The organism is Chloroflexota bacterium, assembly GCA_016219275.1.
GTDB lineage: Bacteria > Chloroflexota > Anaerolineae > UBA4142 > UBA4142 > JACRBM01.
In genome coordinates, this window is sequence record JACRBM010000016.1 from 115,344 (window position 1) to 173,014 (window position 57,671).

General features: G+C 58.1%; 49 protein-coding genes (1 of these 49 only partly in view). 15 read left to right on the forward strand and 34 right to left on the reverse strand.

Annotated features, from left to right (window positions below; translation table 11 throughout):
* Positions 1–68: 68 nt before the first annotated feature.
* The 22 genes from HY868_03015 to HY868_03120 form a co-directional block, all read right to left on the reverse strand.
* Positions 69–362, reverse strand: coding sequence for a hypothetical protein (locus HY868_03015; protein ID MBI5301081.1), 294 nt, complete (start codon positions 360–362; stop codon positions 69–71).
* The gene (locus tag HY868_03020) at positions 350–664 is read right to left on the reverse strand and encodes a hypothetical protein (protein ID MBI5301082.1); all 315 of its coding nucleotides are present in this window, start codon (positions 662–664) and stop codon (positions 350–352) included. Before HY868_03020 ends, HY868_03015 begins: the two co-directional genes overlap by 13 nt.
* A 245-nt stretch (positions 665–909) precedes the next feature.
* The gene (locus HY868_03025) at positions 910–1,560 is read right to left on the reverse strand and encodes a hypothetical protein (protein ID MBI5301083.1); all 651 of its coding nucleotides are present in this window, start codon (positions 1,558–1,560) and stop codon (positions 910–912) included.
* Between the two features lie 17 nt (positions 1,561–1,577).
* Entirely contained in the window at positions 1,578–2,306 is a 729-nt protein-coding gene (locus tag HY868_03030) for a tetratricopeptide repeat protein (GenBank protein ID MBI5301084.1), read from the reverse strand.
* Positions 2,303–4,123, reverse strand: a complete 1,821-nt coding sequence (locus tag HY868_03035) for an ABC transporter ATP-binding protein (protein ID MBI5301085.1) — start codon at positions 4,121–4,123, stop codon at positions 2,303–2,305. The genes HY868_03030 and HY868_03035 overlap by 4 nt, the downstream gene beginning before the upstream one ends.
* Positions 4,120–6,354 carry a glycosyltransferase gene (locus HY868_03040; GenBank protein ID MBI5301086.1) on the reverse strand — a complete coding sequence of 745 codons (2,235 nt, stop codon included), beginning with the start codon at positions 6,352–6,354 and terminating at the stop codon, positions 4,120–4,122. The genes HY868_03035 and HY868_03040 overlap by 4 nt, the downstream gene beginning before the upstream one ends.
* A complete protein-coding gene (locus tag HY868_03045; protein ID MBI5301087.1) occupies positions 6,351–7,691 on the reverse strand; it encodes a glycosyltransferase in 1,341 nt (446 codons plus the stop codon). Before HY868_03045 ends, HY868_03040 begins: the two co-directional genes overlap by 4 nt.
* 1 nt (position 7,692) lies before the next feature.
* Positions 7,693–8,871 carry a glycosyltransferase gene (locus HY868_03050; protein MBI5301088.1) on the reverse strand — a complete coding sequence of 393 codons (1,179 nt, stop codon included), beginning with the start codon at positions 8,869–8,871 and terminating at the stop codon, positions 7,693–7,695.
* A 523-nt stretch (positions 8,872–9,394) separates the two neighbouring features.
* Complete coding sequence (locus HY868_03055) at positions 9,395–11,917, reverse strand: thrombospondin type 3 repeat-containing protein (GenBank protein MBI5301089.1); 2,523 nt, start codon at positions 11,915–11,917, stop codon at positions 9,395–9,397.
* Positions 11,918–12,040: 123 nt separating this feature from the next.
* The gene (locus HY868_03060; protein ID MBI5301090.1) at positions 12,041–14,275 is read right to left on the reverse strand and encodes an Ig-like domain-containing protein; all 2,235 of its coding nucleotides are present in this window, start codon (positions 14,273–14,275) and stop codon (positions 12,041–12,043) included.
* A gap of 62 nt (positions 14,276–14,337) precedes the next feature.
* On the reverse strand, positions 14,338–15,816 hold the full coding sequence (locus HY868_03065) for a hypothetical protein (GenBank protein MBI5301091.1): 1,479 nt from the start codon (positions 15,814–15,816) through the stop codon (positions 14,338–14,340).
* Positions 15,817–15,968: 152 nt separating this feature from the next.
* Entirely contained in the window at positions 15,969–16,358 is a 390-nt protein-coding gene (locus HY868_03070) for a response regulator transcription factor (protein ID MBI5301092.1), read from the reverse strand.
* A 242-nt stretch (positions 16,359–16,600) separates the two neighbouring features.
* Positions 16,601–18,808 carry a hypothetical protein gene (locus tag HY868_03075; GenBank protein MBI5301093.1) on the reverse strand — a complete coding sequence of 736 codons (2,208 nt, stop codon included), beginning with the start codon at positions 18,806–18,808 and terminating at the stop codon, positions 16,601–16,603.
* Positions 18,798–19,484, reverse strand: coding sequence for a response regulator transcription factor (locus HY868_03080; GenBank protein MBI5301094.1), 687 nt, complete (start codon positions 19,482–19,484; stop codon positions 18,798–18,800). The genes HY868_03075 and HY868_03080 overlap by 11 nt, the downstream gene beginning before the upstream one ends.
* Before the next feature lie 134 nt (positions 19,485–19,618).
* Positions 19,619–23,113 (reverse strand): alpha-amylase, encoded by a 3,495-nt coding sequence (locus HY868_03085; protein MBI5301095.1) that lies wholly within the window; start codon positions 23,111–23,113, stop codon positions 19,619–19,621.
* Positions 23,114–23,214: 101 nt separating this feature from the next.
* Positions 23,215–24,462, reverse strand: coding sequence for a glucose-1-phosphate adenylyltransferase subunit GlgD (gene glgD / locus HY868_03090; protein MBI5301096.1), 1,248 nt, complete (start codon positions 24,460–24,462; stop codon positions 23,215–23,217).
* Positions 24,463–24,464: 2 nt separating this feature from the next.
* Complete coding sequence (locus HY868_03095; protein ID MBI5301097.1) at positions 24,465–25,256, reverse strand: DUF4058 family protein; 792 nt, start codon at positions 25,254–25,256, stop codon at positions 24,465–24,467.
* Between the two features lie 16 nt (positions 25,257–25,272).
* Entirely contained in the window at positions 25,273–26,541 is a 1,269-nt protein-coding gene (locus HY868_03100) for a glucose-1-phosphate adenylyltransferase (protein MBI5301098.1), read from the reverse strand.
* Between the two features lies 1 nt (position 26,542).
* Positions 26,543–27,484, reverse strand: coding sequence for a Dam family site-specific DNA-(adenine-N6)-methyltransferase (locus HY868_03105; protein MBI5301099.1), 942 nt, complete (start codon positions 27,482–27,484; stop codon positions 26,543–26,545).
* On the reverse strand, positions 27,481–28,278 hold the full coding sequence (locus tag HY868_03110; protein ID MBI5301100.1) for an EcoRV family type II restriction endonuclease: 798 nt from the start codon (positions 28,276–28,278) through the stop codon (positions 27,481–27,483). Before HY868_03110 ends, HY868_03105 begins: the two co-directional genes overlap by 4 nt.
* A 24-nt stretch (positions 28,279–28,302) precedes the next feature.
* Complete coding sequence (locus HY868_03115) at positions 28,303–30,072, reverse strand: hypothetical protein (GenBank protein ID MBI5301101.1); 1,770 nt, start codon at positions 30,070–30,072, stop codon at positions 28,303–28,305.
* Between the two features lie 8 nt (positions 30,073–30,080).
* Complete coding sequence (locus tag HY868_03120) at positions 30,081–31,733, reverse strand: alpha-D-glucose phosphate-specific phosphoglucomutase (protein MBI5301102.1); 1,653 nt, start codon at positions 31,731–31,733, stop codon at positions 30,081–30,083.
* 338 nt (positions 31,734–32,071) lie between these two features.
* On the opposite strand from HY868_03120, the gene polX reads away from it, so the two are divergent.
* The 12 genes from polX to HY868_03180 all read left to right on the forward strand — a co-directional run bounded on the left by polX (position 32,072) and on the right by HY868_03180 (position 42,132).
* Positions 32,072–33,829: a DNA polymerase/3'-5' exonuclease PolX gene (gene polX / locus HY868_03125; GenBank protein ID MBI5301103.1), complete on the forward strand. Its 1,758-nt coding sequence runs from the start codon at positions 32,072–32,074 to the stop codon at positions 33,827–33,829.
* A 10-nt stretch (positions 33,830–33,839) separates the two neighbouring features.
* Entirely contained in the window at positions 33,840–34,184 is a 345-nt protein-coding gene (locus HY868_03130) for a PilZ domain-containing protein (protein ID MBI5301104.1), read from the forward strand.
* A 149-nt stretch (positions 34,185–34,333) separates the two neighbouring features.
* The gene (locus HY868_03135; protein ID MBI5301105.1) at positions 34,334–34,684 is read left to right on the forward strand and encodes a UPF0175 family protein; all 351 of its coding nucleotides are present in this window, start codon (positions 34,334–34,336) and stop codon (positions 34,682–34,684) included.
* Entirely contained in the window at positions 34,665–35,138 is a 474-nt protein-coding gene (locus HY868_03140) for a DUF3368 domain-containing protein (protein MBI5301106.1), read from the forward strand. Before HY868_03135 ends, HY868_03140 begins: the two co-directional genes overlap by 20 nt.
* 70 nt (positions 35,139–35,208) lie before the next feature.
* Entirely contained in the window at positions 35,209–35,463 is a 255-nt protein-coding gene (locus HY868_03145; protein MBI5301107.1) for a Smr/MutS family protein, read from the forward strand.
* Between the two features lie 129 nt (positions 35,464–35,592).
* On the forward strand, positions 35,593–37,782 hold the full coding sequence (locus HY868_03150) for a molybdopterin-dependent oxidoreductase (protein ID MBI5301108.1): 2,190 nt from the start codon (positions 35,593–35,595) through the stop codon (positions 37,780–37,782).
* Between the two features lie 3 nt (positions 37,783–37,785).
* Positions 37,786–38,292, forward strand: a complete 507-nt coding sequence (locus HY868_03155; GenBank protein MBI5301109.1) for a ClbS/DfsB family four-helix bundle protein — start codon at positions 37,786–37,788, stop codon at positions 38,290–38,292.
* Positions 38,289–39,275 (forward strand): NAD-dependent epimerase/dehydratase family protein, encoded by a 987-nt coding sequence (locus HY868_03160; GenBank protein MBI5301110.1) that lies wholly within the window; start codon positions 38,289–38,291, stop codon positions 39,273–39,275. Before HY868_03155 ends, HY868_03160 begins: the two co-directional genes overlap by 4 nt.
* Positions 39,272–39,688 (forward strand): YjbQ family protein, encoded by a 417-nt coding sequence (locus tag HY868_03165; protein ID MBI5301111.1) that lies wholly within the window; start codon positions 39,272–39,274, stop codon positions 39,686–39,688. Before HY868_03160 ends, HY868_03165 begins: the two co-directional genes overlap by 4 nt.
* A gap of 167 nt (positions 39,689–39,855) precedes the next feature.
* Positions 39,856–40,266, forward strand: coding sequence for a hypothetical protein (locus HY868_03170; GenBank protein ID MBI5301112.1), 411 nt, complete (start codon positions 39,856–39,858; stop codon positions 40,264–40,266).
* A gap of 23 nt (positions 40,267–40,289) precedes the next feature.
* Positions 40,290–40,745 (forward strand): DUF5343 domain-containing protein, encoded by a 456-nt coding sequence (locus HY868_03175; protein ID MBI5301113.1) that lies wholly within the window; start codon positions 40,290–40,292, stop codon positions 40,743–40,745.
* 184 nt (positions 40,746–40,929) lie between these two features.
* Positions 40,930–42,132: a PQQ-dependent sugar dehydrogenase gene (locus HY868_03180; GenBank protein ID MBI5301114.1), complete on the forward strand. Its 1,203-nt coding sequence runs from the start codon at positions 40,930–40,932 to the stop codon at positions 42,130–42,132.
* Positions 42,133–42,227: 95 nt separating this feature from the next.
* On the opposite strand, the gene HY868_03185 is transcribed toward HY868_03180, so the two are convergent.
* The 10 genes from HY868_03185 to HY868_03230 all read right to left on the reverse strand — a co-directional run bounded on the left by HY868_03185 (position 42,228) and on the right by HY868_03230 (position 52,588).
* The gene (locus HY868_03185) at positions 42,228–43,844 is read right to left on the reverse strand and encodes a CTP synthase (protein MBI5301115.1); all 1,617 of its coding nucleotides are present in this window, start codon (positions 43,842–43,844) and stop codon (positions 42,228–42,230) included.
* 106 nt (positions 43,845–43,950) lie between these two features.
* A complete protein-coding gene (locus HY868_03190; protein ID MBI5301116.1) occupies positions 43,951–44,325 on the reverse strand; it encodes a roadblock/LC7 domain-containing protein in 375 nt (124 codons plus the stop codon).
* 76 nt (positions 44,326–44,401) lie between these two features.
* Positions 44,402–45,535, reverse strand: a complete 1,134-nt coding sequence (gene opgC / locus HY868_03195) for an OpgC domain-containing protein (GenBank protein MBI5301117.1) — start codon at positions 45,533–45,535, stop codon at positions 44,402–44,404.
* Between the two features lie 226 nt (positions 45,536–45,761).
* Positions 45,762–46,640, reverse strand: coding sequence for a homocysteine S-methyltransferase family protein (locus HY868_03200; protein ID MBI5301118.1), 879 nt, complete (start codon positions 46,638–46,640; stop codon positions 45,762–45,764).
* Between the two features lie 14 nt (positions 46,641–46,654).
* On the reverse strand, positions 46,655–47,629 hold the full coding sequence (locus HY868_03205; GenBank protein MBI5301119.1) for a methylenetetrahydrofolate reductase: 975 nt from the start codon (positions 47,627–47,629) through the stop codon (positions 46,655–46,657).
* Positions 47,626–48,078, reverse strand: a complete 453-nt coding sequence (locus HY868_03210; GenBank protein ID MBI5301120.1) for a methylenetetrahydrofolate reductase C-terminal domain-containing protein — start codon at positions 48,076–48,078, stop codon at positions 47,626–47,628. The genes HY868_03205 and HY868_03210 overlap by 4 nt, the downstream gene beginning before the upstream one ends.
* Positions 48,079–48,086: 8 nt before the next feature.
* Entirely contained in the window at positions 48,087–49,256 is a 1,170-nt protein-coding gene (locus HY868_03215) for a M48 family metalloprotease (protein ID MBI5301121.1), read from the reverse strand.
* A 12-nt stretch (positions 49,257–49,268) separates the two neighbouring features.
* Entirely contained in the window at positions 49,269–51,107 is a 1,839-nt protein-coding gene (locus tag HY868_03220; GenBank protein ID MBI5301122.1) for a DUF4445 domain-containing protein, read from the reverse strand.
* A 76-nt stretch (positions 51,108–51,183) separates the two neighbouring features.
* Positions 51,184–52,098: a hypothetical protein gene (locus HY868_03225; protein MBI5301123.1), complete on the reverse strand. Its 915-nt coding sequence runs from the start codon at positions 52,096–52,098 to the stop codon at positions 51,184–51,186.
* A gap of 76 nt (positions 52,099–52,174) precedes the next feature.
* Positions 52,175–52,588 carry an OsmC family protein gene (locus HY868_03230; GenBank protein ID MBI5301124.1) on the reverse strand — a complete coding sequence of 138 codons (414 nt, stop codon included), beginning with the start codon at positions 52,586–52,588 and terminating at the stop codon, positions 52,175–52,177.
* 233 nt (positions 52,589–52,821) lie between these two features.
* On the opposite strand from HY868_03230, the gene HY868_03235 reads away from it, so the two are divergent.
* The 3 genes from HY868_03235 (at position 52,822) to hpt (ending at position 56,138) form a co-directional block, all read left to right on the forward strand.
* On the forward strand, positions 52,822–53,898 hold the full coding sequence (locus tag HY868_03235; protein MBI5301125.1) for a hypothetical protein: 1,077 nt from the start codon (positions 52,822–52,824) through the stop codon (positions 53,896–53,898).
* Positions 53,899–54,020: 122 nt separating this feature from the next.
* A complete protein-coding gene (locus tag HY868_03240; GenBank protein MBI5301126.1) occupies positions 54,021–55,520 on the forward strand; it encodes a glycoside hydrolase family 99-like domain-containing protein in 1,500 nt (499 codons plus the stop codon).
* A 60-nt stretch (positions 55,521–55,580) separates the two neighbouring features.
* Positions 55,581–56,138 carry a hypoxanthine phosphoribosyltransferase gene (gene hpt, locus HY868_03245; protein MBI5301127.1) on the forward strand — a complete coding sequence of 186 codons (558 nt, stop codon included), beginning with the start codon at positions 55,581–55,583 and terminating at the stop codon, positions 56,136–56,138.
* 146 nt (positions 56,139–56,284) lie between these two features.
* On the opposite strand, the gene HY868_03250 is transcribed toward hpt, so the two are convergent.
* Both HY868_03250 and HY868_03255 read right to left on the reverse strand, forming a co-directional pair.
* Positions 56,285–57,454 carry a pyridoxal phosphate-dependent aminotransferase gene (locus HY868_03250; protein MBI5301128.1) on the reverse strand — a complete coding sequence of 390 codons (1,170 nt, stop codon included), beginning with the start codon at positions 57,452–57,454 and terminating at the stop codon, positions 56,285–56,287.
* Positions 57,455–57,479: 25 nt separating this feature from the next.
* Positions 57,480–57,671, reverse strand: the 3' portion of a protein-coding gene (locus HY868_03255) for an acyl-CoA thioesterase (protein MBI5301129.1). Its footprint extends 342 nt past the window's final position; 192 of the gene's 534 nt are visible here — the last part of the coding sequence; its start codon lies off the right edge, out of view; the stop codon is at positions 57,480–57,482.

Consider the following 57,671-nt stretch of genomic DNA (forward strand, 5'->3'; position numbering starts at 1 on the left):
GGCAAACAAAAAGATGCGCCCTGCGTATTCGCAGAGCGTATCTCGTTTTGCTCTTGAAAGGATTGGGGTCAAGCGACCAGTGGAGCCGCAACAACTTCGGGTTGCCATTCGACTTGTTGGATCATCCGAACGCGTTTTTGCATTTTGACGTACACCACGGAACTATCTGGAGGACGCGGCGTGGCGCGCGCCAATTCGACGTTAGCGCGATTGAATTCTGGGTCGTCGGCATCCAGAAAAACTAGCAACGCCTTGTCTGGAATATGATCCAGAATCTCCGGGGCGTTGAAGACATAATGGTTGAACTGTTCGGTTAGTTCCAAAACCTTATCGCTGATTTGTTGGGGTGTCAGCGTTTCCATCGCAAATACCTCTCGATATACAATTGACTGTTCAAGCGCAAATCGCGGATGCCATAGTTCAACGCGTCGTTGTAATTCGCAAATGTCATTGGCGGTGATTTGATCTGTGAGCCGTCCGGCTTCAAGTCATCGCGATGGACGAATTGGTGCGCGGCATCGTAACGGGTAATCGGTGTCCACGTGTTTTCAATATAGGCTTCGAGCTGGACAGTGAATTGCAATATGCGACCACGATCTTTTTGGTATCGCACGCGGAGCATGGCATCGCTTAACAGGGGGATGAAATATTCGCGTTCGTCCATGACCTTATCCTGCCGCTATTCTATCTCCGAACAGATTGGATGTCAAACATCTGGTCCGAAAATTGTCACCGCGCCTGGTCGAGTAACCGCGTGACGAGCGGAACCTAGGTTTCGGAGAGACGGTGCAAGGTCTCTGCTAGGTACGACTTGCTTTCGCGCGAGTGACACATCGGGTACCTCACCAGCGGTGAGGTACCCGATGTGTCACTCGCGCTTACCATTGCCGCGTGGGATGCGAACCGCGACTAATCCTCATCCTTATCGTCATCCTTATCATCGTCGTCATCACCACCGCTTGACGAACCGCCGCTGCCGCTGCGATCATCACCGCTGCGATCATCACCGCCGCGGTCATCCTTACTCCGATCATCATCGCGTCGGTCGTCAACGCGTTTGTCTTTGTCGTCTGTCCCGCCGCTACCCTTTTTGTCGTCGGTGATGGAGGGAACGGGCGTTTTATTCTTGTCGTCGTCCTTTACTTGCTCGGTGCGCGCGCCATCATCTTTGGACTTGGTGTCGGTGGGAGCGATGCTGTCTCGGTCGTTTCCGCGGTCGTCAACCTTTGGTGTGACGTTCGCGCTCGCTGGCTTATCCCTGGATTCATCCTTGCTCGTGTTGAGAATGACGCTCCCAGGATTTGAGAGCCGCGCCGCATCTTCCAACTTGGGCGCGGAATCGGAAATCGGCGCGAGCTGTTTTGCGATGTCGGCGCGCTGAACCGGATCGTTCGTGATCGCGAGTCGTAGTTGCAACGCCGGACTGCGGAGCGTGTAGAGCAAATCACCCGGCTTGCTCTCGGCGGCGTTCGAGACGGCGGCAAGCAGTAGAAACAACGCCGCCCCGGTTACTAGGAGCGCGGGAAGCGCGGCGAGTGATATCTTCAAATTTGTTTTCATCGTTTCCTCCATCAAGATTATTTGAGTCGTTCAAGTTGAGCGCGCGCTTGCGCGCCGAGTTCTCCGGCAGGATCGAGCGCAATCACTTGCTCGAATGCCGCGCGCGCCGGCGCGAGTTCGCCCTGCCGCGCGCGCACGAGTCCCAGGTTCAAGTACGCGTTCGCCGATTTGGCATCGAGTCGGATGGCGGCTTGCAATTCCACCGTGGCTTGCTCTAGCTCGCCGCGTTCGGCGTAGAGCGCGCCGAGATTATTGTGCGCCAGCGCGAAATCGGGGCGCGCGTGGATCGCGGCGCGATACGCTTCAATCGCCAGCGCATCCTCAGCCCGCGCGTGGTAGAGCGCGCCGAGATTGTAATAGGCGTCGGCATGTTGCGGGTCCAGCGCGATGGCGGCGCGATACTCGCGCAACGCGTCGTCGTCGCGTCCCAGGCGCGCGAGCGTCAAGCCCAACCCGTTGCGCCAATCGGCGTTGTTCGGCGCGAGCGCGAGCGCGTGCTCGAAATTCGCGCGCGCCTCGGCGTACCTGCCCGCGCTGTACATCCCCAAGCCGGTGCGATAGAAATTGTCTGCGCGCGCGATTTCTTTGGCGCGCTTGGCGGCGTTCGGCGTCGGCGTCGGTCGCGGTAAAGTCAGTGCCTGGGCGGACGCAAGTTGGCTGAATGCCAGCAGACTCACGACGACCGGCAACACCAAATACAGCGCGAGTCCACCCAGGATGCGCGGCGAGAAAAACCATCCATTCATCGCGCCAGCTCCAGGGTCGGCGCTGGTGTCGCGCCGCTTTGCATCCGCACCAGTTCCGCGTAACGTCCGCCGCGCCGAACCAGGTCCGTGTGTTCGCCGCGTTCGATGATACGCCCGTCTTCGAGAACGAGAATCAAATTCGCGTGGCGAATCGTCGAGAGCCGATGCGCGATCACGAACGTCGTGCGCCCGCGCATCAAACGTTCCAACGCTTGCATCACCGCGCGTTCCGACGCGGCGTCGAGCGCGGCGGTCGGCTCGTCGAGAATCAGGATCGGCGCGTCGAGCAAGATTGCGCGCGCAATCGCGAGACGCTGGCGTTGTCCGCCGGACAGCGTGACGCCGCGTTCGCCAATCTCGGCGGCGTAACCGTTCGGCAGTTTCATGATAAACTCGTGCGCGTTCGCGGCGCGCGCGGCGGCGATGATTGCCGGCATCTGCGCGTGCGGCGCGCCGTAAGCGATGTTGTCGCGGATGCTCGCCGCGAACAGAATCGGTTCTTGCGGCACGAGCGCGAATTGCCGGCGATAATCGCGCAGGCGTAAATCGCGTATATCTACGCCGTCGAGCTCGATGCGTCCGGCGGTCACGTCGTAGAAACGGAGGAGCAGATTCGCAATCGTCGTCTTGCCCGCGCCGGTCGCGCCGACGAGTCCGATCATTTGACCCGGCAACGCGGTAAAGGTCGCGTCGCTCAACACCGGACGCTTGTCGTCGTACGCGAAGCTCACTTGCGCGAAATCAATCTGCCCGCGCGCGCGCGTCAATGCCCGCGCGTTCGGCGCGTCGCGAATCACCTGGTCGGTGTCGAGTAATTCGGCGAGGCGTTCGCCGCTGACCGACGCCTTTTGCAAGGACGCGGCAAGTTTGCTGAATTTTTTCAGCGGACTGTAAAAGGTCGAAAGGTACGAAAGAAAAATGAGCAATTCGCCGACGGTCAATTGATCGGCGAGGATTTGCGCGACGCCGTACCAAATCACCGCCGCAGTGCCTGCGGCTTTGATTACATCTACGATCGGTTCGAACATCGCTTCCCAGCGTTTGGCGCGGATTTCCGCGCGCGCCCGCGCCGCGCCGTACTCTTCGAATCGGCGTTGTTCGTCTTCCTCGCGCCCGAACGCCTGCACGATGCGGATCGCGGAAACGGTCTCGTGCGTCACCGCGAGCATTTGCCCCTCTTGCTCGCGCGCGGCTTGGGCGGACGATTTGATGTTGCGGCGGAACGCGCCGAACAGAAACAGCAACAAGGGCGCGTACGCGAGCGCGATGACCGAGAAACGCCAGTTGACGAAAAGCATAATGCCGGCGATGCCGGCGAATTTGAGCGCGTTGACGATGATTTCGCCGGTGCTGGCGACGAACGCTTCCATCACGCGCCCGGCGTCGCCGTTCACGCGGCTCACGATCTCGCCGGCGCGCGCGTGATCGTGAAATTGCAACGAGAGATTCGACAGATGCGCGAACGCATCTCTGCGAAGACGAAACGTCGTGAGCGATTGAATCATGCCTTGCAGCGATTCAAAAATAAACGAGAGCGCGCCGTTGAGCGCGGTAAAGAGAATGATCGCCGAACCAAAAAACGCGGCGAGCCAGCGCGGATCGTCGCCGAAAAATTCGGCGAGCGCGCGGCTGAATGAATCGCCGTACGGTCGTCCGCCGATCACATTGTCCACGATGAATTTCAGGGGCCACGGCATCGCGACGTCGAGCGCGGCGACCGCGACCATCGTCAAAAAACCGAGCGCGAGATGCGCGCGGTACGGCAGCAGGTAACGAAAATAGCGCGGGTCGAGATCGAGCAACGGAATTTTTTTCATGCGTGATGCGGAACGGGAACGGCGCGCGGTGACGCCTGACCCAGGATGTGTTCGCTGGTCAGCTCAAAAAGCGGCAGGAACAAATCGGCGAATTGCGGACGTTGCACGACGACGTGCATCAAACGAAAATACGTCGCCGTTTCGTAAAATGCGAGCCGCGCGAAAAATTCCGGCGTGACCGATTGACGCCGCGCGTACTCGTCCACGAACGCGGCAACCTCCTGGTCGAGCGCGTGCGCGTTCGCGAAATGTGTCAACGCGAGAAAACGCAGGTGCGCGGCGAAATTCGCGACGTCAATCGCCGGGTCGGCGCGCGCGAACAAGTCGAGATCAATCAAGGTGATCCGCCAATCGGCGAACAGCAGTTGGCTGTAGTAAAAATCGCGATGCGCCGGCGCGAGTTCGACCGGCGGCAGTATATTTGCCCACGCGTTCAACGCGGCAAGTTGCCGCTCAATCGCGTACGCATAATCCGGTTTGTGCGTCGCCAAATCCGCCGCCCACTCGGCAAGGTGCGCGAGTTCATCTGCCAGCGCGTACGTCTTGGGCGGCTGAACGCGCGTCTTGTGGAGCTTGGCGATCGCAACCGCGCTTGCGCGCACGCGCGCGGAAAAATCCGGCGTGTTGAGCGAGTCATCAAGCGTCGCGCCGGGCGCGCGTTCCTGGACGAACATTTGCATTGCCGGGATGTACGCGAGCGGCTGCGCGATCGTGATCCCATCGCCGGCGGTTGCGCCGAACCCGTTCGCCCACAACGCGCGGTGAAAGTCGAGATGCTCCGCGCCACGCCCGTCTTTGAACACTTTGCCGATGATGTGCCGAGTCGCGTTTTCTCCCGGTGCTGCGGACGAACGCGTCAGTTCGTACGCGATGACGCAGCGGCGGCGCGGCTTGTATTTTAGAATTTCCAATCGTGTGACTGCCGGGAAACGTTCGTCCACCTGCGCGGCGAGCCAATGCCCGGCAAGATCGGCGCGCGTCGCGCGAAACAAACGCCGGCGTAATTTGTCGTCGAACAGCGGAGTCCCCAACGGGTCACGCGCGCTCGTGTGCGGAAACAGCCAGCCGAGCACTTGGTGCGCGTTGCGCCGCCACGTGTGGTTCTGCAACACGTACCGCGCGCCTTGCCAACCAAGCTGGGTGCGCGCGGCATCGTGCGCGGCAAGCTCCGCGATCTGCGCGGCGAGCGCGGCGGCGTCGCCCGGCGGATACAAACGCGCGTTCACGCCGTCGGTCACGAACTCGGCAATCGGCGGCAGATTCGCCGCGATGGTCGCGACGCCGCACGCGAGGTACTCGACCAGTTTCAACGGCGAGAAATAAAAATCGGCGAGCGCGGGATGCGGCGACACCGCGATGTCCATCGCCGCGATGTACGCCGGCACGTCGTGATTCGGAATCGGCGGCACCATCGTCGCGGCGATGCCGCGTTCCGCAATACGCGCGCGCACCGCGTCGGGAATGTCGCCGACGAGCAAGAGATGCGGCGCACTCCCGCGCGCGGCGAATGGATCGCGCGCGGCGGTCTGCGCGACCGCTTCGATCAAGATGTCGAGATCGTGCCAGGGCTTGACCGTGCCGACAAACCCGACGACGAATTTGTCCGCGAGACCCAGTTGCGCGCGGACCGCATCGCCGCTCACGGCGGGATGAAAATATTGCTCGTCCACCGCATTCGGGAGAACGTGGACGTGTTCCGGGCTTGCGCCGCGCTGAATCACATAGTCGCGCAACGGCGCGGAGACGACCGAGATCGCGTCGGCTTGGGTCAACATGCGCATTTCGATCTCGGCGGCGTCGCGATCCCGGCTCAACGTGCGATAGCGCGCCGCTTCGACGCGCAGCGGCGCGTTGACCTCGAGGACGAACGGCAACCCGGTCACGGCGGCGAGCCGCGCGCCAGCATCACTCCACAACGAATACCGTTCGTAAATCAAAGTAACTTGTTCGCGCGCGATCAGCGCCAGCCCGGCGCGGACGCTCGCGTCGGCAATCTGCATGGCGAGAAATTCGCGCGTATCTGCCGAAAGATTTTTCGTGTCGAACAAACGGGATGCAACTTCAACGACCTGCGCGTTCGGCGCGATCCCGTCGCCGGCACGCGGCGTAATCAGCGTAACGCGATGCCCCAGCGCGGCGAACGCGTCAATCATCGCGCGCACATGGATGGACGCGCCTTTCGCGCCGCGAATCGGAATGCCGGGGTCGGCGCAAATGTACAGGATATTCATAGAATTGCCGATTGCCGATTTTCGAATTTCGATTGGAGCAACGCCGTGTCGGCATTCGAGAATCGAAAACTGGGATTGGCTGTGATCCAATCGCGCAACACAGCCACATTTTTTTGCAGATCGAATTTTTGCGCGACGGCGGCGCGCGCGGCGTTGCCCATGCGCTCGCGCAGAGCCGCGTCGGCGAGCAAACGCGCGAGCGCGTCGGCGAGCGCCGCCGCGTCGTTCTGCGGCGTCAGCAAGCCAGTCGCGTCGGGGTCAATGATTTCCGGCACGCCCGTCACATCAGTCGAGACGGCGGGCACGCGCATCGCCAGCGCTTCGAGCAAAACAGTCGGCAAGCCGTCGCGATTGCCGTCCGCCCCGACGACGCACGGCAGTGCGAACACCGCCGCGCGCCGATACGCCGCGATCACATCGTCTTGCGATTTGGGTCCGACGAGGCGCACCTGACTGTCGAGCGCGAGTTCGGCGATCAACGCGCGGAGCGCCGCATCTTGCGGACCCTTGCCGACGATCTCGCACTGAAACGCCGCGCCGCGCTCGCGCAACTGCGCGCACGCGCGAATCAAATCGTCGAATCCTTTTTTCTCGACGAGCCGCCCGATGCCAAGGATCAACGGATCGCGCCGGGCATGGGGCACGTAATCGGCGGCGGGATCGAATTGTGCGAGATCAATGCCGTTGTACAATTTGTGAATGCGGTCGGGCGGGATCGCCATCTCCGCGCGCGGGAGCAAACCATCCAGACTGCTGGAACCCACCTGGTTGACCAGGCGCGTAAGATACGCGTGGTTGAACGCGCTGACGGTGACGACAAAACGCGCGGCGCGAATCTTGTCGCGCAACAGGTCGGCATCCACCGTGTTCAGAAAAATATCTTTGGCGTGCGCGGTGAAACTGTACGGCGTGCCGGTGAGCAAGCGCACGAACATGGCGACGCGCGTCGCGCTGCTGGCAAAGTGCGCGTGCAGGTGCGTGACCGGGTGCGCGCGCACATCATCGGCAAGCACGACCGCCTGGAAGAAACGTTTGAGTGCGTGGAGGTTGCCGCGTGTGAGCGCGTAACCCAGGACGCGCGCGTAGCGGCGCGGGTCGGCGCGGAACAAGACGCGTTGCGCGTTAAACACGCGGCGCGCGTCCGACGGCAAATACTCTGGGAGGTACGTCACCGGCGCGCGCACGCGCGCGAGGTTCGCGTGAAAGCGTCCGTCGTCCGGTTTGCGAAGCGAATAAATTCGCACGTCCACGCCCTGCCGTTCGAGTTCGAGAATTTCGTTGAGAATAAAGGTCTCGGAAAAGCGCGGATACATTTTGAGGATATAGCCGATGGTCATTTTACTTCTCCATCAACGCGCCCAGCGCATCGCTCACGCGTTCGAGTCCATTCAGGTCGAGCGTGATTTGCGGCGGCGGCGCGGCGAGCGCACTAGCGATTTCCTGCGCCAATTTTTTCGGCGCAAGTTCGTCGGGCAACACCATGCGCGCGAGTCCGCGCGCGGCGAGTCGTTCCGCGCGCATCAGTTGTTCGGAACGCGGGCGCACGCGCGGCACGACCAGGGCGCGCACGCCGAGTGAAAGCGTTTCGCAAACGGTGTTATAACCCGCCATGCCCACGACGAGATCGGCGGCGGCAAGGTAACTCGGCAGATCGGGCGTAAATTCGATGATCGTCAAATGATCGGCGTGGTTCGTGTTCTTGAGCAAATCGCGTTTACTGCGCGCCATCAAGGGACCGGTGACGACGAGCGCGTGCGCATCGCGCAATGTTGCGTTGGCAGCGCGCGCGGCGAGAAAATTTTCGATCAACTCGAATCCATCTCCGCCGCCGCCCGCCGTGACGACGATCAGCGGACGATTCTCCGCCGCGAGTTCGCGGCGCACGGTTTCTTTCGCGCGCGTCGTCATGCGTCGCCCCAGGTAGCCGCACTCGATCAGTTTCTTCGCAGCCATGGGCGACATGGCGTACTCGCGCACCGGGTCGAACACCGCGCGCGAGCCGTAGAGCAAGATGCGATCGTAAACGCTGTCGTGCAATTCGCGCGTGCCGGCAGTTTCCCATTCCGCGCACGTCGTCGCGGGATCGTCTTCAATATCGCGCATACCCAGGACGAGGCGCGTGGCGGGCATCCACGTTTTGATGTGACGCAGCGCGGGCAAGAGTTCGCCGGCGACGCCTGCCGGGGTCTTGTCCACCAAAACGATGTCGGGGCGAAACGCCTCGACCGCTTGCAAAATCATTTGCTCGCGCCAGGTCATCGTTTGCGCGAGCGAGAGCGGCAAGGCGCGCGACTTGTAGCGTCCGTCACTGCGTTTGGTCAGCGCGGGCAGTTTGATCCAATCGAGATGCGGCGGCAGTCTGAACGCGCCGGCGACCATCGAGCCGGTCACGAGCAATTGCCGGACGTTGCCGTGGTCGCGCGCGACTTGGTCCGCAATCGCCAGCGTGCGGCGAATGTGACCGAGACCGAACGTATCGTGCGAATAAAGCAAGAGGCGCGGAGAATGATTTGTCACAGGTTGATTCTTTCACAGCTTGATTGTAACGATACTACGTTTGTATCAGTGTTACAGTTTGCTGGTTCCTCAAGTATAACTCGTGCAGAGGCGCGGCTGGTTAAATCAGACTTAATTCCACTTTAAGGCAATGTTAAATGAAATCGCGGCTGTGACTCGGGAGCATCTCGTAGGGCAATTTTCCAAAATTGCCAGTCAAGATGCGCGTTCGGCAAAGGCATAAATCTATGATTCGATTTGTTACAAACATCGCGACATGATTTGACAGCAGATACCAGGTTTCTTGGGGAAACCTGGTATCTGATTCAATTGCCAAAAAAATGAGCGGCAGGGTCATCACCTGCCGCAGATTCTAACGTTTGATTAACGTGCTGGGCAACCGCCATCGCCAAGCCAGCAATGCACCGCGAGATTCAAGGGCGGCGCGATGATTTGGATTCGCGTTCGCATATTGCTCATCCTCCGAAAATAGACTTGCCAAGACTCGAAGGGTTTTCACGAAGCGAACCCTTCGGGTCTATGTTCACTCAGGCAGCATTTCGATCCGCACCGACACCTGGATTTCGCGATTGCTCAGCGTGCGGATGACCGGCACACCTGGGACGAGTTCGCTGGCGCGCACTTGGTCGTGCGCGTCAAACAACGTATCCCATTCGCTCCCATCGCCCGATCCCCAATCCACATCCTGGACTGTCCCGCCAAAAGAGAGATGGTCATCCCCGCCAAGCATCACCGTGACATAGTTGATCTCTGGCGCGCGATAGTCGTTGGACGCACACCCATTCCCCAGACACGATGCCTGCTCCGTGTGAACCCAATCGAAGAGACCTTGGATCTGGTATGTCACATTATGCGAGAGCCGAAAGCCGTGGCGTATCTCGCTGTGACTGCAGCGACTCAGGTCATTGCAAACCGACATGTGAAAGTGGAGTTCCGGTCTGGAAATTACCGAAGCCCAAAAGACACCGGTGATCGGTCCCACCGTGCTGTACTCGCGCTCATCCCCGCCGAGATTGCCGGTTCGCAATGTCTCGAAGGTGACGCGCACGGTGCGCGGGCACGCCGCGCCCGTCCAGGTGACCGTGTTGCTGGGAGGCGATTCGCGTGCCGCGCCGGCTTGTCCGCCAAACGCGGTGATGTGATAACTGTACGTTTCACCGCAGGGCGGACTTGCTTGCGAGGTGATATCGTACGCGTTAACGTCCGCCGGCGTCCGGTGACGGATGCTTCCATTCACGTACACGCCGAATCCGCGAATCTGGCTTGGGTCACCCGCAAACGTCCAACGCAACGCCGCGCGCGGACCCTCGTCCGACACGCGGAGGACAGGCGCTTGATACGCGACCACTCCACACATTCCCTGGCAGAGCCGATATTCGACGTGAAACCATCTGCCACCGACTCCCCCGGTTGAATTCGCCCGCATGACATGCCCATCCCAATCGGGGGATGCGTGGTTGACGTTGATCCTGCCCAAATCGTATTGGCGCGGGGTTTCTCCATGAATCGAGACGATGCCAAGACATTCAACCTGGATGTTGATCGAATAATTGTCATCGGCGGCGAAATGGCGCTGTGCCTGTTCGCCTAATATCTCCGGGAGGTTCCATGTTCTCTCTGCGGATCCTGGGTCAAGGTTGAGACGTCCAGCCGCAGGGATGGGAGTTTCGTGGTGCACTGGAGTGCCCGCTTCATTAAACAGAGTGTAACCCAGAACGACGAAGCAACTGATATCGGTGAGATCGCCACTTTGAAGCGCGCGGAACGACACGGCTTGAATCTCGATGGGAACCATAACCTTTTCAACGACGCGCCGCGGAGTGGGAAGGATGCCGGACAAATCCAGGTTCAGCGATGGAATCGTCAGACCGCCGAAAACGCGAACCTCACTACGCGGCGGCTCGGCATCATCCGGAATTTGATTGCCATTTCGGTCCGCGCCGCGACCCGGCGGCGGACTGCCGCCATATTCAGCCGAACCGGCTTCGGTCGGCGCGAGGTCAACGTCATCGCGGACGCCATCGTTATCGCTATCGCTCGCGCTGGTAACCGGACAACCGCTGTTCGACGCCGGACCCGGCGCGGCGGGACACAAATCGAGCGCATCGCGCACGCCATCGTTATCGCGGTCGGGGCAACCGGCGAGTTGAGCTGAGCCGCGCTCGCGTGGACACGCGTCGGTTTGAGCCGGCACACCGTCGCCGTCGTCGTCGGAACAGCCGGCGAACTCGGCACGACCGGGCGCGCGCGGGCACGCGTCACTCGCATCGGCAACGCCATCACCATCCGCATCTCCTGGCGTAGGACAGCCATTTTGCTCAGACCCAGGTTCGCGCGGGCACGCATCCGCGCTATCGCGCACGCCGTCGCCATCCGCGTCCAGGCAACCTTGCGCGCGAGGCGACCCAGGTTGATCAGGGCACGCGTCGGCGCGGTCGAGCAATCCATCGCCATCGCGATCATGTGCGCTCGACGCGGGACAGCCGCGCGCAGCAGACGCGCCGGTTTGATCGGGGCAGGCATCGTCCGCGTCGCGGATGCCGTCGCCATCGCGATCGGGACAGCCGCGCGCATCGGGCGACCCAGGTTGATCGGGACACGCGTCGGTCGCATCCGCCACGCCGTCGTTATCGCGATCCGTGATCGCGATGGCTTGCGCATTGATCGTCGCGTGGCTACGCGCGCCTTGCGCGTTGAACGCCCGGACGATGATCGTGTGCGTGCCGGAGATTGTCGGTCGCCAATTCATCGTCAGCGGAAACGGCGAGATGCCGCCGGGCACGTTGCTGTTTTGCGCGTCGAGCAATTTGTCGTTCACCCAGAGTTCGACGCGTTTGATTTTCCGCTCCGCGTCATCGCGCGCGACGGCTTGGATCACAGTGTCTTGGGCTACGGACACGCGCGCGGCATTGCGCGGCGAATTGATCAGCACGATTGGACTCGTCACTGGCGGCGATAGCAGAACGACGGCGATTGCGGCGACGATGCAGATCAGCGCGATTGCCAAAACGCCGAGTGGCAATAGACAACCAGGTTTGCGTGTCATCGTTTCATCCTCCTGCCTCACCCCCAACCCCCACCCTTCGGGCACCCCCTTCCCCTTCTCCTGAACGAAGTTCAGTTCAGGAGAGGGGGAAGGGGGACGGGAGGGTGGAGGTGAGGCGCGCGTTCAACGACTGTTCGTCACGGTGATTTGAACGACGAGTGTACTGCCGCCGCGACCGGTGATTCTACGTTCACCCGCCCGAACATCAGCAGGCGCAATAATCTCTTCCCAATCAAAAATTGTGTCATTCGGGTTTAAACCTGGGTCGCGATCTTTGATCGTCGCACCGATGTACAGCGAATCGTCGGGACCGAGGTCTACGGTAAAATCGGTGCGCGGGAAGAATGCCGCGATGTTGTGGTTGCGACTGCCGACATCCAGCCGATAGTGACTTTCAAAACTGCGGCTCACATCGCCAACTTGGAACGAACCAAAGAGCGGTCCGACATCGCCGAGATCATCATTGTCCCGCAGATTGCCGGTTTCGAGCCGCACCAGACTGACCATCGCCATGCGCGGACACCGCGCGCCTTCCCAGGTTACGATGTTACTGAGCGGTGATTCAATGTCCGGGCGATGCGGGTTGCCGCGATACGCCGAGAGTTGAATTTCGAAATTGCGTCCGCACGGCGGAACATCGCGAAAGAGATAATTCGTACTGCGCGGCGATACCGCAAACATATAGTTGCCGTTCATGTACAATTTGAAACCATTGATGTCGTACGAGTGACCCGCCCACGCCCACGCCAAACGATTTTGTCCGCCGCCGTGCAACAGCGTGATGGACGGCGCGCGCAAGACCGGCGTTTTGCAGCCCGGCGTGCAGACGCGATACTTGACGCGAAACGAATGTCCCGCCGAGCCGCCGCTCGAATCCACCGTCACCTCGTCAATCGCCGAGGACGCGAGCGTGTGACTGCGCGAGAACGAACCGAGATCAAAGTACGCTTCCGATCCGCCGCCTTCACCGATGCCACCTCCGCCGGGCGATTCGCGCGATCCAGCGACGATGCCACTGCACTCCAAGCGAACTTGCAAGGGCTGTCCTTGCGGTGCCATAAACGTTCGACTGTGCAGTGGACCCAGGAACGCGGCAATGTCCCAGCGTTGCGCGCCGAGCGAACTGAACGGTCCGATACGTTCGGCGGCTTGACCCGCCACGGTCGCGTAGCAGTAGACCTGGGTATAGTTGTGCGAGACTTGGAATTCCAATGCCTGGAGTTCGACGGGTACGAATTGAAACAGGTAACCCGGTATCAACAAGTCCAATCCGCTGAGCGGGTCTTCGCGCGCCTCTTCGGATTCTGGGATGCCGTCGCGATCCGCATCGGTTCCACCGCCGGGCGGCGGCGCGCCGCCGCTGTCCGCCGATCCTGACTCGGTGGGGCTAAGGTCAGTGCTGTTGTCAACGCCGTCGCCGTCCGAGTCGCCGGAGCCGGTGGGCGGGCAACCGCTGTTGGACGCGGGACCTGGGACATCGGGGCAGAGATCAATCGTGTCGCGCACGCCATCGCCATCGCGATCGGGGCAACCGCGCAAACCGGCTGTCCCGGCTTCATCGGGACACGCGTCGTCACTATCGCGCACGCCGTCGGCGTCGTGATCGGGACAACCACCGGCTTCGGTGCGACCTGGGTCGCGCGGGCACGCGTCGCTCGCGTCCGCCACGCCATCACTGTCCGCGTCACCGGGCGCGGGACAACCATTGCGCTCGGCTGTCCCAGGTTCGCGCGGGCACGCGTCTACGCCATCGCGAATGCCATCGCCATCGTCATCGAGGCAACCGCCGGCGAGTGTTGTGCCAGGTTGATCGGGACACACGTCCGCGCTATCGCTGACGCCATCGCCATCGCGATCACCAGTCGTCGGCATTGGACAACCGTTGTTCGTCGTCAACCCAGGTTGATCGGGACAGCCATCGAGCGCGTCCAGCACACTATCGTTATCGCGATCGCCGCTCTGGACGGCTTGTACGTTGATGGATGCCTGCCCGTGTTTTCCATCCTGGTTGAATGCTCGAACGATCAGCGTGTGCGCGCCTGACGTGGTTGGTCGCCAATTGGCGACGATGGGGAACGGCGAGGTGCCGCCCGGCAAACTGCTGCTCTGCGCGTCTTGCAATGCGCCATCCACCCACACCTCGACGCGTTTGATTTTTTTCTGCGCGTCGCCGCGCGCCGTGGCGTGGATGATCGTCTCTTGACCAACGCCGACACGTTCGCTGTTGCGCGGCGAGTTGATCGCCACGAGCGGTGTCGAAGTTGGCGCGGTGATCAGCACGTAACCAGTAATTGCTACGACGATGCACAGTAGTATCGCAAGCAAGGCGATCAAGGGAATCAAGCAACCACGTTTCATGGTCTAATCCTCCGCCAGACCTGGGAGGTCTGCGCGACCTCCCAGGTTTGGCTCAAGCTGGTTTAGTGTGGCGCTGCTACGTCAATGGCAAAGTTCGCGCTTGCGGTACCACCCGCGTTCCCAGCATTGTCCACCGCCTGGACGCTCCAGGTATATGCTTTACCACAGGTTACCTGAATGGTGTGCTGAGTACTGGTTGTAACAGTTCCGCCAGACTGCCCATCGTTCCGCACCCATTTCACGATATAGTTTTTGATGCCGCTCTGATCGCTAACGGAATTCCAGTCTAGTGTAACGCTAGTTGTACAGGAGCGATTGCCTTTGGGTGAGACCAGAGTGGGCGCGGGTGGTCCCTGGGTGTCGGGTGGCGTGGTGGGCGTGCGCGTGCGCGTCGGCGTGATGATTTGCGCGGCTGGGAGAACGGTGACGGTCGTCTGCCGCGTTTGAGTGTTGCTGCCGCAGCGCGCGGTCAACGTGTACGTCGTCGTAGTCGCGGGCGAAACCGAACGCGAACCTGGCGCGCTCACTCCGCCGATGCCTGGCTCGATACTCACGGAATCCGCGTTGGTCACCGCGCCCCAACTCAACGTCGTCGAATTGCCGGCAGTGATCGTGGACGGCGACGCGCTAAAGGACGCAATGTTTGGCGCGCCACTGCACCCCGACGCTGGCGGCACGATGGTCGGCGTCCGCGTCCGCGTCGAGGTAGGCACACGCGTGGCTGTTCCACTGCACGAACGAATTTCCGCGAACGCGTTATTCGTTTCACTGCTTTCGTTCACCGCGTTCGTCGAATCGAGATTGACGCCGATGTATGGCGCGCCTTCAAACGCGTAATCGAAAATCGCTTCGGATGTTCCGCCGACGCCAAAGCCCGCGCCGCGCGTCATCGTCATTTGCGGCGTGCCGTTGACGTGCAATTGAATAATATAGTCGTTCGGCACCGGGGTCGTCCCCAGGTTGCGATAGACAACGCGCGGCTTGCAAAGCGCGATCTCACCCTTGTAGCCGACGAACAGCGCTTCGACGCTGACGATAGCCAGGTCGGACAAGGGAACCATCGTCGGCGAAACGGTGCGACCTGGGATGACCACCGGCGGGATTGTTGGAGTCGGCGTTGCCGCGACCAGTGGGTTTGGCGGGGTCGGCGTTGTCTTACCAAGCACTTTAACTCTCGCGGTAGCCGGATTGCTGGCTTGTCCATTCTTGGAGTACGCTCTGACTTGCAAAACGTAATCGCCCGCTTGTTGCGGGATCCAATCCTGGGATACCTTGCTGAGTGTCGTGTCCGACTGCGCGGGTGGACTGCGCCGATACGCTTCGCCGTTCACGGACAGCAGTACTTCGGCGATGCCCTCTTGCGCGTACACGTGCGAGACCACCGGCACCGGCGCGCCCGCTGGCACGGTCGAACCGTCGAGTGGAACGTCAATCCACGCGCGCGGTCCGGTCGGTTGCGGCTCGCACGCGGTCACCGCGAAAATCATCGCGCAACCAAACAGCAACGCCAGAATCCATTTAGAGAAATGTTTCGCTTTCATCGTTTGCTCCTTCGGAAATACCCCTCCCTTACCCTCCCCTTGCAAAGGGGAGGGAAGGGTGGGGTCGTCCGGATTTTCATCGAATGCTGATGCGTCAGCGGTAAATGAACAACTCGTCAGTACTAGGACGCAGATGAACGCAGATTGAGATTTTATCTGCGCTCGTCTGCGCTCGTCCGCGCCCCATCACTCTTCCACGAACGCACCATCTCCAAATCCAAATCATCTTTAACGATAAACGCTTCCGCGCCGGCGTCCTGCGCCGCTTGCCGAAACACGTTGACGCGATCCGGATACGCGCTGACCAGGATCACGCGCAGATTCGGCGCGAGCGCCTTGAGCCGCGGCGCGCCCTCCACGCCGTTGATGCCCGGCAACATCACGTCCACAATCGCGAGATCGGGCGATGTGGCGCGCACCTGGGCTTCCGCTTCGGGAATGTCGCTCGCTTCGCCGACAATGTCCAAACCCGCGAGCTTTAACAGCACGCGCAGTTGGCGGCGAAATGCCGGTTGATCGTCCACGATCAAAACGCGGGTCATTGGTGTGCTCCTGGCGCGCGTGAAACGCAAATCGCGGATCACGCGTCGCCGTTAGCATAACGCAATTCTGCGGGGAGGTCATCGAGGAGGAGTACTGTTTTGAGGAGGAAAAGTGGGTACTGGAGTACCCTTTTTAGTCGAGTAGTCGTGTGGTCAGTTCGCGCAACGAAAAATGGTTGACGCTCGCGTGGGTTCGTGCTAGATTGACTCACGGAAGGCAAGACCGCTCCAGGACCATGCGACTACTCGGCTGCCCGACTATCCGCCGACCAACTAACCTGGACGCAAGTACCCTTGCCCGGCGTGGACTCGACTGCCAGCGTTCCGCCGATCAGTTCGACGCGTTCGCGCATACCTGCCATGCCAAAATGTCCTTGCGCGACCAGGTTATGCAATGTCGTCGGCACGACAAAACCGCGCCCATCGTCTTCGAGCGTGAGATTCAAGCACGCGCCTTGCCACGCGAGCCGGAGCGTCACCTGGCGCGCGGCGGCATGGCGCGCGATGTTGGTCAACGCCTCTTGCGCCAAACGATACAAATTGACGGCGACGTGCGCGGGAAGCGCGCGTAAGGTTGCATCCCCCGGCAGATCGAGTCGGACCGGAACGTGCGATTGAGACGACCAATCGTCGGCGAGGACGCGCAGCGCCGCGCCCAGCCCAATCGTGTCGAGCATCGGCGGACGCAGTTCGGCGCATACCTGGCGCAGTTCGGAGAGGAGATCGCGCACCTCGCCGCGCAGAGTCGGGAGCGATTCCATCGGCGACGCGTCACGCGTCAACATCAAACCGAGTTGCATGTTCAAGCCGACCAGGTCTTGAATCGGACCATCGTGGAGATCGCGCGCGAGGCGCGCGCGTTCGTCTTCGCGCGAGCGGAGGAGTTGATGTTGCGTCGCGCGAATCTCGTCGAGTTGCCGGCGCAGTATCTCGACCAACAACACGTTGCCGAGCGCGACCTCGGCTTGACGCGCCAGGGTGTGGAGGATGCGCCGGTCGGTGTTGCTCCAATCTTCATCGTCGCGCCGCGCGCCAATCGTCCACACGGCGCGCACCTGATTTTGAAACGCGAGCGGAAATTGGAACTGCGCCTTCTCGGACCTGGGCGCGTCGTTGAGTTCGCCGATCCATAGATCGCCATCGTGCAATTGCATCAGGTCCGCGACCTGGCGCGTCAACACCTCCGCGAGCTGTTCGCGCGCGAGCGTGCGCGCGAGCGTGGCGCTGATCGTTTCGACGACACGCGGATAATCGTACCAGCCGCCGTAGAAAAAACGATCCACCCCGCGCTGAACCTGGGTGCGCGACCACTCGAACGTAAAGCCGACGAGCAGGGTCAGCGCGGCGGCGATCATCATTTGCGCGAGCCAATCGCCCGGCGCAAGACGATAGATCAGCAGAAATGGACCCAGGTACAAAATCAGAATGCCGAACGAGAGAATCGCGTAGACGAGCGTGCGATTGAGGACGCGATCAATGTTGAACAGATTGTCGCGAATGATCGCGACGAGATAACCCAGCGGCGAGAGAATGATGAATGGACCGACCATCCAAACAGGCATACGATTGGTCGAGCCGGCAATCGTGGGCAAGAGGTAAAAGAGGAAGGAGGGAATCGCGGACGCGACCGTGCCAAAGACGACGAGCCGCAATCGGCGACGACCATCGGATGTCGCGCGGCGCAAATAGGAATAGACCAACAGGATGACCGCCGAGCTGATCTCGATCGTGTTGTAGAAAAAGGTCAGGCGAATGCCTAAATCGGTGGCGGATAATCGGAGCCCGAGTGCGACCAGCATCAATGTATAAGTGGGAATTAGAATCAAGCGACGCTGACGCGGACTGCCCAGGACAACCGGAAACATGAGATAATAATGAACGACGAGCGCGCCGGCAAGATGAAAACCGATACTGCTGAGAACCCCCATCCAATAGGGACGATACGAGAGTTGGGGAAAAGCCAAAAAGAGTAAAAGCCCCATCGCGACGCTTTGCACCATCAAGAAAAAGAGTCGCGCTTGAATCTGCTGGAATCGCCGCCAAACCAAAAAGACGCCCACACTCCAAAAAGTCAGCGTCACGAAAATCGCGCTCAAGAGATTGGGCAGATTGACCTGAGCGAGGGACAGGAGGGGTAATTCGAGCACGAGCTGTTGATCGCCGCGCCGGATCTCCACGGCGCGATTTTCGACTTCGCGGCTTTGCCATTTTTGAAACGGCACACCCTCCACGGTGAGGATCACATCGCCGGGCAGGATGCCGGCGTAATTCGCGTACGAATCCTGGGGCACGTCGAGCACGACGCCGGTTTGCCAATCAAGGGAACCATCCACCGTCGGCGTGCTCCACTGGAGATAGCCGACGGATCCCATGAGCACGAGGATGCCAATCGCGATCACGCCAAAGAGGAGGCGGACGAACTGACCGTGACCGCGCGCGTCAGGTTGCATCGGCGATTTTCCCGGTGGGAAGAACCTGGACGAGTCCGTGACGAATCGCGAGCAACGCGGCTTCAATGCGCGTGGCGACACCCAGCTTATCGTAGATCGCGCTGACGTGATTTTGCACTGTGCGCGTGGTGACGACTAGACGCTCGGCAATCGCGGTATTGTCGAGACCTTGCGCCAGCAAGCAGAGTACTTGAATCTCGCGCGGCGTGAGAGGAAGCGAACCCAAACCCGAAGGGTCCGCTTGCGTGAGACCCTTCGGGTTTGTTGCGCGCTCGACCACCTGACGCGCGACCGCCGGGCTAAGCCAGGTTTCGCCGCGCGCGACCGCGCGGACTGCGCCCACCAATGTTTCGAGCGCGTCGTCCTTGAGCACGTAACCCGCCGCGCCGGCTTCGAGCAAACCGAAAATGGTTTGCGCGTCGTTGTGCACGGTGAGGATGAGAATTGCGGTTGAGGTCTTTCGCGTGCGCAATTGTCGCGTCACCTCAATGCCGTTCACGTCCGGCAAATTCACATCGAGCACCAAGACATCGGGACGATGCGCGGCGACCAGGGACAGCACGTCCGCGCCGCGCGTGCCATCGGCGACGACGGTGATGTCGCCTGCCGCGTTCAAAACGGTACGCATCCCGGCGCGGACAATCGGATGGTCATCTACGATCACGACCGTGATCATCGTCACCCCCACAAAACACAAACGACCCGCGCCTTCGCGCGAGTCGCCGCATCAACTCGTCACTCGGAATCTTTTTCCGGCGCCCGTCCTCAGCGCCGTGTTCGTCCAGACTATAACATACCGACCTGGGGCTGTCAATGATTCTGTTGGGACATGATTGGTTTTGCGATCTCCAATAATTTTTCCACTTGGTACGCGCTCTTTTTTGCCGCTTGAGGCAACGGCTTGATGATCGTGTACGCCGCGGCGATTTTCTTTTGCTTGGCTGGAGTATCTATGCCGACTGACACGACCGCGCTCGCCAACATCCAACCCAGGAACGCTTCGAACATTTCTTTGTTGAACCACAAGATATCGTTATAGCGATTGACCTGCCAAAAGCGTTCGGTTTCCGCATCCGCTAACCACATTCCGACGATCTGGGCGCGACGCTTGCGCGCGCCCAGAGACGCGTGCCAGTCTTGATGCGTCGTCATCACCTTGAGCGCGCCAAGCGCGTGTGCGAGTTGATCCTCGCGCACGCCAAATTCGCGCAAGGCGTTCGCGATCAACTTGCCGAGCATCCACTCGTCTAGCCAACTCCGGCTCGGCGCGATAAAATCGGCGGGGTCGTGCGCTTGCGCGAGCCGGTGGACGAACACCCACGCGCACATCGTCGCCAAGTGTGCGTCGGCGGCGAGATGCGCGCGGACGTATTTGAGCGCGGGCGCGAACCCGCGCGCGTCCGGATTGGCGCGCACCGTTAACAATTTTACCAGCGTCTCGATTTCACGCCGCACCTGTTTGGCGAGCGCGATTTCATCGCCCGCGCCGCCGCTAAATTGTTTCGCCGCGCGCGCGAGCCGCACATATTTTTGTTCGATGTCATCCAACCATGTTGTTTGTACCGACGACCGGCCGGGTCGTCGTCCTTTTACTTGATGCGCGTCGCGCAACCGGCGGAACGTTTCCGCGTTGACCAATTCGCAAAACGGTTGGTGGATCGGTTGCAAATAAAGTTCGCGCAATGCTTCGTCCACGCTCGACACGCCGCGCCCGTTGAGCATTTCACTCAAGCGCGCGTACTCGCGCCGCGCATTGTCACGCACGACTCGGAAATCGAGAAAGACGTGTCGTTGGTACGCGCCGAGTTCGACATAGAGCCCTTGCTCCTGCAACGCGCGGCTGTTGCGAATGTACTCCAACCCGCTCGCCTGATCGCGGAAAATCACAAAACAGTTTTCGTCGCCGCCGAGCGCGAGCGCCTCGCTCAACGCGCGTTGCGCGAGTTTGCCCGACGCCTTGTCGAGATACGCGGCAGAGAGGCGAACCCAGCCCGCCGTTTCCGCAAACTTGTTGTGAAAGATGACCAAGCCGCGTTCGTCGTTCATACGATTCGAGTACGCGAACACGTCTTCGTTGACCGCGCCGTTCGCGGTGAAGAAATCATACAACACAAAATCGTCCACGCCGGCAAAGACATGCCGCCGATGCAACAATGGAAAAATTTCGCGTTCGTGTCGCGCGACGAGATGCTCATCCACCTGCTCGTCCCACATCGCGCGGCGAAACTCCATACCGTATCGCTCCGTGAGTCCTTCGACCTGACCGTGCCCGAACATTGGTAAGCCGGGCAGCGTACTCATCAACGTCGCGATGCCGAAATATTTGTCGCCCGCGCCGAACTGTTCTGCCGCGGTGCGCTCGTCGGGATTGTTCATAAAATTGACGTAACGTTTTAGAATTTCCGGATCGAACTCGATGGTATTTTTGATGACCGAGCGATAGTTCGCGTTTTTCTCGTCGCGCAGCATGTTCATGAACGCGCTGTTGTAAACGCGATGCATGCCCAGGGTCCGCACGAAATATCCTTCCATCAACCAGAACGCTTCGGCGAGCAGGAGCGTGTCCGGCGCTTGCGCCGCGACGCGATCCACGACCTCGCGCCAAAATTCCTCCGGCATCGCCGCGTCGAATTGTTCTTTCGTCAAGCCAAACTCGGCGCGCGAGGGAATGTCGCCGCCCGTCCCCGGTTGCGGAAACCACAAACGCTGATAATGTTTTTTCGCCAGCGTCATCGCCGCGTCGAGTCGAATCACCGGGAATTGCCGCGCGACATGCAGAATCGTTTGAATGACCGCCTCGCGCACTTCTGCTTTGAGAAAATTCAACTGCGCCGTGTCATTCCACGGAAAACTCGTGCCGTCGTTGCCATGATAAATAAATTTTTCGTCGCCCGTCCAATGATCCACGCGCTTGAACACGACCGCCGCATCCGTGCGATTGAAATAATGGTCTTCGAGATAAATGCCGACGCGTTCATCGCCGGACAAATTCGGACCGGTGAACGTGTACGCCGGGAACGGCGCGTAATCGGACGCGACGAACCAATCGGGATGTTCGACGACCCAGCGCGCATCAATGCCCATGTGATTCGGCACCATATCGCTCGCGACGCGAATGCCGCGTTGCCACGCGCGTGCTTGTAAATTGCTCATCGCCGGGTCGCCGCCGAGGTCATCGGCGATGCGATATTCGGCGACCGAGTACGCGGACGCTTCGGCGTTCATTGCGCCGCACAATTCCTTGATGCGTTTCGACGCGGCACTGCGCTGCCAGATGCCGATGAGCCACAAGCCGGTAAAGCCGCGGCGCGCGAGCAAATCGAGTTCGTCGTCCGGGATTTGATCAAGTCGCGTGATCGCGCGTTGATGTTTTTTCGAAAGTTGATCGAGCCAGACGTACGTGCTTTTCGCGATGAGCACGAGGCGCGGCATCCAATCGAGATCGCGGCTAAAGCGTTCGTACTCGGGGTACGCGCCATCGTACACGCCGAACGCCGACCCAGGTTTGAATGACGGCACGCGCGCTTCGCCCGGTCCGAAGAAAAATGATTTTTGTTCTTCTTTGATCAAATCGAGACTGCTGAGGATGCGTTGCAAGTACTCGCCGAGGACGTGCGCCCAACGCGCGCGCATAAAGTCGAGTTGTCCTTCGAGCGAAACGGGCGCGGCGAGCGCGGGCGCGCGCAACAGGTCAATCAGATTTTGATCATCGGGACCAAAGCGCGGCTGGGTGTCAAAGAAGGAATAGAGATGAGTAATTAGTAATTGGTAACTGGTAGATTTTTCAAGTGAGGCATCGTCGAACAATTCGATGAACGGCATGAACGCGCGATTGGCATTCGCCAACCACAGCATCAGCATTTCTTCGAGCACGATGTGACGATGCGGTACGCCGTCGGTCGCGCCGTTCAAAAAATCCGCCGCGCGCATCTTGTAGCGATACACCGCGACGTTCGGAAATTCATCTGCGAATTTTTCGAGCGCGGCATCCACCGCCGGCGCGCCGAGCGCGTGGTTCAACCAGTCGAGCGCCTTGCCCATCGCCTGAGGATTCACTTGCCGACGATATTGCGCGACGAGCAGGTGCAGCAATTCGTCAATCAAGCCCATCGCGTTCAGTTGCCCGGCGCGGATCGTTTGTTCGGGATGCTGGATGAGATCGCGCTGCGCGTTCATCTTTTGCGCGAACACGCGCGCCGCGTGAAAATTCGCCAGGATGACATTGCCGCTCAACGAAAACAACACTTCGTCGAAGGCGTACTTGTCGCGCGCGTGACGTGCGACGTGAAATTCGAATACTGGCATGAGGTTTTCCTTTGATCATACCTTCGGCAGAATCCTGGTTTCTTCCCTTCGAGGAAACCTGGATTCTTTTTCACTCGTTGATCGCGCTGATGAACCGCGCATCAAATCGTCGCGCCGCTGGGCACGGATGATGATGTGAACGCGCTCTCTTTCACGTACGCGCCGATTTCGACGTTGCGTCCGATGACCAAACCCGCCGGAATCGTCGTGTGCTTGCCGACGACGGTGATGCCGGTGTTGAGTCGTTCGGGCGCGCGTTGATTCGGCGTATTGTCGTCCGAATCACCGACGTGCGCGTTTGCGCCGACGACAACTTTTTTATCGAGAATCACGCGGTCGAGCACCGCACCTTCGCCGATGACCGCGTCGCTCATCACAATCGAATCGCGCACGACCGCGCCGGGCGCGACGTAGACGCCCGGCGAAATAAGCGAGCGCAACACGGTGCCGTCAATGCGACATCCATCGCATAACAAATTGCCCTCGACGCGCGCATCGGGTCCGATGTACGCGGCGGGACGCTCGCCGCTTTTCGTGTGAATCACCCAGTCTGGGTCGTACAAATCGAGCGCGGGCGTTTCATTCAAGAGCAGCATATTCGCTTCAAAGTACGCTTGAATCGTGCCGACATCCGCCCAGTAATCGCGGAACGTGTAAGCGAACACGCGTTGATCGCCGACGAGCGCGGGAATGACATCGCGTCCAAAATCGCGCTGCGCTTTGCCCGCGCCGCGCAAGTGCTCGACGAGAAACTCGCGGCGAAAAACGTACACGCCCATCGAAGCGAGCGTCGCACGCGTGCGTTTGGGTTTCTCCTCGAACGCGGTCACGCGATTATTTTCGTCGAGCGCGATCATGCCGAAGCGATGCGCTTCAGTCGGGCTGACCGCGCGCGCGGCAATCGTCACATCCGCGTTCATCTCGACGTGCAGATTCAACAACGGATTGTAATCCATTTTGTAAATGTGATCGCCCGCGAGAATCAACACATGCTCCACATCTTGTTCGCCGACAAAATCGAGATTAAAGCGTACTGCGTCCGCCGTGCCTTCCTGCCACGCGCCCAGGTCGCCGCGATGCGATTGATACGGCTGCAAGAGTCGCACGCCGCCATGCGCGCGATCCAAATCCCAGGGCTTGCCGAGGCCGATGTGATCAACGAGTGAACGCGGTTGGTACTGCGTGAGAATCGAGACGTTGAAAATATTCGAGTTGACGCAATTCGACAACGAAAAATCAATCAGGCGATATTTGCCGCCGAACGGCACCGCCGGTTCCGAACGCGGCGCGGTCAACACGCACAAGCCCTTGCCTTCCCCGCCTGCGAGAATCATTGCGAGAATTTCCATTTTCATTCATCCTTGTGTGCGCGCGGTTTCAATAAAGCCGCCACCCATTTCATTTCTTCTTCCGACAATTCCGGCGGAGGCGCGGGCTGGGCATAATCAATCTGGCTGGCGTACCCGCCGCGCTCGTACACCGCCGCGACCATCGCGGCGAGATCGAGCGACGCGTCCGGGTCGGGTTCGTACAACGGCACCGGCAATACTGGCAAACGATGCGCGAGTTGAATGGGCCATACCTGGACGTGCGGGCGACGATCCGCGCGGCTGAGCATCGCATAGTACGGCGCGACCGGCACCGGCGTTTCGAGCGGTGGTCGTTCGCCGCCGCGCAGAAAATCAATTTCGATGAAATGCGCGGACGAACGCAATAGGTCGCGGCGTTTGCGAAGATAATCGGTGTGTGCGTCGTGTCCGCGTTTCTTGTTGACCGGCGACAAAATTTCGATGACGGTCACGAGCCATTCCCCGCCCGCGCGATAGATTTCGACGCGATTCAGTTCGAGTGGAACATCCAACGAGACCTGACTTTCGATTGGCGCGGTCGTCCTGGTTTCGTAAGCGACCGCCGTTTCGCGCGCGGTGGATGGTTGCCAGACGCTAACATCCGGGCGAATGCTTGCCTTCTTGCCGATTTCAATCGTTTCGTACGTGACAAAAGTTTCCAAGCGCGCAAAGTAATGTGGTTGGATTTTCTCATTGAGACTGGCGCGGATTTCCGCCGCCAAATCATTGTGAAAGTCAGTCCAGAGTTTCGGCGTCTCGATGTACGGATCCATGCCGGGAAAAGGTGACGGCATTTTTTCACCCCCGTGGTTATCGCTTGCCGACGGTCGCGCCGCTCGGCACAATTTTATCGAACGCGTCGAATTCGTTTTCGATAACCTTGGTCTGAATTACGACATTGCGTCCGATGCTTAATCCGCCGGGAATGCGCGCGCCTTTGCCGACGACCGTAATCCCGGTGTTGAGCTTGCTTGGCTCGGCAACATTCGGTTTCATGTCATTGCCCGCTCCCAGTTGTGTGTCCGCGCCGACGACGACCTGTTTGTCCACAATCACCTGGTCGAGCGCCGCGCCTTCGCCGATCCACACGTCGTTCATCACGATCGAATCGCGCACGACCGCGCCGGGCGCGACGTACACGCCGGGCGACAACACCGAACGCTCGACGCGTCCGCGCACGATGCACCCGTTCGACACGAGACTGCGCGCGATTTTGCCCTGCGGTCCGATTTTGACCGGCGGTTTTTCCTGACTCCGCGTGTGAATGACCCAGGTCGCATCGTACAAATTCAACGGCGGATTCGGTTCGAGCAAGGCGAGCGTTGTTTCCCAGTACGATTGAATCGTGCCCACATCCACCCAGTATCCATCGAAGGGATACGCATAGACGCGCGAATCCTGGATCATGCTGGGGATGACGTGCTTGCCAAAATCGAGGTCGGCATGTTCGCGCGCGCCGGCGGCAAGCCGCTCCGCCAAAATGTCGGTGTTGAAAATGTAAATGCCCATCGAAGCGAGCGTACCTTTATCGCGCAGTTTTGGTTTTTCGAAAAACGCGTTGATGCGCCAATCGGCATCTACCGACATAATTCCAAAGCGATCGGTTTCTTCGAGCGGCACGTTCATCACGCCAATCGTGAGATCGGCGTCCTTCTCCTGATGAAATTTCAACATACCGCGATAGTCCATCTTGTAGATGTGATCGCCGGCGAGAATGAGCGCGTGATTCGCGCGGCGTTCACGGAGGTAATCGAGATTTTGGAAAACCGCGTCCGCGGTGCCGCCGTACCAACTCGACGAGCCGCGTCCTTGGTACGGTTGCAAGAGGCGCACGCCGCCCGACGCGCGATCCAAATCCCAGGGTTTGCCGACGCCGATATGTTCGTTGAGCGAATGCGGACGATACTGGGTCAGAATGTCCACGTCGAAAATATCCGAGTTGACGCAGTTGGACAAGGTGAAATCAATGATGCGATACTTGCCGGCGAACGGCACCGCTGGCTTGGAGCGTTCTTCCGACAAGACCGACAAGCGCGTGCCCGCGCCGCCCGCCATAATCACCGCGAGAATTTTAGGCATGCTACACTCCATCGGCTAATGCAAAACTCATCTGCGTTGGCTTGACGCGTTTTGATTTTTCTTTGATCGGTGCGGCGAAATCGGGTTTGATGAGCAACACTTCTTCCATCGAATTGCGAAGGTCTTCCGTCGCGCCGACATGGTAGAAATGGGTAATCGTTCGTTCGGTTATTCCGCGCCAATGTTGAACCAAATGTGGATTGACGCGATATTTATTTTCTTTCCACATGGATAACGCAAACCCGCTCGGCAGAGCTTGCACTTGGTTTGCTAATTCAACCGCATCTTCATCCGACCATTGTTCATAATAATCTGTGTGGCGTCCGATATAGGGTGGATCGAGATAAACAAAATCGCCGCGTCGAATTTCAGACAAGCATGGTCGCCAATCCCCCACGCGAAATTCCCAGTCCTTGTTTTGCATGATTCTGCGAATCGCTTTGATTTGATTGACGATCTTGGTTACGTAGGCGGGGCGAAAGCGGTCTGGTTTGCGGCAGAACGGCACATTGAATTTGCCCTGACCGTTAAAACGCATCAGCCCATTGAAGCACGACCGATTCAGAAAAAGAAAATCTAGCGCGTCATTCGTTTGATTAAAACGTTCGCGCACGGCATAATAGTGATCCTCGCCTTCCTTGAGCAAGCGGTGTCCTTCATGCTTCAAATGGGTTTGAACCATTTCTGCTGTCAACGCGTCTTTGAAAATGCGTTGATATAAATTGATGATGTGTGGATTGCTATCATTGACTAGCGCACATTCAGGTTGGACGTTGAATAAAACAACGCCCGATCCCAGGAATGGCTCAACCCATCGTCCACGTCCATCCCAGCGAAGATTGGACAAGATGAATGGTACGAGTTTCGTTTTGATGCCTTGACATTTGATCGGTGGGACCGTGACGAATTTGACATCCGTGCGCGGTAATGGAGTAAAATTCACTCGCTTTTCCTTTTGTTCGCGCGACGCCCTTTGTATTTCAAGTAACTCGCCAGATTGGTGTAAGGACGCTTGGACTCGATGGCACGCGCCATATCTTCGGTGAGATAGAATTGCCAATAATCATCAAAAACATGTTCGCCCAATTCGGCGAAGGGACCGGCGCCACTAACCAGTTTAGTTATAGCGGTTACCGAACCAATGTTCTTGGTGTTGCCACTGCCGGGACGCTCCGCCGCAATGCGCCATTTTTCTTGGACAAAGAATTCGAAATGGTTGACGACCGAAGTGATACTTTCGAGTTCATCCAACCGATATTTTCGGCGTTCATCAATTTGCGCTTCGGTTTTGGAATAGATGCTGCCAAGAACAAAATGCCCTGAGTACGAAGCATAGGGAAAAGAAATGTTTTTGCTGCTTTGCCGATTTCGAAAATAACCGGTGAATGCGCCCAACGTCATTCCATTCACTTCGTTTGCGTTGACGCGATAGGTGCTTTTGATGTCCAGCGCAAAACGATGTTCTTCATCGTCCACGAAACTGATGTCGGGGTAAAAATTCTGTTGTTCTGCCAATACAAGTTTGAGGGCATTCGTCTCGGCAAAGCGCACCAATTCGGGAAACAAGAGCAATTCCATAATTTTGGAAATAACTTTGGTGTCCACCGAAATCGTGTAGATGTTCTTGGCAATATCAATGAATCCCTTGACAATCCAATCGCCTTTTTCGGTTGAGACAGCACGGTTGAAATCTGCGACCTGGATTTGCAGTGCGTTCAGAAAAGTAATCTTGTCCATAGTCCTTCGTCACCAAAGATGGCGTCAATCAAATAGTTTCTGCAGCGCCGGCAACAATCCTTGCTCGACAACAACCTGCCACGACATCTGTTGGCTTAACGTTAGCCCTTGTTCGAGTAATGATTTTCTTGCGGCGCTCGTGTGCGGCAAGCGCTTGATGATTTTTTGCGCGACGATTGCCGCTTGCCGCATTTCGATTTCATCGCGTTGTCGTTGCGCGAGGTTGAGCAAGGAATGCAGATCGAACGTACCCCATTCGGCGGGCAACGTCACGTAATCCGCGACGACCACGTTCGGCGCATTCAACCCGTTGACTTGTTTCAGAAATCCAAGACATCCACACACATTGCTGACACAACACAACGCGCCGGTCGCGAGCGGTTCGAGTTGTCCGATCCCAAACGGCTCGTAGATGGATTGTCCAAATTCCAGGTCGCTGCCGTGGCGAAGGTCCGCAAACTCCATCGTCTTAGGCATTCGCATCCCGCATCGCTCGCGTCCCCAGCCGAATTGATTGATCAACACGATTTTGCTGGCACGCGCGGTGCGATTGAATTGTTCGATTGCGTTGTAGTAATCCACTTCGAAACTGACCAGGTCGCCGTTGTCCGCACGATGATGCAGGGGCCAACCGTACTCGGCTTCCCAGCGCAAAACATCCTCGCTTCGTTTGCCTGCCGGCGAAGAGGTCGCCAGTGTCAACAACACCGCGCTCTCGCCGCGCGCCCTGAGCAAACGATCAAGTTGTTCCATCACGCGCAGATCACGCCACAAGGATTTGCTCGGAATCAGCCGCGTGACGTGCGTGAACACCCAGGTCGGCTTGAATTCCAACAAGGTGTTCGCGTATGCGCGCAAGCGCGTCTTGCTCATTTGTTTGTCGCGTGTTGTGATCGCGCTCCCAGGGATGCCGTTGTACACGAGCGCGAGTGGACGCTGCGAAAATGCCGGCGATAGAAAACGCAGTTCATCCATCGTCAGATCGCTTACTGCAAAGAAACTGTCAAAGCCGTCCGCCGCCATCAGCAACGCGTGCTTGAACGAATCGCGTTGGCTGCCGAACACATCTTCGAGCGCCAAGCCGAATTCGCGCGCGCGATTCATCGTGTTGTAAAAACGCGTGTCGTGCCCAGGATGCCACTCGACCAAGCCGCGCGCGGCGGAAACCTCGTGCGCGTAATAGACGAGCCGGTACGCCGCCGGTTGATGTTGCCGCGCGCTGAACGCGAGCGGCAAGCCCAGCCAATCGTGCGCGATCAAAACCGCGCGGCGTTTCGCGGCGCGCGCACCGACAACCGCTTGCAACGCGGCGAAGCACGGCTCGGCGGCGCGCATGTACCAATCGTATTCGCTCGACCATTCGTAGTTGAAACTATTGACGCCGGATTGTTGCCACAGGTAGTACTTGAAATTCGCAAGCGATTGCAAATCTACCGCGCTCGGGTCCACCAAAATAATTTCGTGTTCGTACGCGCCAAACTTGCGCGTGCCGTACAACACGTGGACGTGATAGGAGAGTTCGACCTGGGCTAACGCGCGTCGCACGCTCGCCGAAACATCGAAGACATGGTCGAAACTGGAAAAGCGAACCTTGAATCCGTTGCGCGGCGCGTAAAGCCGTTCGTGTTCGAGCGCGTCGTGTTGGTGAAACGAACCGACGAGAATCGTTCGCTTGACCGATTGATTGTACGCGGGTTGACTGAGCAAACCATCGAGCACCGCGCCGATGCCGCCGACTTTCCAACCGGCTTCATGCGTGGAATGGACGAGGAGATCGAGTTTCGTGGATGGCATGATTCAACTCATACCCCGGCGCGTTGCAGCGCGGCGAGCACGATAGCTTGTGCTTGTTGTTGAATCATTTTCAAATGTTCCGCGCCGACAAAACTTTCCGCGTACACTTTGTAGATATTTTCCGTGCCCGAAGGTCGCGCCGCGAACCAACCATTTTGCGTGACGACTTTGAGTCCGCCGATGGACGCGTCGTTGCCCGGCGCGCGCGTCAACTTCGCGATGATTTTTTCGCCGGCGAGTTCTTCGGCTTGGACGAGTTCGGGCGAGAGATTACCCAACACCGATTTTTGTCCCGGCGTTGCGGGCACATCCATGCGCTCGTACACCGAACTGCCGAACTGCGCTTCCAACGCGCGATAGTGCTCGCCCGGATCGCGCCCGGTCGTCGCGGTGATTTCGGCGGCGAGCAAATCCATGATGATGCCGTCCTTGTCCGTCGTCCACACCGTGCCGTCGTGGCGCAAGAACGATGCGCCCGCGCTCTCTTCACCGCCGAAACCAAACGAGCCGTCGAGCAATCCATCCACGAACCACTTGAAGCCGACCGGCACCTCGACCAATTGGCGACCCAGGTTTGTGGCAACGCGATCAATCATCGAACTCGAAACGAGCGTCTTGCCAATTGCAGAATCTTTGCGCCAGCCCGCACGATGTTGGAACAGGTACGCAATTGCGACCGCGAGATAATGGTTTGGATTCAGCAACCCGGCGCTGCGCGTGACGATGCCGTGCCGATCCGTATCGGGGTCGTTGCCGAACGCGATGTCGAATTTATCTTTGAGTTGAATCAACCCAGCCATCGCGAACGGCGACGAACAATCCATGCGAATCTTGCCGTCGTGGTCCACCGTCATAAATCCAAACGTCGGGTCCACGTATGGATTCACCACCTCGATGTCGAGTTTGTACTGCTCGGCGATCGGTTGCCAGAACGCGACACTCGCGCCGCCGAGCGGGTCCACGCCGAGTTTGAGCCGCGCGGACGCGATGCGCTCCATCGCGATGATGTTGCCCAGGTCGGCAACGTACGGCGCGATGTAATCGCGCGCGTGAACGTTGTCGGCGCGGAGCGCGCGTTCAAACGGCAGACGCTTGACCGCGCGCAAGCCATCCTTGAGAATTTCATTCGCGCGATCCTGGATCGTTTTGGTCGTCGTTGTGTCCGCGGGTCCGGCGGAGGGAGGATTGTACTTGAATCCGCCGTCCTCGGGCGGATTGTGCGAGGGCGTGATCACGACGCCATCGGCAAGCCCGGTTTTTTTATCGCGATTGAACGTCAAGATCGCGTGCGAGATGACCGGCGTTGGCGTGTAGCCCAGGTCTTTTTGAATGACGAGGTGAATGTCGTTCGCGGCGAACACTTCAATCGCAGTGATGAACGCCGGTTCGGAGAGCGCGTGCGAATCCATTCCCAGGTATAGCGGTCCGGCAAAACCCTGGGCTTGCTTGTGTTCACAAATCGCTTGACAGATAGCGAGGACGTGATGCTCGTTGAACGAGTTAGCGAGCGACGAGCCGCGATGACCCGAGGTGCCAAAGGCAACGCGCTCGGCGGAGTTGGCAACATTGGGCTGGCGCGCATAGTACGCCGCGACGAGGCGAGGAACATTGACGAGCATTTCACGCGGAGCCGGTTTGCCGGCAAGTGGATGTGTGCTCATGGCTGAAATTCTCCCCGGTGATTGGGTTATGCGCGGGCAAAGACGCTTGGCTGATGCAAGTTCGCTCGCCAGTATACCCTTTGCTCAACCTACAGTCAACTCACCGATTGAAAAATCGAGACTGTGGCATAGCGACTGCAAGATTTGGAATTCACCGCGGAGACGCAGAGGGCGCGGAGAAAAGTCATATAAAAAAACTCTGCGTTCTCAGCGAACTCCGCGTCTCTGCGGTAAAATTTTGGTGTCATCGGTCACCATGACACACTGTCGAAAAATCGCGTGTGGCTTTGACAACGCCGCGCAACTGTCCTAAAATGTTCGCACTCGAAGGAGGCACGATGCCGGAACAGAAATGGACGAATCAAGAGATCGCCGCGCTGTTGTATCGCATCGCGGACATTCTCGAAATCCAGGGTGAGATCGTGTTCAAGGTCGTCGCGTATCGCCGCGCCGCCGACGCGATTGAACATCTTGGACGCGGGCTGCGCGACGTGTGGCAAGGCGATCCGAAAAATCTGCGCGCGATTGCCGGCGTCGGCGAAGCGATTGCGGACAAGATTGACGAACTCTTTCGTACCGGCAAACTCGCGTACTATGCCAAAATCACGAAAGGTGTGCCGCCCGGCATTTTTGAATTGCTGACGATTCCGGATGTCGGACCGAAAACCGTCGCGCGTCTCTGGAAAGAATTGAAAATCACCGACGTCGCGAAATTGGAGAAAGCGGCGCGCGCGGGCAAATTGCGCGCGATCAAAGGATTCGGCGCGAAATCGGAAGAGAAAATCCTTGCGGGCATCGAGGCGCAACGGCGCAAAAAATCTTCGACGCGCGTTTTGCTCGGCGTCGCGTACCCCTTCGCGCAAGAGATCGTCGCGGCGATGCGCGCGGCGTGCGGCGACGCAATTCGCGACATTGCGCCCGCCGGTTCGCTCCGCCGGATGAGACCGACGATTGGCGATCTCGACATCCTCGTCGCGTCCGATTCTCCGGAAAAGATTATTGACGCGTTCGTGAACCTGCCCATCGTGCGTGATGTGAATGCGAAAGGCACGACGAAAGCAAGCATCATCGCGGAGAACGGAATGCAAGTAGATTTGCGCGTGCTCGAATCGAAACACTGGGGCGCGGCGTTGCAATATTTCACCGGGAGCAAAGAGCACAACATCGCGTTGCGAAACATCGCGCTCGAACAAGGTCTCTCGTTGAGCGAGTGGGGCTTCAAAACCGTCAAGGGCGAAAAGGAAATTTTCACGCCGCGCGAAGAAGAGGTGTACGAGAAACTCGGTTTGCAATGGATTCCCCCAGAATTGCGAGAGGCGAGTGGCGAATTGCGATTGGCGCAAGAAAAGCGATTGCCTCGCCTCATCGAACTTGGCGATCTCAAAGGCGATCTACAATTACATTCGAACTGGAGCGATGGCAGTTTCACGATTGAGCAAATGGCGGAAGCGGCGCGCGCGCGCGGCTTACATTACAGCGCGGTCACCGATCACAGCCAGGGACTGGGCATTGCGCGCGGGTTGACGCCGGAGCGATTGAAGCAACAGTGGGCGGAGATTGACGCGCTCAACAAGAAATGGAAAGATTTCGTCGTGCTGAAAAGCATCGAGATGGAAATTCACGCAGACGGCTCGCTCGATTTCCCGGATGAACTGCTCGCGCAATTCGACATCGTGCTCGTCTCGACGCACAGCGCGCTGAAGCAGTCGCGCGAAAAGATTACCGCGCGCGTCGTCAAGGCGATGCAAAATCCGCACGTGGACATTTTCGCGCATCCGACCGGGCGTTTGCTCGGCACGCGCGAAGAATCCGCGCTCGATCTCGAAGAAGTGTTTTGCGTCGCGAAGGAAACCGGGACGCTCGTCGAAATTGACGGCGCGCCGGAACGTCTCGATCTGGACGATGTGCGCGTGCGCCGCGCGCGCGAGGTCGGCGCGCAAATCGTGATTGACAGCGACGCGCACTCGCCCCAAGGATTCGACGGCTTGTTCTACGGCGTTGCGATGGCGCGCCGCGGCGGACTGGAAGCGAAGGATGTGTTGAACACGCTGGAGTGGAAGGAGTTGCGGAAGCGGCTGAAGCGGAATAGGAAATGACGGAGGACGAATGCCAAAAGACGATCAACGGCGTTCCCAGCGCAAACTGGTTTCTCTGCGGGCTTTTATTTTCCGCGAAACGACAAGTTTTCTGGGTGTTTCGATCCCGGCTCGAACGATCAATCTCAGTCATACTGGGGCGTTGATCGAATCGGCGGAGCGCCTATTCTCAGGCGAGGATTGTACGTTTGAATTGGTAACGGACGATGGTCGCCGCGCCGAAATTTCTGGACGGATCGTCTGGGTGAAACAAGAAACGGACAATGTGTATCGCGCCGGCGTGGCATTCCGCAATCTCTCGCCAGATGAGGAATATCTGTTAGACCTGGAACTGGTGAGGAAAAGTACTGGTTGAGGCGCGGTTACGAAAGCAGAAAACCAACATGGCAGAACCCAAACTCGATCTACACAACACGTATGATCGTATGGGCAACGTAGAAAAATCGTTGGCGCGCGTTTAGCTTTGTGCTATAATCGTCGCGCAAGTTTGAAAGGAATGTACAAATGGCAGTTCAATCATACGAATGGGCATTGACCGAACTCGTCAAATTGCAACAGCGTCAACCCGACCTTGTGCAATCCGCGTTGGAGAAAACTCTGCGCGAGAACGGCGACTTGCAGTGGTCGCTTGTCGTGAACGCGTATTTAGATGAGATCATCAACCTGGGCAGAGCAGCAGAATTGCTGGGGATGCATCGCCTTGAATTGCAAGAACGTTTTATCGAGTTAGGTATTCCGCTTCGGATTGGCGCGGCAACGCTGGAAGAAGCGCGCGCCGAAGTCGCGGCAATTCGCAAATGGAAATCGGTCAAGGAATCCAAAAGCAGGAAATACAATGCGCGCCGTCGTCAATAACACGGTTCTCAGCAATTTCGCAAACGTCCGCCGCGCGGACTTGGTTCGGCAATCGTTCGGCGACCTGGTCGCGACGACAGACGTGTTGGCAGAACTCAAAGCAGGCGAACGCTTACACCGTCTTCCGATTTGTGATTGGTCGTGGCTCAAAGCAATTGCATTGACGAAAGACGAACGCGCACATGCAGAGCAGTTGCGCAAGACAGTGGATGCCGGCGAGGCATCTTGCCTCGCGGTTGCCTCTGCGCGCAGCTTGGTCTTTTTGACAGATGATCGCGACGCCCGACGCCTCGCGCGATTGAACAAGATTGCAATTTCAGGTACACTCGGTATTTTGCAATCGCTCGTTGACGATCAGCATCTCAATTTGGACGAAGCGAATCGTTTGCTCGCAGAGATGATTGCAAAGGGATACCGCTCACCGGTCCGATCATTGCAGGAACTAGACAAGTAATATTGTCAGGGAGCGTCAATCGCTGGGCGCTCCTTTTCGATTGGATGCCGAGACTCAAGCGAAACATAACATGGCAAAACTTAAACTCGATTTACATGACATCTACAATCGCGGCGGACAGATTGACGCGGAACTTGATCGCATCGTGCAGGAAGCGGTGGACAAGAAGATTGATCTTGTCGAGATTATTCCCGGCAAAGGAAGCAGGCAACTCAAGAAAAAAGTGTTGCGCTTTTTGAATCAATCGCACATCCGCCAACTGTACCATCGCATCGAAAAAGACGACAAGAATTTCGGACGCATTTTTATCCATTTCAAACACTAGTGTTTTTTGTCCACGAAGAACACGAAGAAACACGAAGATTTTTTTTCGTGATCTTCATGCCCTTCGTGGAAAAATATTTTTTTGGACAATACCAACGCATCGAACGATTCGGCAGACAAAGGTTTTGCGATGACAAAATTAGGCGACTCGATTACGCGCATTGACGCGCGCGCCAAAGTGACCGGCGACGCGCAGTATCCCGGCGACATCAGTTTGCCGGGACAACTCTGGATGAAAGTGTTGTTCGCGCGACGACCGCACGCGCGCATCAAACGGCTCGATACGACAAACGCGCAAGCCGCGCCCGGCGTCGTTCACGTTTTCACTTGGCGCGATGTGCCGGTGAACGAATTCGGACTCGGCTCGAAAGACGCACCGGTGCTCGTCGCCGACGAGGTGCGCTGGGTCGGCGAAAAAATCGCGCTCGTCGTCGCGGAAACGGAAAGGCAAGCTGAGCACGCGCGCGATCTCATCGAAGTCGAGTACGAGGATTTGCCGGCGCTCACCGATCCGCATCAAGCGATGAAACCTGGGTCGCCGCAAGTGCATCCCGCGTACGCGGGCAACGTGATGAAACACATTCCGATTCGCAAAGGCGATGTGGAAAAAGGTTTTGTTGAAGCCGATGTAATCATCGAAAGTGAGTATCACACGCCCGCGCAAGAGCACGCCTACTTGCAACCCGAAGCCGGCGTCGCGTACCTGGACGACGAAAAACGCGTGACGGTGGTCGTCGGCGGGCAGTGGACGCACGAAGACCAGGAACAAATCGCGCACGCGCTTGGCTTGCCGCTTGATCAGGTGCGCGTGATCTATCCGGCGATTGGCGGCGCGTTCGGCGGACGCGAGGACATGAGCGTGCAAATCATTCTCGCGCTCGCGGCGCTGAAACTAAATCGCCCGGTGAAAATCATCTGGTCGCGCGAAGAGAGCATCCTTGGTCACCACAAACGCCATCCGATGTGGTTCAAATCGAAATGGGGCGCGACGCGCGACGGCAAGATCATCGCGGCAGAAGTGGAAATCATCGCGGACGCCGGACCGTACATGTACACGTCGCCGAAAGTGCTGGGCAACGCGGCATTCGGCGCGGTCGGTCCGTACGAGGTGCCGAACGTCAAGGTGGATGCGTACGCGGTCACGACGAACAACATCGTCGCCGGCGCGTTTCGCGGATTCGGTGGACCGCAAGCGCACTTTCAAGCCGAAACGCAAATGAACAAACTCGCGGAAAAACTGGGGATGGATCCGGTCGAACTGCGATTGAAAAATGTTCTGCGCGAAGATTCGCTTCTCTCGACGCAGACGACGTTGCCGGGTGGTATTGTGAGTTTAGCGCAGGTGGTGGAACAGTGTGCGGAGGAGTTTGGGTGGGAAAGAAAGGGAAATGAGGGAAAGACCATCACGCCATTCGCCATTCGCCATTCGCCACTTGTCACAGGTCACGGTTTCGCGTGCGCTCTGAAAAACATTGGCTTTTCGTTCGGCTACCAGGAAAACGCGTGGGCGAAGGTTGAGTTGTACGGCGCGGGTGAAATCGAAAAGGTGATTGTGTATCACGCGGCGGCGGAGGTCGGTCAAGGCACGCACACCGCGCTCGCGCAGATGGCGGCAACGACGCTCGGCGTCGCGCTCGAAAAAATCGAACTGCGCGTGTCCGACACCGCGACGAGCGAAAGTTCGGGGAGCGTGTCCGCGTCGCGCATGACGTACATGGGCGGCAACGCGATCAAGGGCGCGGCTGAACGTGCGTTGAAAAAATGGAACGACGAGGAACGTCCGGCAATTGCCGAGTACAAATATCTCGCGCCGCCCACGACGAACTATGATCCGGAAACCGGCAAATCGAAACCGAACGTCGCGTACGGGTACGTCGCCGAAGCGGTCGAGGTGCAAGTGGACGCCGAGACCGGGCAAGTGCGCGTGGTGCGCGTGACGTGCGTGGACGATGTGGGCAAGGCGATCAATCCCAGGTTGATTGAAGGACAAATTGAAGGCGCCATCGCGCAGGCGCAGGGTTGGACGATTCAAGAAAACTTCCAATCGAAGAATGGCAATGTGCTAACGCCGACATTTTCGACGTACCTGATCCCAGGAATCCTGGATGTGCCAGATCGAGTGGACTCGGTGATCCTGGAATATCCGGACCGCGATGGACCCTGGGGCGTGCGCGGCATGGCGGAGATGCCGTTCATCCCGCTCGCGCCGGCGCTCATCGCGGCGGTGCACGATGCGACCGGCGTGTGGTTCGACGAATTTCCGCTGACACCGTGGCGCGTAGTCGAAGGGCTGAAGCAAAAACAAATCGAACGCGCATAAAAAATGAAAGCGACCAAAGATCGGATCATCCGTGAGTTGACTGAAACACGTCAGCATATTCTCGATCTGGTAGCAACACTTGCGCCGGAAAAACGGGATGTGATCTTCCTCGGCACGTGGTCGGTCCAGGATTTGCTCGCGCATCTTGCCGGTTGGGATTTCACGAACGCGGATTCGGTGAAGGAAATCCGTCGCGGCAAAATGCCGAGTTGCCTCACGCATTGGAATCCAAATTGGGCGGCATACAACGCCAAGCTGGTTCAGAAATACAAACACGCCAACTGGGGTGAGATGCTGGACTTGATTCAGTTATCGCATCATGACCTCATCAAGTTTCTCGCAAAAATCTCCGCGACAGATTTCGAGAAAGATTTCGCCGTGCGTTCGCCGCGCGGCAGGACCATCACAATTGCTAACTTTCTTCAAACCGAAATAGACGACGAACGTAAACATGGTCAACAGATTCGGCATTGGGTCGAATCCAATGTCCGAACGGAGCAAACGCCATGAGAATTTTCGTTACGGGCGGAACCGGCTTTATCGGCAGATCGCTCGTGTCGCAACTCATCCAACGCGGCGACCAAGTCGTGTGCCTTGTCCGCGATCCGGCAAAAGCCGGCGGATTGGCGCAAGCCGGCGCGCAACTCGCGCGGGGCGATGTGACGAATCGCGCGATGGTGTGCGCGGCGATGCGCGGCGCAGATGTGGTCATGCACCTCGCCGCGATCTACGAAATCGGACTGCACTACGCCAAGACGATGCGTCCGATCAACGTGGAGGGCACGCGGAATGTGCTCGAGTCGGCGGCGGAACTCGGCGTGCCGAAAATCATTCACACGAGCACGGTGGGCGTGTTCGGCAATACACATACGTGCGTTGTGGATGAGACCTATCGAACCGAGAAAACCGGATTGGCGACCAATTACGAACGCACGAAATGGGAAGCCCATTATGAGGTTGCAGTACCACTACAGAAACGCGGCGCGCCGGTCATCATCACCCAGCCCGGCGGCGTCGTGGGTCCCGGCGACACCAGTCCGATCACGCAGGCGTACGATTTCTTTCTCAATCGCTCGCCGGTCATGTTCGGCGGAAACTCGGGACTGACCTGGGCGCACGTGGACGACATCGCGGCGGGGCATATTCTCGCGTTCGAACGCGGACGACCGGGCGAAGCGTACATTCTGGCGGGACCGTGCCTGACCTACAAGCAGACTTTTGATTTGTGGTCGGAACTGACCGGCATTCCCACGCCTTCGATCTGGGTGCCGGGCTGGGTCGTGGGCGCGGTGTATCCCATCGTGAATGCCTGGGAACGCGCGGGACTATCAATTCCAATTTCCGCCGAGGCATTACCCTCGTTGACCGATTGCACTTACTTTGCGAGCGCGGACAAGGCGAAACGCGAACTGGGTTGGCAACCGCGTCCCATCGAAGAAGCGTTCCGCGAAGTGATGGCTTATGAAATCGAAAAAAGAAAAAAGAAAAAATGATCATCACTCGCGAACTGCACGTCAAATCGCGCGGCGATTTTGATGTGCTCGACATCACGGAGCAAGTAGCGCGCGCGGTCACGGAATCGAAAATGGTCGCCGGCATCGTCACGATTTTTTGTCCCGGTTCGACCGGCGGATTGACGACGATTGAATTTGAAGACGGCGTCGTCCACGATTTGCATCAAGTGTTGGACGAGATCACGCCGCCGAACCGCGCGTATCGCCACCACTTGCGCTGGCACGACGATAACGGACACTCACACATTCGCGCCGCGTTGATCGGACCTTCGCTCACCGTGCCGATAGTCGGCGGAGAACTAACGCTCGGCACATGGCAACAGATCGTGTTCTGCGATTTCGACACGAGTCCGCGCGCGAGGAAGTTAGTCGTGCAGGTGATGGGGGAATAGGGACAAAAAAACAATATGCCACCTCGCTTTGAGGTGGCGTATTTTATTTCTGCACGACGGATAGTGTTCCAGAAACTTAAGGTAAAAACACTTGACAAGAAATGGATTTTCGTTATAATGTTATTGAAAATAACACGATAACGGTATACCGTTACAAAAGGAGAAATGTGTCGGACGATATTCTTGAACAATTAATTGTTAAGCGTGAGCAATTGGAGCGGGACCAGAAAACACAATTAGTCAAAATGGTTTTGCCGTTTGCCGCAATTGATCCCGAGAAGGGGCGAGTGCACCCTAAAGCGCCCTTTGATGAACTCAACGCCAAACACAAAGTGTTGGTTTATCTCCTGGCGAGATTGGCACTTTCTGCTTTGCCTGACGCGAAAACGTCTGCGGCTGTCTCTCCCAAAGAAGTGGAGGATGAAACAGGTCTTCCCGGTGGCACAGTTAGGCCCAAGTTGACTCAGCTCGAAAAAGAGCGATTGGTTATCAGGAATGAAGGGGGTTACTATGTAACATCTGCAATATTGCACCGCGCATTCAAAGAACTTGAGTCATACCTTTCCAAAACCGAATAATACCAACAAAGGAGAGTATCTAAATGAAAAAGGAAATTGAAGCCACTTCGCTTGGATATCCATTCCCTGCCTCAAAAAGTATGGCAGAGATGATGGACTTCGTTCGTCAACCTGATTGGAAAATGAAGATTGACGAGTCTGTAGTCAAGAAACTGAGAATAGCAACGAACAACGAACCAAAGGTAGTCGCGGCTCTTCGCTTTCTTGGAGTAATTGATAAAGATGGTATGCCAACACCAAATTTCGATGCACTCAAAAAAGACTACAAAGCCACATTGAATCGCTTGGTGAAAGCCAACTACGGAGAGTTGTTCACATTAATTCCGCCAACGATGATGACAAAAGAGCGCGTCAGAAATCACTTTGGTACCAAAAAGCAAACAGACGAACGCCGGATGAGGTTCTTTATGTGGGTATGTGGCGAAGCAGGTATCGAATTACCAAACCTCGAACCTGAAAAAGCCACAAAGAAACATTAGATAAAAACAAGCTATGTAGGTAAAACAATAGACGACCTTGATGGCAAGGTCGTCTATTGTTTACAGCATGTCAAGATAATTCAACGTTAATTCTTTGCAAAGAATTGCGCGGCTCGTTCAAAAGACCTTGACCTCGCCCAACACTCTCCGGTATAACAGATGCGTCCGCTTCAAGGAGCGTAGAATGCCAACTCTGATTCGTGTTTCGATTTTTTTGTTGATGCTCGCGCTCGTCGCGTGCGCGTCACCCGCGCCGACACCGACCGCCGCGCCCACTCCCGTACCTACGCGCGCGCCAGTCGCAACTGCCGCGCCAACCGCCGCGCCGACCGTCGCGCCGGCAAACGCGCCTGCGCCGGTCACGACAACGCCAAGCGTCGCCGTGTTTGCAAAAGGACTGGACACACCCTGGGCGATAGATTTCGCGCCGGACGGTCGCGCGTTTCTCACCGAACGACTGGGCGCAATTCGCATCATTCAAGATGGCAAACTGCAAACCGAACCCTGGATGAAATTACCGGTCGCCGAAACCGGCGAAGCCGGCTTGCTGGGTCTGGCGCTGGATTCGCAATTTGCAAACAATCGTTTTGTCTACGTCGCGTACACGTACCGCAACGACGCGGGACGGTTGCTCAATCGGCTCGTGCGTTTGCGCGAGGAGAACGGCAAAGGCGTACTCGATAAAATTTTGCTCGATAACATCCCGGGCAACAGCACGCACGATGGCGGACGCGTCAGGTTCGGTCCCGATGGCAAACTATACTGGACGATGGGCGACGCGCAGAATCAGCCCGCCGCCCAAGACCCCGCCGCGCTCAACGGAAAAATTTTACGACTCAACGCGGATGGCACGATTCCCGGCGACAATCCGTTTCCCAATTCGCCGGTCTATTCGTACGGGCATCGCAATCCGCAAGGACTCGCGTGGCAACCTGGGACGAATCGTTTGTACGCAACCGAGCACGGACCGAGCGGCGGCGCAGAATGCTGTCGCGACGAAATCAATTTCATCGAACCCGGCAAGAATTATGGCTGGTCAATTATCACGGGGGATCGAACACACGAGGGAATGCTTGCGCCGGTGATGCACAGCGGCAACTCGACGACGTGGGCGCCGAGCGGCGCGACATTTGTGACGCGCGGACCCTGGGCGGGATCGTTCGTCTTCGTCGGTTTGCGCGGGCAAGCATTGTATCGCGTCACGTTCGACAAGGACAATCCGCGCAAGGTCGCGGATTTCAAAACGAGTTTCAATCAGCAGTACGGACGTTTGCGCGATGTGGTCGAAGGACCGGACGGGGCGCTGTATGTTCTTTCGTCGAACGCCGATGGACGCGGCTCGGTCGGCGCGGACGGCGACGTGGTGTTGCGCGTCACGTTCAGGTAGGGGCGAGGCATTCGCAGAATGTTGATGCTTTGATCATCGCATCTCGAATGCGCTGTGTCTTGTTAAAGAATCACCGTCCCGCGAATGCCTCGCCCCTACGTGCCATCGCCGTTGTGCGGATGCTGGGATGCCGCGCGCACGAATTCGTTGAATAACGGGTGCGGACGATCGGGACGCGATTTGAGTTCGGGATGGAATTGCGAACCGACCATGAATGGATGATCGCGCAGTTCCGCGATTTCGACGAGTGTGCCTTCGGGCGACAAGCCGCTCAAGTCCATGCCGGCGCGGTGCAGCATGTCGCGGAACGCGTTGTTGAATTCAAAGCGATGGCGATGTCGTTCGTACACCAGGTCTTGCCCGTACGCGCGCGCAGCAATCGTCCCCGGCACGAGCATGCACGGATATTGTCCCAGGCGCATCGTGCCGCCCATATCGCTGATGCCGCGTTGATCCGCCATCAAATCAATCACCGGGTATTGCGTCGTCCGGTCGAACTCGGTCGAGTTCGGCTCGTCGCTCTCGAGCGCGTGGCGCGCCAGCTCAATCGTCATCACTTGCATTCCCAGGCACAGACCCAGGTACGGAATTTGATGCACGCGCGCATAACGCGCCGCGAGGATTTTGCCCTCGATGCCGCGGTCGCCAAAGCCGCCGGGCACGATGATGCCATCGGCGCGCGCGAGGCGATCAAAGCCCTTGTTTTTTTCCAAATCCTCGGAGAGAATCCAATCAATTTCAATCGCGCGATGCTGCGCCAGCCCAGCGTGATCTAACGCTTCACGCACGCTCATGTACGCATCGGGCAATTCGACGTACTTGCCGACCACCGCGATGCGAAGCGATTCTTTCGGCGTGTTGATCTGCTCGACCAACGCGCGCCACGCGGCAAGATCGGGTTCGCGATCGGGCAAACCCAGGCGCTCGACGACGAACTTGGCGAGTCCCAATTCCTCCAGAATCAGCGGGACGTGGTAGATGCTCGACGCGGTAACGAGCGGAATGACCGCGCGTTTCTCGACATCGGTAAAGAGCGCGATTTTTTCGCGCACCGTATCGTCAATCGGATAATCCGAGCGACACACGATCACGTCCGGCTGAATACCGATCGCGCGCAATTCCTTGACGCTATGCTGGGTCGGTTTGGTTTTCAATTCGCCGGTCGAGCCGATGTGCGGCAGGAGCGTGACGTGAATGTACAGCGCGTTCTCGCGTCCAACATCTTTACGCATTTGGCGAATCGCTTCGAGAAAGGGCAAGCCCTCGATGTCGCCGACGGTGCCGCCCACTTCGACGATCAGCACATCGGCGCCTGACGCGCGCGCGGCGAGCACGATGCGTTTCTTGATTTCGTTCGTGATGTGCGGCACGACTTGCACCGTGCCACCCAGGAAATCGCCGCGCCGCTCGCGCGCGATCACTTCGCTGTACACTTGACCCGTCGTGACGTTCGACGCGCGCGTCAAGTTTTCGTCAATGAAGCGTTCGTAATGACCCAGGTCCAGATCGGTTTCCGCGCCGTCGTCGGTGACGAACACCTCGCCGTGTTGGTACGGCGACATGGTGCCGGGGTCTACATTGATGTACGGGTCGAGTTTTTGAATCGAAACGCGCACGCCGCGCGCTTTGAGCAAGCGTCCCAGCGCCGCGACGGTGACGCCTTTACCGACGGACGACACGACGCCGCCGGTGCAAAAAATAAATTTCGGCATTTTATATTCCTCGTTGGCGCGTGCGAATTGCCGCGCCCACACAACAAAAACACGGGGCAAAATTGCTCCGTGTTTTTAGATCTGCTGTGACGATGGCGGCACTCCTCTAGATGAGGGCGCCAATGTCTGCCGCCGCTTTTTTCATATCGTAGAGAATCAGACCCAGCTTGGCTTCTTTACGCGCGAGGACCGTCAACACCGCTTCCTCGCCCGCCGCCATCAAAACCACATAGCCGTTCTCGCCATGAATGTACACTTGATCGAGCATCCCGCGGCGCAACTCGGTGGCGATGCGATCACCGAGGGAGAGCATCGCGGCGGACATCGCCGACACGCGATCTTCTTCGACGCCGCTGGGGAGGTCCGACGCGACGATCAAACCATCCGCGCTGACCACTGCCGATGCTTCGACATCCGGGCTGGAAGAACGAAAATCGCGCAGGCGATTGACCATTCGTTCAGCACGCGATTTTTGATCCATGAAGAATCTCCTTTGCAAAACGAAAGTGATCCGCTCGACGTTCTGGGCGCTATGCTATCACAATTCGGGTATGCTGTCAACGTGGCACTATATCGAAAGCGAACTGCCGTTTGATTAGCAACCATAAAAGCAGGAGTACGCCCAGTTGCAGTAACGTGTTCAGCGTGCCGCGCTCGGTGACGTTTCCCGGCAAGTAGGGCAAAATCGCATAAAACGCGCCGATGATGACGACGTGCATCGTGTAACTGTACAGCGAGTTTTGTCCGAGTGGTGTGAACAGCCAGCCCAGCCCGCGTTCGAACGGAACCCAAAAGCGCGTCAGGGCAAGGTACGCAAATTGAAACACGATCGCGGTCGCGAGCACGCGTCCGGGCGCGACATGACTTTTGCTAAACAGCGTTGCCTTAACCCACTCGACGTTGATGCCCGGATACAATCGCTTGAGCGCGACCATTTCGGTTGAGTAGAGGTGCAACAGCCACAGGAACAACAACGTCGCCAGCAAAAAGTAGGGCCAGCGCGGTAATCCGGCAATGCGCTTGAAGATTGCGTCGCGATGATAACCGAACGCCATCGCCCAGAAAAAGATCAACTGCCACGCGGCGGGATGGAACGTCGTATTGCCGACGATGGGCAGAATAATGATTTGTTGCGAATCCACGTACTGAAAACCCGCCCACACGACGAACGAAATCACGTGCAACCAGCCGGTGCGCTTGGTGTGCAACAACCACAAACCGAGTGGTGCGAGCGCCATCAAGAACGTGTAGAGCATCGGAATGTCGGCGAGATAGTACGTCTGTTGCAAGAAAATCACGCGCACGACAAACATAACCAGGTCGCCCAAGTCCACGTCCTTTGCCCAGGGCAAATCAAACCAATCGGAGAGCACGGCAAGGACGAGCGTCATCGCAATCGTCAGTTTGTAAAGCGTCCACGCGCGTTGCAGCGCCTTGATCATCGCGGTGCGCAAACCCTCGCGGTGCGCGATGTTGCCGTACACCAAACCGACGACCATCCCCGAAATAAGGACGAACGCTTCCGCGCCAGAGGTGAAAAACTGATTATTGCCGGTGAGATAATAGAACCACGACGTGCCGCCAAAGTGGTCCACGACCATCACGAACACGGCGAACCCGCGCAAGAAATCCAAACGCAAGTCGCGTTTCTCGGCGCGCGGATAGTGCCAGTTCGTGTCAATGTAATTCAACAATTCTGCGAATGAAAAACGTCGTGTAGATTTTGCGAGAGGGGTTGTCTCAGTATTCATCGAAATATGTTGCGGAATACCAGCAGTATCAGTATAACACAGACCGAATGAGCGTCAAGGATCAGACGCGCTATGCAATCTCATACAAAAAGAAATACGCAACACGCAACACGTAATCCGCGTCGCGTATTGCGTATTGCGTATTGCGTATTGCGAATCACCTCACCTATTTGACCGCGCGCGCGATTGCCGCGACGTGCGCCGGCGAACTGCCGCAACAGCCGCCCACGATTTTCGCGCCCGCCGCGACGAAGCGTTTAGCGTACTCGCCCATCGTCTCCGGCGTCGTGTCGTACACCGAGCGGTCGCCATCCATGCGCGGCAGACCCGCATTCGGTTTGATCCACAACGGCAAGCCGGTGTTCGCCGCGACGTACTCCGCAACAACCTGGGTCATCTCGTCGAGCGAGCGACCGCAGTTCGCGCCCAGCACCGTGATGCCGCGCGGCACGAGCGCGCGCGCGACCTGGGTCGGCGTCAAGCCCATCATCGTGCGCGTGCCTTGATCGAAACTGAACGAGACGACGAGCGGCAGCTTGCTCGCGCGTTTCACGCCGTCAATCGCGGCGGTCCCTTCTTCGAGCGCGAAAAATGTTTCGAGCACGAGCAAATCTGCGCCGCCTTCGGTCAACGCGGCGGCTTGCTCCGCGTACGCGTTCGCGACATCATCGTGCGTCAGTTCGCCGAACGGTTCCAGCAACAACCCGGTCGGTCCCAGCGAACCGGCGACGAGCACGCCTGGGCGTGCGGACGCGGCTTGGCACGCGAGTTGGACCGCGCGTTGATTCACCTCCACGAGGCGGTCGAGGTATTTCGATTCGCGCAGCCGAATGCGCGTGCCGCCGAATGTATCGGTGAGGATAATATCCGACCCTGCGTCCACAAACGCACGATGCAACGCGAGAATTTTTTCCGGTTCGTCAAACACCCACTCTTCGGGCGGCACGCCTAGACCCAGCCCGGCGACCTGGAGATTCGTGCCGGTCGCGCCGTCGGCGACGAGGACGCGCGCGGATTGCAGACGTTCGAGAAATGATAGAGCCATTGTTCGACCCTCCTTCATGATTGACTCGCGGTCGGTTTCGTTAAACGTGGAAACAATCCCGCGCGCTGAATAATTTCGGCGACCGTCTCTTCTTGGCGATACGCCATCACGTGGATGCCGGCGATGCCGGGAATTTCACGTACTTGCTGAATCAATTCGACGCAGATTTGCATACCCTCATCGCGCCAACGTTCACGCGGCGTTTTCTTCAACCGCTCGACAATCGCATCGGGAATCACGACGCCGGGCACGCGCGTCCGCATAAATTCCGCGCCCTTGGGCGATTTGAGCGGACCGACCCCCGCGAGAATGTACACGCGTTCGTGCAAACCCAGGTCGCGCACACGCGCCATAAAGTTGCGAAAGATTTCAATGTCGAACACAAATTGCGTTTGGATGAAATCCGCGCCGGCTTCAATCTTTTTCGCGAGCCGATGCGGTCGCCAATGCAACGGCGGCGCGAACGGATTTTCGACCGCGCCAAGAAACAGGTGCGGCGGACGCGTGAGTTTGCGTCCGCTCAAAAACACTCCGTCATCGCGCAGCGTGCGCATCGTGCGGAGCAAGTGCATCGAATCAAAATCGAACACGCGCTTGGCTTCCGGCTGATCGCCTGCGCCCACATCGTCGCCGGTGATCGCGAGCACGTTGCGCACTCCCAGCGCCGCCGCGCCGAGCAAATCGCCCTGCAACGCGATGCGGTTGCGGTCGCGGCACGACATTTGCAAAATCACGTCATAGCCCGCGTTGATGAGCACCGCGCACAATCCCAGACTCGACATGTGCACGTTCGCGCCGGACGCGTCAGTCGCGTTGAGCGCATCGGTCACTTCGGAAAGTGGGAGCGCGGCGTCGTACACCTCTTGCGGGTCGGCGCTATCCGGCGGATTCAGTTCTGCGGTCACCGCGAACAAGCCCGCGCGCAAAACGCGTTCGAGCCGGCTGTCGCTACGCAGAGGGCGCTGAGTGCGCGTTGCCACAAAACTCATCCGTGCTGATCCGAGTTCGTCTGCGGTTCGTTTGCGTTTTCCCAGCCGCGTGGACGAATCGCGTCGCGTCCGGTGAAGAGATTGATCCACGACGACGTGCCTTGCAGTCGCCAATTCACCGGGGGCTGTAGATGATGAATATCCTCTTGCCACAACGGCAAACGCGGCGCGCGTTCGATGCCTTGCACCCACACACACGGTTTGTCGGCAAACACCTCACAGTTGCCATTCGGGCGCACGCCACCGCACGGACCATTCCTTAAATTTTTCGGACAACGCATCGGGCACGTCATCCCGGTCGAATGCAAGATGCACTGCCCGCACATGCGACAATCGAACAGCGTTTCTTTGCTAATTTTTTCGACCGGCAGGATCAACCGCGCGAGCCAGCGCGTGATGGGTTTCTTTTCATCGAGCCAGCGCAAATTTACCTCGTCTTCCAAACACACTCAACGGATCAATAGTAGAGACTCCCCTCGTACCGATCCATCAATTTGGCTTGCACTGCTTTTTCAAACGGTTTCAGTTCGCGATCCATCTGGTCGGCGTCAAACGACGACAACACGACTTGAGCGCCGGCAACCCGGCGCGCGTTGAGAAACGCGATGCGATACGCGGTCGGCGGGTGCGACGAATCCGCGCGCCGCGTCTGAGCAGATTCCTCCGACGACGGCGCAAGATGATCCGCGTTGACGCCGGCAATGACTTGCCGGTACTCACCGAACAAATCGCGGTCTTTGCGGTTGAGCGTGATCGTGTGCAAGGTCTGAAGGAATTTATCTACCAGCCCCAGTTTGTTCAGCAACGCGATCATGGCGTTCGTTCCACTCACGGTCGCCGCGAGATGATCGGCAAGATATTCGGCGCGTTGCGAATGACGCCACAAGAGATGCGCCAACGCGTAAGCCCCCAGCCATGGAATAAATGAAATGACGTACGTAAACAACCGGGCGAGAGGCAACGCAATGAGCAGAACGAGTCCAACCAATCCGCCGGGCGCTTGCCACATTTCTTGCGGCTGGAGCATACGATGCCACTCGACTAAAACGCCCACGGCACTGGCTTCAAAAAAACTGCGCATCGGATCGCCGTTGACATTGTGCGCTAACTCGTGTCCCAGGACCGCCACTTTTTCCTGAGCATCTAGCGTGGCAAACAGCGGTAGTCCGATAAACAGAATTCGTTTACGTCGCAAGCCCACTTGGGCTACTGCCGCATTGAAATTTTCGTCAATGACGATGCCGTCCACGCGCGCCGCGCCAAGCGCCTGCGCTACGCGATCCACCGTTTGATACACCGTCGGTATTTCGGCGCGCGGCACGATTGGATCGCTCAACCGTGGCAAGCGCGGCATCAAGAACCACACCGTCGCAAAACACGCGACCGCGCCCAGAATCGCGAATAGATTAAACCAAAAACGAACCACCAAGAAAATTCCCAACAAGCCAATTCCAAACGTCAGACTGTGCACCAGACCAGCAATTAGAAAAGCCAGGGTCCTGGCAAGTGTCCAGGTTGGCTCTAGCGATTTAGCATTCACAACTTGCTCAAACAGATTTTTTCCAAGCCGTTCGCTCACACCCAAGTACAATCTTTCGAAAATACTTTCGCCAGCGTGAGTGGACATCGAGTTGCTCCTTTATTGATTTTGGGAATCGGGAAAAGACAGCGCCTCCGTAAATATATCGTTGAATTCAGGTCGCCCGGAGAGTTCGAGATACTCGACCAATTCCGGAATGCGATTCGCCGCTTCGCGCTCGCGGAACGAGAGCAGCGCGATCTTCGCGCCTTCACCCGCGGCGTTGCCAACTGCGACGATGCGCTCGACTGGCACCCAGGGCACCAAGCCAATGCGCCGCGCGCTCGCCGGATTGATGTACGAACCAAACGAACCGGCGAGCATCACTTCGTGCAGATCGTTCGCGGTGATACCGAGGTTTTGCATCAAGACATCCACGCCGGACGAAATCGCGGCTTTGGCGAATTGCAACGCGCGAATGTCCGGTTGCGTCAATACGATGCCGTCGGCGGGGTCGCTCAACAAGAACGCGCGCACACCTTCCACCTCGACCAAGCGCGCGAGCAGGTTATCGGTCACGCGTCCGCGCAATGCATCCGCGGTCAACAAGCGCCCGGTCGAATCTACGAGTCCGGCTTGAATCAACTGCGCGACCGCATCCACGAGTCCCGAACCGCAAATGCCAATCGGTTTCACATCGCCGCCGATGATTTGCAGATGCACATCGTCGTCAATCATCACACCTTCAATCGCGCCGTCGCTCGCGCGCATCCCCGATTTGATCTGTGCGCCTTCGAACGCGGGACCCGCCGGCGCGGCGGTCGAGATCGTGCGCTTGACCGAGCCGAGCACGATTTCGCCGTTCGTGCCAACGTCAATGAACAGCCGCCACTTTTCGTCTTCGTTGCGCGCCAGCCCGGTCGCGAGCACGCCCGCGACAATATCCGCGCCGACATATGCACCGAGATGCGGCAACAAACTTAGCCGCGCGCGCGGATGCAAACGCAAACCGATTTCGCACGCGGGCAGTGTGACCGACTGCTCGACCGCGGGGATGAACGGCGCGACCGCGATCGGTTCCGGCGTGATGCCGAGCAACAAATGGATCATCGTCGCGTTGCCGACTGCGACGCACTCGTACACATTTTCGCGCGCGACGCTGGACATGGCGAGCAATTCGTCGAACAACGTGTTGATCGTTTCGACGATGCGCGCTTGCAGAATCTCGACGCCGTTATCTTCGAGCATCGTGAAACTCGCGCGCGAGATCACGTCCGCGCCGTACATCGCTTGCCCGTTGAGTGTGGATTTCACCGCCGCGACCGCGCCGGTGTTCAGGTCCACTATCGCGCCGACTACCGTCGTCGTGCCGATGTCGAGCGCAAGTCCGTAAATGTGTGCGCGTGTGTCACCCGACTCGACGGCGATCAGTTCGTCGCCGCACACAATCGCAGTGATTTTGAAATCGCTCCCGCGTAATGTTTGCGGCAGCGCGCGCCACACCGCGAGATCGGCGTGAACCTGGTATCCTTCGTGGTCGAGCGCGACGATCACGCGTTGGAGATCGGAACGTTGGTCGTCGAGCGTCGGCTCGTCCAATTGCAGAAAAATTTTCGCGACGTTCGGGCTGAGCGCGACGTGGCGACCATAGCCAAGCAGCGCGGCTTTGGGCGACGTCATCAAGCGCGGCACGTTGACGACGCACTCGCCGTGAATCGGCGCGCGGCAAGAGAGTCGCCACCCTTCCGCGAGATCGGACTCGGCAAGATATTTGCGATCCGAGTCGGTAATCGCGGTCGCGCCGTTTTCAAATTGCACTTTGCATTTACCGCACGTGCCGCGTCCGCCGCACGTGCTGTCAATCGCCAGTCCTGCCCAGTTCGCCGCGTTGAACACAGTCGTGCCTTCGGGCGCATGCGTGATGAGATTTTGCGGAAGAAATGTAATTGGATGTTTCATTCGATTTTGCCAAAGGAGTGTAACGAACAAGTGGCGCGATTATAGCGCGACCACACGCGGTCTGTCAAAAAAAATCTCACGGCATTCCTTCAATCGCGATCTCGCCGCAATAGACCGGCGATAGATTTCCCGCCGCGTCGCGATACTGGACGTGCGCGCGAAAGGATTGCCAGTTGATCGCGATGGTGACCGGATAAATTTTTTCTGCGGCGAACGGCTCCCAGCGCGCGTCCTGCATTTCGTCCGGCGTCAAGCAACGTCCCAGACGATCCAGCTTGACGCGCATCTCTTTCACGTCGCCGCGCGGACTCACCGCTTCGAATTTTACTTTGATGTCGAGTCGCGTACCCGCTTTGCCGCCGGCAATCGGGCGCTCGCCGACTTGAAGTTTGCCGACGACCGGAAATTCGTTCTGCGCGTGCGTCACGACGGTTTGCAACGCGGGTGGACGCGCGGCATTCGGCGTGCGTTCGTCAACGATGCCGGTGATCGGCAGCGCGCGCGTTGCGCTTTCGCTCAACGCAAAGCCGGCGGGGATGTTCGCGCCGTTGGCATCGCGAAACTGTGCGGTGATGCTGTACTCGCGCAAGCCGACCCAGTCCACCGGGACGCGCATATTCACGCGTTCGGCAAACGCGAGCCACTCGGTCGTCAGCGCACAGCCCTGACCGATGCAATAACGCATCTGCGCGACGGTGTGGTTTTTCCAATCCGTCGTGACGGTCGTCGGCGTGCCATCGCTCGCGCGCAAAACGGTACGCTGCGACGGACGAAATGCGAGTGTGACGGTGATCGTGTTGCCGACCGCCGTGGTAAGCGCGCCTTGCCCGCTTTCGCCGAACAGCGCGACCTCGACGAACGGTGTGGCTTGCGGCGTTGGCAGCGCGGTTGGCGCAATCGGCGCGCGTGTTGGGGTGAGAATCATCGGCGCGGCGCAACTGGTCAGCGCGATCATCAACGCGATGAACGCAAATCCTCGCGCAAAAAACATACGCACCTCCGCCGTGAGTATACCACACCTCAGGATAAAGCAGAGGGCGGCATCGCGATGCCGCCCTCGCCAACTGCTAGCCGATCAGTTTTGCGTTGAGCTGGATGTTGACGCTTGCCAGCGCCTTGGACACAGGACAGTTGGCTTTGGCTTGCGCGGCAAGTTCCTGAAACTTGGCGGGGTCGAGTTCCGGCACGTGGGCGTCGGTGTTTAGTTCAATCTTTGTAATCGTCGGACCTTCTTCGAGATGAACCGTCGCGGTCGTTTGAATGCGCGTGGGCTTGAAACCGGCTTTGGTAATCAACGAGGACAAGAACATCGAGTAGCATCCCGCGTGCGCGGCGCCGACCAATTCTTCCGGGTTGGTGCCGGCGCCGGATTCAAAGCGCGATGCCCAGGTGTACGGACCGTTATAGTTGGCGAACTTCATCGTGCCCGAACCTTCGCGCAGCGTTCCCGTCCACACTGCTTGTGCGTGTCGAATTGCCATTTTTTCCTCCTTCATCCTAGAGTTTTCTTTTCACAATGGCATCCTTTTTACACCGGACAGATTCGCGTGTCAATGCCGATTCGGTAAAAAAACCTTAACGATTCGTGCTCTTATCCTATTGACCCATCCCCAGTTCACAGTTTATACTGAATCCAATTTCACGGTGATGATCGCCGCCGAGAGTTATCTACGCGCGGCGATTTCTTATTTTACACAATTCCAAGGAGGATTTTATGCAACGCGCAATTTTGATCGGACTACTAGTGCTCTTAGGCATGGTGGGGATGCTGGTTTCATCCACGCCGGCGTTTGCCGCGCCGCAAGCGATTTGTGTCAGCACGACCGGCGGCGGCGATTGGGCGACTCCTGCCACGTGGCAATTCTGTACGTCGGGCACGACGCCGAGCGCGACGCATGATGTGTACCTTCAGGGACCGGTGACTCTCGCCGGGAGCACCTCCGCGGCGAATGTGACGATTGACACCGCTGGCAGTCTAAGCACCGGCGCGAACACGCTCACACTTGCCGGCAACTTGACGAATGATGGAACGCTGACCACACCCAACATCGCGTTTGGCGGATCGGCTACGCAGAGCATTGGCGGCGCGAACGCAATCACTTTCAACAACCTGACGATCAACAACGCGGCTGGCGTTGCGCTGAATCGAAATGTCACGGTGAACGGCGCGCTCGCGTTGTCCGCCGGCGATTTGAATACCGGCTCGAATACGCTCGACCTGGCGAGTGGCGCGACGGTCACCGCGTCCGGCGGCGATGTCGTCGGGAATGTTCGGCGCGCCCATGCGTTCTCAACCGGGACGAATTACACGTTTAACAACGAAAGCACGCTCGTCAATTTTTCGACGTTGACCACCGCGCCCACTTTTATCACGATCAATCTCGCCAAGAGTACGCCGGCTGGTCTAACGCGCGCGCTTCCGCGTACCTACAGCATCACTGCCGACGGCGCGCCCATTTTTACCGGAACGCTCCAACTGCACTATGCGACGAGCGAAGTCGCGCCCGCCGGTCTCGTCGAAGCGAACATGCGCGCGTTAAAACAGGTGAACGGGCGGTGGGTCTTGCAAACCGGCAGCGTGACAACCGGCGGGACCAACCCGTACGTCTCCGCGACGAATGTCGCCAGTTTTTCGCTGTGGGCGATTACCGACAACGGCGCGCCGACCGCCGTGACGCTTTCATCCCTGCACACGCGAACGACGAGCGACGCGCCGTGGTTCGTCGCCGTACTCGGCATTGGCGCAATCGCGGCAATCGGTCTCGCCAGCATGTGGTTGCGTGCGCGGTAGCGCAATTTCATTTCTACCGAAACCGGAAGGCGGCGCTGCCTTCCGGTTTTATTTTCCCGCGCCGCGCCTGCGCCGGCTGATTTTGTCACATTGCCCGTCTTGTGTTAAAATGACGTTGTAACATGAAACGACTAGTACCACTCCTCGTTGTAGCCGTTGCCCTCGTTGCCTTTATCACCTTGGCGATTCCCGGTTTCGCGCAGGCGCGTCGCGCTCCACTCGTTCTCGCGTTCTATTACAATTGGTACGACGAGAATACGTGGAAGACGCAAAACGTACCGGACATGCCGACGCTCAAGTACTTGTCGCGCGATCCGATCAATACCGCGCGCCAGATCGTCGAAGCGCGCGAAGCCGGCATTGACTCGTTCATCGTCTCGTGGTGGGGTCCCGGCAATCCCACCGATTTCAACTTCAAAGCGATGCTCGATCAGGCGCGCGGATTGTATTTCCCCGTCGGCATTGACATCGAGATCAACTCGCCCTTCTTTCACAACAAAAACGACGTGGTCAACGCGCTCAAGTACCTACAATCCACGCACATGCAACATCCCGCCTATCTGCGCGTGGATGGCAAACCGGTCTTGTTTTTTTGGCGCGAGCAAATCTACTCGGTGGACGAGTGGGTCGCCATTCGCAATAATATTGACCCGCAACGCAAACAGATTTGGATCGCCGAAGGCATTGACGAAACGTACCAGCGCGTCTTCGACGGGCATCACCTCTACATGGTCGCGTGGTCCAAGAACGTGCGCGGCGAACTAAACAAGTGGCCCCCCCGCATCAAAAAATTCGGCGCGGATAAAATCTGGGTCGCCACGGTCAACCCCGGCGCGGACAATCGCAAGACCACGCAACCGGAAAAAGTCGTCCGCGATCGCGAGAACGGCGCGTTCTATCGCGAAATGTGGCAAGCCGCGTTCAGCACCTATCCCGACTGGATCATGATCACCAGTTGGAATGAATGGGCGGAAGGCACGATGATCGAGCCGAGTGTGACGTACGGTAATTTGTATCTCGACATCACGCGCGAGTACGCCGCCAAGTACAAAGCCGGTTTGCCGACGCCGACGCCGACGCCCACGCGCACCGCAACACCGACACGCACGTCAACGCCGACCGCGACCTTTACGCCGACGGTGACGCCGACGCCGGAACCAACCGCCACACCGGAACCGACGAGCACGCTAACGCCGGTCGTTACCGCCGATGCGGCGACGACCGCCGCGCCCGCGACGAGTAGCGCAAGCGCATCGCCCGCGCCTGCCAAACTGACCGTTACACCTAAACCCACCGCAACCATTCAGATTCAAGCGCGCGTCAGCATCAGCGGTACACTGCGCGTACGCGCTGCCCCCATGGCGGACGCGGAAATCCTGGGTCGCTTGGTCGAAGGTGCCGGCGTCACTTTGCTGGCGCGCAGCGAAGACAACAAGTGGTGGCAAATCGCGTTTCCCAATCTGACCAAACGCGGCTGGATCTCGGCGGACCTCGTCACGCCGAATGGCGACACACTGACACTGCCCATTATGCGCGTCGAAACCAGATCGCTGGACATACCACCGCCGCGTCTTTCGATGCCAATTCAGGACGACGGCGCACCCTCCCTGGCTGAATACTAACAAGTGGAAACCCGTTTTCACCAGCGTGGAGGAAACGGGTTTCAACCTAAGGAGCAATGCGTGGTTAATCTCGACAACAACATCGCCAAAATTCTTATCACGCGTGAACAACTCGATGCGCGCATCGCCGAACTCGGCGCAACGATCAGCCGCGATTACGCCGGCAAGGATTTGTTGTTGGTCTGCGTCCTCAAAGGCGGCGTGCTGTTTCTGAGCGACCTCACGCGTGCGATTCGAATTCCCCACGCGTTCGACTTTATGGCGATTTCGTCGTACGGCGGCATGCACACCGAAACGACTGGCGTCGTCCGCATCTTGATGGACTTGAACTCGAACATCGAGAATCACAACGTGCTCATTATCGAAGACATCGTGGATACGGGACGCACCTTGTCTTACATCACGCACAATCTGCAAACGCGCGCACCCGCGTCGCTCAAGATTTGCGCGTTGCTCAACAAACCCAGCCGCCGCGAAGTGGAAGTGCACCTGGATTATATCGGTTTTGATGTGCCGAACGAATTCGTCGTCGGCTATGGCTTGGATTACAACGAACTGTATCGCAACCTGGGTTTTATCGGCGTGCTGAACCCCGAAAGGTACGGTGGCGCGATGTAGGGGCGAAGCATTCGCAAAACGGTAATTCTTCAACCAGTCACATCGCATTCGATGGGTGATGATCCAAGCATCAACATTCTGCGAATGCCTCGCCCCTACATGCATAAAATAAACAACCCGACGGTTTTATCGTCGGGTTGTTCGTTTCAATCGTGAATCTTGGCGACGGCTTCGCGGATACGCGCCACCGCTTTTTGGATATTCTCTAACGAGTTCGCGTACGAGAATCGCACGTATCCTTCGCCCGCCTTGCCGAACGCGGTGCCGCTCACGCACGCGACGCCGGCTTCGTTGAGAATGTAATCCGCCATCTTGCGCGAATCCCAGCCCGTCCCCGTCGTGTTCGGGAACACGTAGAACGCGCCGTGCGGTTTCTGGCACTTGAATCCCGGCACCGTGTTCATGCCTTCCACGATTACATCCCGGCGTTCCTTGAATGCGGCAACCATTTTGCCCACCGAGTCTTGCGGTCCGGTCAACGCGGCGATGCCGGCGGACTGCGTGAATGCCGGCACGCACGAATTCGAGTTCGTCTGCAGGCGCGTGATGTGCGGCACGAGCGCGGGCGACATGACGCCCCAGCCCAAGCGCCAGCCGGTCATCGCGTACGTTTTGCTAAACCCGTCGAGCACGATGGTGCGTTCCGGCATCCCAGGGATCGAGAGCAGACTTTCGAATTTGCCTTCGTACAACACTTGCCAGTAAATTTCGTCCGTGAACACAGTAATGTCGTACTGGTTGGCGACCTCGGCGACAACTTGCAAGTCCGCGCGCGTGAACACACCGCCGGTCGGGTTGTGCGGCGAGTTGAGAATGATCATCTTGGTTTTCGAATTGGCGAGCGCGCGAAACTCGTCGGGATCGAAACGAAATTCGTTTTCTTCGCGCAGATGGTACGGCACGGGTTTCGCGCCGACGTAGTTAATCATGCTCTCGTAGATCGGAAACCCAGGTTCGGGGTACAACACTTCGTCGCCAGCTTCGGCAAGTGTCATGATCGAAAAGAACATGATCGGTTTCGCGCCCGGCGTGACGACGACCTGATCGGGTGAAATGTTCAAACCGCGCGTCGCGTTGGTGTGGCGCGCAATCGCCTCGCGCAGTTCGGGAATGCCCTGGCTCGGCGTATATTTGGTTTTGCCGTCGCGCAACGCGCGCACGCCGGCTTCGACAATGTGCGCGGGCGTGGGAAAATCCGGTTCGCCCACTTCGAGATGCACAATATCGCGCCCTTGCGCTTCGAGCGCGCGCGCCTTGACGAGCACTTCGAACGCGGTCTCGGTGCCCAATCGGCTCATTCGGGTTGCAATTCGCATGATGACTCCTCTTCAAAAATACGAGTTATGATTTTCGCTTGGCGCGCGCCAGACGTAACTCTTGCCGCGCTTCGGCTTCGGTCCAGCGCCGCCGATCATCGTCGGTTTCGAGAATGAGCGGCGGCACTGAGGTGGGCTTGCTTTCGTCGTCGAGCGCGACGAACACCGCGTACGCCGAATTGGTGTGCACGATTTCGCCGGTGATCGGATTCTCGGC

Coding starts and splice junctions, on each gene's coding strand:
- HY868_03180 (MBI5301114.1), top strand. CDS start 40,930: ATGCCAACTCTGATTCGTGTTTCGATTTTTTTGTTGATGCTCGCGCTC.
- HY868_03065 (MBI5301091.1), bottom strand. CDS start 15,816: ATGAAAGCGAAACATTTCTCTAAATGGATTCTGGCGTTGCTGTTTGGT.
- HY868_03080 (MBI5301094.1), bottom strand. CDS start 19,484: ATGATCACGGTCGTGATCGTAGATGACCATCCGATTGTCCGCGCCGGG.
- HY868_03075 (MBI5301093.1), bottom strand. CDS start 18,808: ATGCAACCTGACGCGCGCGGTCACGGTCAGTTCGTCCGCCTCCTCTTT.
- HY868_03070 (MBI5301092.1), bottom strand. CDS start 16,358: ATGACCCGCGTTTTGATCGTGGACGATCAACCGGCATTTCGCCGCCAA.
- glgD (MBI5301096.1), bottom strand. CDS start 24,462: ATGGAAATTCTCGCAATGATTCTCGCAGGCGGGGAAGGCAAGGGCTTG.
- HY868_03040 (MBI5301086.1), bottom strand. CDS start 6,354: ATGAATATCCTGTACATTTGCGCCGACCCCGGCATTCCGATTCGCGGC.
- HY868_03240 (MBI5301126.1), top strand. CDS start 54,021: ATGAAACGACTAGTACCACTCCTCGTTGTAGCCGTTGCCCTCGTTGCC.
- HY868_03135 (MBI5301105.1), top strand. CDS start 34,334: ATGGCAGTTCAATCATACGAATGGGCATTGACCGAACTCGTCAAATTG.
- HY868_03150 (MBI5301108.1), top strand. CDS start 35,593: ATGACAAAATTAGGCGACTCGATTACGCGCATTGACGCGCGCGCCAAA.
- HY868_03095 (MBI5301097.1), bottom strand. CDS start 25,256: ATGCCGTCACCTTTTCCCGGCATGGATCCGTACATCGAGACGCCGAAA.
- HY868_03220 (MBI5301122.1), bottom strand. CDS start 51,107: ATGAAACATCCAATTACATTTCTTCCGCAAAATCTCATCACGCATGCG.
- HY868_03035 (MBI5301085.1), bottom strand. CDS start 4,123: ATGAAAAAAATTCCGTTGCTCGATCTCGACCCGCGCTATTTTCGTTAC.
- HY868_03145 (MBI5301107.1), top strand. CDS start 35,209: ATGGCAAAACTTAAACTCGATTTACATGACATCTACAATCGCGGCGGA.
- HY868_03185 (MBI5301115.1), bottom strand. CDS start 43,844: ATGCCGAAATTTATTTTTTGCACCGGCGGCGTCGTGTCGTCCGTCGGT.
- HY868_03015 (MBI5301081.1), bottom strand. CDS start 362: ATGGAAACGCTGACACCCCAACAAATCAGCGATAAGGTTTTGGAACTA.
- HY868_03060 (MBI5301090.1), bottom strand. CDS start 14,275: ATGAAACGTGGTTGCTTGATTCCCTTGATCGCCTTGCTTGCGATACTA.
- HY868_03030 (MBI5301084.1), bottom strand. CDS start 2,306: ATGAATGGATGGTTTTTCTCGCCGCGCATCCTGGGTGGACTCGCGCTG.
- HY868_03165 (MBI5301111.1), top strand. CDS start 39,272: ATGATCATCACTCGCGAACTGCACGTCAAATCGCGCGGCGATTTTGAT.
- HY868_03055 (MBI5301089.1), bottom strand. CDS start 11,917: ATGACACGCAAACCTGGTTGTCTATTGCCACTCGGCGTTTTGGCAATC.
- HY868_03205 (MBI5301119.1), bottom strand. CDS start 47,629: ATGAGTTTTGTGGCAACGCGCACTCAGCGCCCTCTGCGTAGCGACAGC.
- HY868_03110 (MBI5301100.1), bottom strand. CDS start 28,278: ATGGACAAGATTACTTTTCTGAACGCACTGCAAATCCAGGTCGCAGAT.
- HY868_03025 (MBI5301083.1), bottom strand. CDS start 1,560: ATGAAAACAAATTTGAAGATATCACTCGCCGCGCTTCCCGCGCTCCTA.
- HY868_03200 (MBI5301118.1), bottom strand. CDS start 46,640: ATGGCTCTATCATTTCTCGAACGTCTGCAATCCGCGCGCGTCCTCGTC.
- HY868_03235 (MBI5301125.1), top strand. CDS start 52,822: ATGCAACGCGCAATTTTGATCGGACTACTAGTGCTCTTAGGCATGGTG.
- HY868_03230 (MBI5301124.1), bottom strand. CDS start 52,588: ATGGCAATTCGACACGCACAAGCAGTGTGGACGGGAACGCTGCGCGAA.
- HY868_03225 (MBI5301123.1), bottom strand. CDS start 52,098: ATGTTTTTTGCGCGAGGATTTGCGTTCATCGCGTTGATGATCGCGCTG.
- HY868_03250 (MBI5301128.1), bottom strand. CDS start 57,454: ATGCGAATTGCAACCCGAATGAGCCGATTGGGCACCGAGACCGCGTTC.
- polX (MBI5301103.1), top strand. CDS start 32,072: ATGCCGGAACAGAAATGGACGAATCAAGAGATCGCCGCGCTGTTGTAT.
- HY868_03130 (MBI5301104.1), top strand. CDS start 33,840: ATGCCAAAAGACGATCAACGGCGTTCCCAGCGCAAACTGGTTTCTCTG.
- HY868_03140 (MBI5301106.1), top strand. CDS start 34,665: ATGCGCGCCGTCGTCAATAACACGGTTCTCAGCAATTTCGCAAACGTC.
- HY868_03115 (MBI5301101.1), bottom strand. CDS start 30,072: ATGCCATCCACGAAACTCGATCTCCTCGTCCATTCCACGCATGAAGCC.
- HY868_03045 (MBI5301087.1), bottom strand. CDS start 7,691: ATGACCATCGGCTATATCCTCAAAATGTATCCGCGCTTTTCCGAGACC.
- HY868_03120 (MBI5301102.1), bottom strand. CDS start 31,733: ATGAGCACACATCCACTTGCCGGCAAACCGGCTCCGCGTGAAATGCTC.
- HY868_03160 (MBI5301110.1), top strand. CDS start 38,289: ATGAGAATTTTCGTTACGGGCGGAACCGGCTTTATCGGCAGATCGCTC.
- HY868_03190 (MBI5301116.1), bottom strand. CDS start 44,325: ATGGATCAAAAATCGCGTGCTGAACGAATGGTCAATCGCCTGCGCGAT.
- HY868_03100 (MBI5301098.1), bottom strand. CDS start 26,541: ATGCCTAAAATTCTCGCGGTGATTATGGCGGGCGGCGCGGGCACGCGC.
- HY868_03215 (MBI5301121.1), bottom strand. CDS start 49,256: ATGTCCACTCACGCTGGCGAAAGTATTTTCGAAAGATTGTACTTGGGT.
- HY868_03085 (MBI5301095.1), bottom strand. CDS start 23,113: ATGCCAGTATTCGAATTTCACGTCGCACGTCACGCGCGCGACAAGTAC.
- HY868_03020 (MBI5301082.1), bottom strand. CDS start 664: ATGGACGAACGCGAATATTTCATCCCCCTGTTAAGCGATGCCATGCTC.
- HY868_03175 (MBI5301113.1), top strand. CDS start 40,290: ATGAAAAAGGAAATTGAAGCCACTTCGCTTGGATATCCATTCCCTGCC.
- HY868_03155 (MBI5301109.1), top strand. CDS start 37,786: ATGAAAGCGACCAAAGATCGGATCATCCGTGAGTTGACTGAAACACGT.